The organism is Kitasatospora misakiensis (genome assembly GCF_042656005.1).
Lineage (GTDB): Bacteria > Actinomycetota > Actinomycetes > Streptomycetales > Streptomycetaceae > Kitasatospora > Kitasatospora misakiensis.
On record NZ_JBHSOF010000005.1, the window covers coordinates 173,015 to 226,605 of the forward strand.

Below are 53,591 nucleotides of genomic sequence, written 5' to 3' on the forward strand. Positions count from 1 at the left end.
GCCGAGCGACCGCCAGCCGGACCAGTCACCGGGGCTGGACTCCCAGTTGTGCTGGACGGTGCCGTCGGGGAACAGCGCGAAGACGTCCAGGCTGCCGTCCGCGTTCCGGGCGACGACCGGGTCCCCGGCCAGGGTGCCGCCGAGCGACGCCCAGTGCGTCCACCCGCGGCCGGCGGGCTGCTGCCCGGCGTACTGGAGCGTACCGTCGGTCCCCCGGCCGAAGACCTCCAGCAGGCCGACGTTGTTCCGGGCGACGGCCTGATCGCCGCTCAGGCTGCCGCCGAGCGACTCCCACCGCCCCGTCCAGCCGTTGCTGGGGGCGGTCTGCCAGATGTGCCAGAGCGTGCCGTCGGTGAAGCGCGCGAAGACCTCCAGCCGGCCGTCGGCATTCTGGACCACCGCCGGATCGCCGGCCACATTGCCACCACCGAGCAGTCTGCCGATCTTCCAGCCGTTGATGAGCGGGCGTTGCCACGCGTGCTCGACCTCGCCGTCGCCGTCGCGGGTGAAGACCTCCAGGTGGCCGTCGGCGTCCGGGGCGGGCGCGGGGTCGCCGACGTTGTTGATCTCGATCGTCCCCCAGGACGACCAGGGGCCGTCGGCGGCGGTCTCCCAGATGTGCTGGACCTCGTTCCCCGTGCTGTGGACGAACACCTCCAGACGGCCGTCGTCGTTCTGGGCGACCGCCGGATCGCCCACCATGGCACCGCCGAGCGACTCCCACCTGGTCCAGCCCCCGACGCCGCCGGTCCCCTGCCGGATGTGCCGCAGGGTGGCGTCCTCGCCACTGTGGACGAAGACCTGGAGCCTGCCGTCGGCATCCGGCGCGGACACCGGGTTGCCCGTCAGGCTGCCGCCGAGCGACTCCCACCGCGACCAGTTCTCGTCATCGTCCGGAGACCACTGCCAGATGTGCTGGAGGGCGCCGTCCGCACCACGGACGAAGGCCTCCAGCCGGCCGTCCGCGTTGCGCCCGATCCAGGAGAACGCGGTGGTGAAACCCGTCCCGACTGTCGTAACCATGAGATTTCCCCTTCCCGGTACGGCGAGGCCGGCCACCGGGGGTCGAACGAAGCTCCGAAGGGGCCGCGCATCGCACCGTTCATCGACTCATCGACCAACTGGTTCGCCCACGATCCTATCCCTCACTCGACGCACCCGTACAGCAACCCTGGGTGTCCACCCGCTCCGCGCGACGGACGGCGGGCCGCCCACAGAACCAGGCCCTCGCGAGTCCCCACCCTGCCGGAGAGACAGCGTGGCAGCAGACGGCTCCTTGCCCCCGCCAAGGGGTTGACGCAATCTCGTTGCTCAAGTCGATGGCCCTCCGCCTCTGGGACGTTGCCGACACGAGCCGAAGTTGCGGTGGCACCTTGATTCCAAGATGCTGAAAAAGAGCTGTGCTGAAGCGGAACCGCGGGGCCAGGTGGCTCTGCCGCTTTCCCTCCTCGAAGGCGCGACGCCTTAACGGCTGGAGGAACCTTGGCAAACCTCAATTCTTCTGAGCAGCACCAAAGCGGTCAGCGCCTGATATTGGGTCTTTCCCATGGCTGGCCCTTGGGATTCGGCCTGTTCTGCGCCATGGCAACCATGGCGTTCGTACTGGTGGAAATCCTCCGCAGCAAGATCTGGCCCATGGGCTCCGCGGCGGAGAATCGTTCTCCGGTGTCACCGCCGACCATACCGCCCCCGCCACCACACGCTCCGGCGCCGCCTGCCCCCCAGAAGCGGATGCAGTCGGCCCGAGGGCCGCGAAGACTGTCGGCACGGTGTAGACCACCGGCGCGTACCGCGATAACCGTTCTTACAGCCAGTATGGTCGCCCTCGCGACGACCGCGTGTGGCGCCGGCGGATCGTCATCGGGCGGACACACATCGACTGCTGCAGTCACGGCGACCCAGACCGTCACGGTGACGACGGTTCCGTCCAGTGCAACCGTCACCTCCACCGCATCGGACCCCGGGTCGGGTTCGCCCTCCACTCCGGCAACCGGCGCGCAGTACCTGAGCGAGACCGAGCCGCTGGCTTCCTCCTACGGCGTCGAAACCGGCCCCGCCGCCGTGAACGGCAGGAACTACGCACGCAGTGTCTCACTCCGCACAGATCGCAGCTCCATTCCGACCAACGAGGCCGAGTACAACCTCGAACGCTCATGGCAGACCTTCCACGCCACGGTCGGCGTTCGCGACGACTCTCCCGCTGATGCGGTCCTGACGTTCGAGGTCTTCATCGACGGCAGGTCAGCCACCCGGGTGGTTCTCCACCTCGGGCAGTCACAGGACCTGAGTCTCGATGTCGGCGATGCCCTACGCCTGAAGATCGCAGTCACATACACGGCGACGGTAGATACTCCCACTTACTGCTATGGCGCGTGGGGCGATGCCAGATTGGAGAAATAGCTTCCAGCCTTTACGATCAGCTACTTTCAAATCACCCCCTGGCGGGACCAAGCATGAACAAGATGATCGGAACAGGGCTGGCCCTCTCGAGCCTCGTGCTGGGCATATGGAGCGGACCGTCCGCCAAGCCATATTCCGCCGACATATCGGCGCCAACGAGCCCGCCGCCTGCGAGTGGCAGTACCAGCATTCAGGACGAAAGGCTTTCGGTCAGCGAGTCTTGCGCTTGGTACAACACGACGAGTCAAATCGCCCAAGAAATATTCGTCATGCAGTACGACGACGAGTCGTTCACTCTCGCGTACCACTTGGGAGAATTCTGTCGGAGCAATCCGGACACCGGGCTCGGACCGGCGGTGGACGAAGTCCTCGGAAACGCCGATGGGACTGCCCCACCCGCATCGCCACGCCCCGCGGACAGCACGCCGCTCACGGACGAAAGCAAGTGCTCGGACCTCAATGCGACCGTCGAATCAGAATTCGATGAAAAGCTGCACGCGTACCTGGGATCAAAAGCACAGAACGGCTATCCCGCTCTCCACCACACCCCTGTTCTTCTGAACTACTGCGGCGACGATCCGCGAGCCACGTTGGGCGATGCTTCACGCACGGTGGAGCGAAATCCCAACCAATATGGCGGCAGATGACGGGCCACAGGGCGGCACCACTGGGCCTCGGCATCGAGCACGCCGAGTACCGAGCCCGCGCGATCGACATCGGCTCAGGCGTGTTCGACGCTCGCCGCGCCGTCCAGGTGTAGCAGTTCGACGGCCTGCTCGCGCATCTCCACCTTGCGGATCTTCCCGGTGACCGTCATCGGGAACTCGTCCACCAGGTGCACATAGCGCGGCACCTTGTAGTGGGCGATCCGGCCCGTGCAGTAGGCGCGCAGCGCCTCGGCGGTCAGGTCGGGCGCGCCGGGGCGCAGGCGGATCCAGGCCATCAGCTCCTCGCCGTACTTGGCGTCGGGCACGCCGATGACCTGGACGTCGAGGACGTCGGGGTGGGTGTGCAGGAACTCCTCGATCTCGCGCGGGTAGACGTTCTCGCCGCCCCTGATCACCATGTCCTTGAGCCGGCCGGTGATGTTGAGGTAGCCCTCCTCGTCCATCACCGCGAGGTCGCCGGTGTGCATCCAGCCCTCGGCGTCGATCGCCTCGGCGGTGCGGTCGGGCTGGTCCCAGTAGCCGAGCATCACCGAGTAGCCGCGGGTGCGGAGTTCGCCGGGCGTGCCGCGCGGCACCGGCTCGCCGGTCTCCGGATCGGCCACCTTGACCTCCAGGTGCGGGCCCACCCGGCCGACGGTGGACACCCGCCGCTCCAGCGGGTCCTCGGCGCGGGTCTGGGTGGAGACCGGGGAGGTCTCGGTCATGCCGTAGCAGATGGAGACGTCACGCATGCCCATCCGGTCGACGACCTGCTTCATCACCTCGATCGGGCACGGCGAGCCGGCCATGATCCCGGTGCGCAGGCTGGACAGGTCGTGCTCCGCGAAGGCCGGGTCGTTGAGCTCGGCGATGAACATCGTGGGCACCCCGTAGAGCGAGGTGCAGCGCTCGGCGGCCACCGCGCGCAGGGTGGCCGCCGCCTCGAAGGCCGGGGCCGGGATCACCACGCAGGCCCCGTGCGAGAGCGCCGCGAGGTTTCCCATGACCATGCCGAAGCAGTGGTAGAAGGGCACCGGCACACAGATCCGGTCCGCCTCGGTGTAGCCGCACAACTCCCCGACGAAGTGGCCGTTGTTGAGGATGTTGTGGTGCGAGAGGGTGGCGCCCTTGGGGAAGCCGGTGGTGCCCGAGGTGTACTGGATGTTGATCGGGTCGTGGGGGCTCAGCCCCGCGCCGATGGCCGCCAGCCGGTCGCGGTCGCCGCGCTCCCCCGCCGCCAGCAGCTCGCGCCACGCCTCCGAGCCGATCAGCAGCACGTCCCGCAGACCGGGGCAGCGCGGGCCCGCCTCGGCGAGCATGGCCGCGTAGTCGGAGGTCTTGAAGCCCGGTACGGCGACCACCGTGCGGATCCCCGACTGCCGCAGCACGTACTCGACCTCGTGTGTGCGGTAGCCGGGATTGACGGTCACCAGGATCGCGCCGATCCGCGCGGTGGCGTACTGGGTGAACACCCACTCAGGGCAGTTCGGCGCCCAGATGCCGACCCGGTCCCCGGCCCCGACGCCGAGCCCCAGCAGCCCGAGCGCGACCCGGTCCACCTCCGCCGCCAGCTCCCGGTAGGTCCAGCGGCGCCCGCTCGGCAGGTCGACCAGCGCCTCCCGGTCGGGGAACGCGGCCACGGCGCGGTCGAGCGCGGCGCCGATGGTGTGCTCCAGCAGCGGCACGGAGGTGCTGCCGGCGCTGATGCTGGGGGCGGGAGGGGGCGGGGTCATGGCGACGGCTCCAGGACTCGTCCGGGCAGAGGGCGACCGAGTCTACGCAGCCCGCCCCACCCCGTCAGCCGATTCCGCGCCACCGCCCCGGCACGGGCCGGCCCGCGCGCTCAGGCCGGGGCGATCAGGCCGGGGCGCTCAGGCCTGAGCGCTCAGGCCTGAGCGCTCAGGCCGGGGCGCCGTCCCGCGCGGCGGCGGGCGCCGGTTCCCCGGCTGCGGGCTCCGGGAGCGCCCGGGCGGGTGGCGCCGGGATGGTGGCGGCCACCGCCGCGGCGGCCAGCGCCACCCCGCAGCCGATCAGCAGTCCGACCCGGAAGCCGCTCTCGGAGGGCAGCACATGCCCGCCCACGGTGGTGGTCAGCTGGGCGAGCACGACGCCGACCACGGCCGCGGAGACCGAGGTGCCGAGCGAGCGCATCAGGGTGTTGAAGCCGTTCGCCGAGGCCGTCTCGGAGAGCGGTACGGCGCTCATGATCAACGCCGGCATCGCCCCGTACGCGAGGCCCACACCGGAGTTGCAGACCAGGGTCACGACCAGGACGCCCCAGGTGGAGCCGATCAGCAGCATCGACAGCCCGTACCCGGTGGCCATCGCCAGGGCGCCGGCGACCAGGGTGAACTTCGGTCCGCGCGCCGCCGAGAGTCGGCCGCCGAGCGGCGAGACGGCCATCATCATCAGACCGGACGGCGCCATCCACACGCCCATGGCGAGCATCGACTGCCCCAGGCCGTACCCGGTGGCCGCGGGCAGTTGGAGCAGTTGAGGGACGATCAGCGCCTGCGCGTACATCCCGAAGCCGACCAGCACGGAGGCCGCGTTGGTCAGCAGCACGCGCGGACGGGCGGTCACCCGCAGGTCGACCAGCGGCTCGGCGACGCGCAGCTCCCACGCGCCCCAGGCCGCCAGCAGGACCGCGGCGGCGGCGAACAGGCCGAGCGTCGTCCCGTCGGTCCAGCCCCGGTCGGCGCCCTTGGAGACCGGCAGCAGCAGGCAGACCAGACCGGCGCCCAGGCCGAGCGCCCCGACCGCGTCGAAGCCGCCGCCGGCCGGGCGGGTGGCGGGGGCGGGGACCAGCAGGCGGATCAGCACGGCGATCGCCGCGGTGAGGACGGCCGCGCCCCAGAACAGCGCGCGCCAGCTGGCGTACTGGGCGACCGCCGCCGAGATCGGCAGGCCTAGACCGCCGCCGATCCCCATCGAGGCGCTGACCAGGGCGATCGCGGAGCCGAGCCGCTCGGGCGGCAGGACCTCCCGGAGCAGGCTGATGCCCAGCGGCACCACGCCCATGCCGATGCCCTGCAGTCCGCGCCCGACGATCATCGGCAGGAGGGCGGAGGTCAGGGCGCAGACCACCGAGCCGACCAGCAGCGGGGCGCAGCAGGCCAGCAGCATCCGCCGCTTGCCGAACAGGTCACCGAGCCGGCCGATGATCGGCACGAACACGGCGGCGGACAGCAGGGTGGCGGTGATCACCCAGGAGGCGTTCGACGGAGAGGTGTGCAGGATCTTCGGCAGTTCGCCGATCAGCGGGGTGACCAGGGTCTGCATGATCGCGGCCAGGCTGCCGGTGAGGGCGAGCGTGGCGACGACTCCCCCGGTCCGGTCGGGGGCGGTGGTCTGTGGGGCGGCCATCAGCGGGGCTCCTCGGGGCCGTTCAACGGGCGGAGGATATGCATCCTACACATTATATGTATCGTGCACATTGATCGGGCATATTGATCACGGCGGGCGGCCGCCTGCCATACTGTGCGCGAACATCGCAGGTCAGGGCCCCGGCGCCAGGGACGGGAAGGACGGCATCATGAGCGGGACGACACCAGACGGCATCATGAGCGGACCCACGGACGAGGTGGCGTTCGAGTACATGGTGCTCAGCCGGCACCACTACCTGAGCCCGGCCGACGCCCGGCCGCAGGGCAGCCGACTCGACCGCAGCGCGTACATCCTGCTCAGCCGGATCCGCATGCAGGGCCCGATGTCGATCGGCGAGCTCAGCGACGCCTTCGGGCTGGACGCCTCCACCCTCAACCGGCAGACCGCCGCGATGACCCGGGCCGGGCTGGTCGAACGGATCCCGGACCCGGCGGGCGGGCTGGCCCGCAAGTTCCGCAGCACCGAGGAGGGCGACCGACGGCTCGACGAGGACCGCGCGGCGCACGCCCACGCCCTCGACCTGGTGATGGCCGACTGGCCCGCCGAGGACGTCCGGACCTTCGCCGCCTTCCTGCGGCGCTTCAACTCCGGCATCGAGCGCCTCGACGGCCGGCCCTGGCCCCGCCCCTGACCCACCGGTGCGGGGTGCCCCGGCCCCGACCGGCCCCGACCGGCCCCGACCGGCGCCCGGGCGTCCCGCCCCGCCGGACACCCTCCGCCCGCCGGACACCTCCGCCCCGCCCACCAGGAGCCCCGACCGCATGGACCGCCCGCAGGCCCCCGCCCTCCTCCTCGACGCCCTCGCGCCCGCGCACCCGGCCGGCATCCTCGACGCCGCCGAGCGGGCCGAACGGCGGGGCGCCGACCGGCTGGTGGTCTCCGAGACCGCCTACGACCCGTTCCTGCAACTGGCCCGCGCCGCCGACCGCACCACCTCCATCGAGCTGGCCACCGGCGTGGCGGTGGCCCTCGCCCGCACCCCGATGACGCTCGCCTACCAGGCCTGGGGCCTGCACGCGGCCTCCGGCGGACGGGCCGTCATCGGACTCGGCTCGCAGGTCAAACCGCACATCGAGAAGCGCTTCGGGATGCCCTGGGACCAGCCCGCCGCGCGGATGCGCGAGTACGTGCACGCGGTGCGGGCGATCTGGCACAGCTGGCAGACCGGCGACCGGCTGCGCTTCCGGGGCGACTTCTACACCCATACGGTGATGACGCCGGTCTTCGCCCCCGACCCGATCCCGGCCGGGGTGCCGCGGATCCTGCTGGCGGGGGTCGGCCCGCTGATGGTGCGCACCGCCGGGGCGGTGGCCGACGGCTTCCTGAGCCACCCGTTCACCTCGGTCGACTATCTGACCCGGCAGGTGCTGCCGGCGCTCGCCGAGGAGCGGGGGGCCGCCGAGGCGGCGGGCGAGGCCTGGACGGGGCGGCCGTTCGAGATCGTCGGGAGCGTGCTCACCGCGACCGGGCGCACCGAGGAGGAGCTGCGGGCCAACCGCGCGGCCGTCCGGGAGCGGCTGGCCTTCTACGCCTCCACGCCCGCCTACCGGCCGGTGCTGGCCCAGCACGGCTGGGAGGAACTGCACGAGGAGTTGCACCGGCTGTCGCTGCGCGGGCGGTGGCCGGAGATGGCCGCGCTGATCGACGACCGGGTCTTCGACACCTTCGCGGTCGCGGGCACCGTCGAGGAGACCGCCCGGGAGATCCACCGCCGCTACGCGGGCCTGGCCACCCGGGTCTCGGTCAGCCTGCCGGAGGACGCCGCACCGAACCTCGGCCTGGACGTGCTGGACGCCCTGCGCGCCCTGGACGGCCGCCCGGCACCGCACTGACCCCCCGTCGGGCAACTCGGGCCAGAGTGACTACGCTCCGCAGTCGCCCCGGCGCGGGGGATCCGGACAGGAAACCGGACGCGCCGTATGGTTCAAGGGGCGTGACAGTGCTTCAGCTCGCGCCGTCCGCGTCACCGGCGGGCCCGTTGTCGGCCGGTTCACTGTCGGCCGACTCGCTGTCGGCCGGTTCACTGTCGGCCGCCTGCTGGCGTGCCGCGGTCATCTCGGCGTAGACCCGTGCACCGCGGTCCGGGGCCAGGTCGAGGCAGGCGAGCACACCGGGGACGGCGACGCTCGGCATCAGGTGCCGGTACAGGGTCGAGACCCGTACGGCCAGGTCGGCGCGGCCGGTGAACCGCTGGGACTGGAGTTGCACGCCCACCCAGGACGCCGTCATCAGCCCGGCAGTCTCGGCCGGCACCACGTGCGGCAGCAGCTCACCGCGCTCACCCGCGGCGACCAGCAGACGCTCCAGCCGGGCGATCCAGCCCGGCGCGGCGTCGATGCCCATCCGGCTGTCCGCGCCCTGGTCCACCGAGAGCCGCACCCCGGCGCTGACCAGCGGATCGATCGGCACCAGGTGCGTGACCACCATCCCGGTGTCCACGAACTCCTGGAGCTTGCAGGAGCGCTCCGGCACGGCCTCGGCCTCGAACTGCTCCTCGATGACGCCCTGCGCGAGGTCCCGCTTCGAGGCGAAGTGGAAGTAGACGGCCCCCCGGGTCACCCCGGCACGGGCGACGACCTCGCCGATGGTCGCCCGCTCGTACCCGCATTCGTCGAAGACCGAGGCCGCGGCCTCCAGAATCAGCCGCCGCGTCCGCAGCGCCCGTTCCTGTCGCACCACCACGACCACCCCCACCACACCCGCACCGAAGCAAAAACCAAACCAAACAGCCCGTATCTTACCCAGGGACGCCGACCGGCCCGGGTGCCCTCCCCCCGGAGGGCACCCGGACACGGGGTGTCAGAGAATACCGACCATGCGGTCCGCTCCGAACCGAGACCCCGGCACGGGAGGCGAACTCCCCGACGGCGCCCGGGCGGACGGGCGGGAGCGGTCGGGGCCTCCCGGGGCTCACCCCAGCACGGCGACCGCCTCGACCTCGACGAGCTGATCGTTGTACCCGAGCACCGAGACGCCCAGCAGGGTACTCGGCACGTCGTGCTCGCCGAGGTACTCGCGGTAGACGTCCCAGACGGCCACCAGGTCGCTCTGCCGCGAGGAGGCGACGTAGACCGTGGTGCGCACCAGATCGGTGAGCGCGGCCCCCTCGTCCTCCAGCACGGTTATCAGGTTCCGCATCACCTGGTGGGCCTGGCCCGCGTAGTCGCCCACCGCCACCGTGCGCCCCTCGGCGTCCAGCGGGCAGGCTCCGGCCAACCAGAGCGAGCGGACCGGCGCGTCGACGGCCGCCGCGTAGGCGTAGTCGACGGCCTGGGTGAGCCGGTGGTTGCGGATCAGTTTGACGGCGCTGCCCATGGGTGCCTCCCGGATGGTCGTTCGGTTCTGTCGCGCCCATCGTTCGAACCCGGAGCGGGGACCGTCAATCGATTTGCCGCGCCGACCCGCACCGGCTCTGGACCGGCGGTCGGGGAATTCACCTTCACGGGTGATGGCGGGGTGGGCGCCCGGGCCGGGATCCTGGTGGTTCGCTGACGACCGAGGGGGTTCCCGTGCCGTTTCCGCGCACCACCGGGGGCTGGAGCCGCCGCAGGCTGCTGGGGCTCGCCGTGGGGGCCGGGCTCGCTCCCGCGCTGGGCGCCGGATCCGCCGCCGCCCGCCCCCGCGGGGAGGGGCCGGAGCTCGGGCTCGGCCGCCGGGTCGCGGCCGTGGCGGCGGCCCAGATCGGCGTGCCGTACGCCTGGGGCGGCGGGGACCGGTTGGGCGCGAGCCTCGGCTTCTGCGACGAGGAGAACGGCTACCTCGACGGCCGGTGCCTGGGCGAGAGCACGGTCGGCTTCGACTGCAGCGGCCTGGCGCTGTACTGCTGGTTCCGGGCGAGCGCCGGAGCGGTGGAGCTGGGGCACTACACGGTCGCCCAGTTCCACCGCTCCGCCCCGGTCGAGCGGTCCGGGCTGCTCCCCGGCGACCTGCTGTTCTTCTCCGGCCCGGACGCCCCGCTGCACCACGTGGGCCTCTGGGCCGGCGACGGCGCGATGATCCACGCGGAGCGCACCGGCACGCTGGTGGCCCGGGTCGAGGGCGTGCTGGACCTGCCGCGCTGGGCGGGCGAGTTCGCGGGCGCGCGGCGGCCATTGCCGTTGCCGCTCGGCCGATAGCCGGACCGACGAGCCGTCACGGGGAGCCCGGCAGCTCCGCGTGGATCCGGCCGATCAGCTCGTGCAGGACCCGCCGTTCGGCCGCGTTCAGCGGGGCCAGTACTTCGTCCTGCACCTCCAGCGCCTCGGAGCGCAGCTCCGCGAGCAGCGCACGGCCCGCCTCGGTGATGGTGACCGAGACCCGGCGCCGGTCGGCGGCGTCCCGGGTCCGTTCGACGTACCCGGCGAGGGCCAGATGATCGGCGACCTTGGCCATGTCGCTGGCGTCCACCCGCAGGCGGCGCACCAGGTCCCGCTGCGCGTGCGGGCCGAAGTCGGCCAGTGCGGCGAGCACCGCGAGGTCCCACAGGCGCAGTTCGCGCCGGGCGAGGCGTTCGACGAGCCGGCCGCGGGCCGCCTTGCCGGTGCGGGAGAGCAGGTAGGTGCTGAGTTCCAGCAGCGTCGGCGGGGTCGTCACCGGATCCGGTGACGGTCCGTCGGGGGCGGGAGAGATGGGGGCGGGAGAGATGGGGGCGGGTTCCTCGGTGGCCATGGGAGAAGTCTAGGGTGCAGGCCTATAGTGGGTGTAGACCCACTATCTCGGTCCGTCACTCTCGCGAGGCAAGGAATCCCGATCATGGACGCCCTGTACCACCGCCTGCTCGTCGCCGACTTCCCCGCCTGCTTCGGCTTCTACGACGCCGTGCTGGCCCCGCTGACCGGCGCCGCGCTGGTCAAGGGCGCCCCGGAGGGCCCGTACGCCACCTGGGACCTCGACGGTCAGACCGTGCTGTCGCTGTTCGACCGCGGACAGCTGGCCGCCACCGTCGGCACCACCGCGCCGCCCGCCGCACCGGCCGCCGCCCAGGACGACACGATGCTGGTGTTCCGGGTGGACGACGTCGCGCGGGCGCACGACCTCTGCCGACAGCACGGCGGTACCACCGTCGTCGGCCCGACCGACCGCCCGGACTGGGGTCCCAACCTGCGCACCGCCCATCTGCGCGACCCGGAGGGCCGGCTGATCGAGCTCCAGTCGTACTGACCCGGCGCCCCGGCCACCGGATCGGCGGCCGGGACCGCGAGGCCCGTCGGCCTATCGCGGGGCGTCCAGGTGGTAGAGCCCGGAGCAGGACCGGCCGGGCAGCGTGACGTGGCCCGCGACGGCCGGGGTGTGGCCGGCCGTCGCCGTGCAGTACCGGCCGTCCGGGACCGGCAGCGGGCGCAGGGTGACGGCGGCGGCGGGGGTGGCGACGGCCACCCCGGCGAGGGCCAGCCCGGCCGCCAGGGCGGCGACGACGGCTCGGCGGGCGAGGCGCATGGGATACCTCCGGGGAACGCGGGAGAGGGACGGGGCGGCCGGGGACGGCGGTCGCCGTCCCCCATTCGAACGGCGGAAGCGCCGGGCGGCCCGCCCGACACACCGCGCACGCCGCTAGTCGTACGTGTACGACTGCGCCCGGGCCGGCCCCGGCTCCCCCTGCCGTCACCCCGGTGACCCCCGCCGTCACCCCCGACCGACAGCCGAGGCCCGCTCGTCCCACAGCTCCTGGGCGCACGCGCCGACCAGGGCGCCGATCCGGGCCAGCGCCTCCCCCACCGGCAGCGGGTCCGGCCGCCGGCCGTCGCGCAGCCGCAGGGCGAGCAGGTCGTCCGCCGCCTCACGGGGGCCGAGGATGGCCTGGTACGGGACCAGGCGCGCCTCCCGGATCCGGGCCCCGAGAGTGCCGCGCTCGGGCCCGGCGACCTCGGCCCGCAGCCCGAGGTCCAGGCAGCGCTCGCGCACCTGCTCGGTCCGCGCCCGTTCGCGCTCGGACAGCGGCAGCAGCACCAGCTGGGTCGGCGCCAGCCAGGCCGGGAAGGCACCGCCGTACAGCTCGATCAGATGGGCGACCACCCGCTCCACGCTGCCGATGACGCTGCGGTGGACCATCACCGGGCGGTGCTTCGCGCCGTCCGGCCCGATGTACCGGAGGTCGAACCGCTCCGGCTGGTGGAAGTCGATCTGCACGGTGGAGAGGGTGGACTCGCGGCCGGCGGCGTCGGCGATCTGGACGTCGATCTTCGGTCCGTAGAAGGCCGCCTCGCCCTCCACCGCCTCGAACGGCACGCCGGAGCGCCGGAGCACCTCGGTCAGCAGCGCGATGGCCCGCTCCCAGAGCTCCGGGTCGGCCACGTACTTGCCGCTCCCACTCTGGATGCCCCCGTCCGGCAGTGAGAGCCGGTACCGGACGGGCCGGATGCCGAGCGCGCGATGGGCCCCGGCGATGAGTTCGAGGGCGGCGACGGCCTCGTCGGCGGCCTGCTCGGGGGTGCAGAAGACGTGCGCGTCGTTCAGCTGGATCGCCCGTACCCGGGTCAGCCCGCCGAGCACGCCGGAGAGTTCGGAGCGGTACATGCCGCCCAGCTCGGCGATCCGCAGCGGGAGTTCCCGGTGGCTGCGGGCGCGTGAACGGTAGATCAGGGCGTGGTGCGGACAGAGGCTGGGGCGCAGCACGACCTGCTCGGAGCCGAGGTCCATCGGCGGGAACATGTCGTCCTGGTAGTGCTGCCAGTGGCCGGAGATCTCGTACAGCTCGCGTTTGCCGAGGACGGGCGAGTAGACGTGGCGGTAGCCGGCGCGCCGCTCGCGGTCGCGGATGAACTCCTCCAGGGTGTGCCGGATCTCCGCGCCGTCGGGCAGCCAGTACGGGAGGCCGGATCCGATCAGCGGGTCGGTGTCGAAGAGTTCCAGCTCGCGGCCGAGCCTGCGATGGTCCGCGGCCGGTACGGGCTCGGACGGGGGTGCGGACGCGGGTGCAGGTACGGCGTCGGCGTCAGACGCGGGTGCGGCGTCGGACGCGGGTGCGGCGTCGGCGTCGGACGCGATCGGGTGGCTGCTCATGGGGGCGGTCTCCACTCTGTGGTGCGGGCGAGTGGACCGGCACGGCGAAGCCCCGGGGCACTCGCCCCGGGGCTTCGGACTAGGTCAGCAGTCAGCGCGCCGGGACTCTCTCCGGCGTCGTCGTGAGGACGGCTGCGGCGCGCTTCATGCCGACCACGCTAGCAAGCGAACGTCCGGGTGGGCGAACGGTTTTCCGTCCGGTCCCGCCCAGACCGCCCCGGGGTCCCACGCCCCGGGTCTCAGTACAGGACCTCGCAGCCGCGCGCCGCCAGGGCGGCGAGCAGGGCCGGCGCCGGATCGACCGCGTTCCACCGCAGGTCCAGCTTCTCCAGCGCGGGCAGCCCGGAGCCGTCCGCCAGCCAGTCCGGCAGGCCGGCGATCCGGTTGCCGCGCAGGTCGAGCCGGCGCAGCCGCGGCAGGCCGGCCAGGGCAGGGGGCACCTCGGTGAGCGCGTTCTCGCGGAGTTCGAGTTCGCGCAGTTCGGCGAGCCCGGCGAAGGAGGCCGGCAGGCCGGTCAACGCGTTGCCGCGCAGCCAGAGTTCGCGCAGCGCGGGCAGGCCGCCGAGCGAGTCGGGCAGTGCGGTGAGCCGGTTGTGCTGGACGCGGAGCTCGACCAGGCCGGCCATCCGGCCCACCGTGTCGGGGAGTTCGGCGATCCGGTTCTCCCCGACGTTGAGGTAGCGCAGCGCGGTGAGCCGGCCCAGGGCGGCCGGGAGGGCGGTGAGCGCGTTGTCGTGCAGGTAGAGGAAGTCGGTGAGTCCGGTGAGGTCGCCGATCTCCTCCGGCACGGCGGAGATCCGGTTGTGCCCGAGGTCGAGGGTGCGCACCCGGCGCAACCGGCCGATCGAGGAGGGGAGTTCGGCGATACCGGTGTCGGCGAGGATGAGGACCGCCAGGTCGGTGCGGTCCCAGATCTCCTCCGGCACGGTGCCGAGGTGCTGCCGCCAGAGGTTGAGGATGGTGTCGGTCACCCGGCCATCCTGCCGCGTGCACGGCGCCGGCGAGCAGGCGACCGGCATCCATCGCTTGACGGTTTCATGCCACTCTCGGGAGGATGCCGGGACCGTCCGACGAGCTACGCGCCGACCGTTCCCGCCCTTGCCTCCGGTCGGCCGGGAGAGGGCCACCCTTGGCCGTCCATCCACTGATCCGCCGAGCCGGCCGGCTCGCCGGCGCCGTCCTCCTCGCCCTCACCGGGGCGCTGACGGCCGCCGGGCCCGCGCACGCCGACTTCGGCACCGACTACCACGACCCGTTCACCGTGGCGAAGCCGCTCACCCGCCCGGACACCCGGTCCTGCACCGTCGAGGTGATGCACGACCAGCCGTTCCGCAGCGGCTACGGGAACCCGCCGGACACCCCGTACACCGCCACCGCCACCCCGCCCGCCGACTGCGCCGGGCCCTGGTCCGCGGTCGTGCTGGACCTCCACGGGCAGGTCGCCGGGCGCCAGTTCGACCGGCTGTTCACCGTCCGGGTCGGCGGGGTGCAGGTGCTGCTCTCCTCCACCCCCGAACCGTCCAAGGACGGCATCGAGTGGGCGCTCGAACGCGACGTCACCCGCTACGCGCCGCTGTTCGCCGCCGGGTCGCAGCCCTTCGTCTTCGACCTCGTCAACGTCACGGACGACACCTACACCGGCGTGTTCCGGATCTCCGCGAGCCTGACCTTCTACACCACCTCCGCGCGGTGGCCCGCCGCCCGCACCGCCGACCGGCTGCTCACCACCGGCCCGTTCGGGCTCGACCGGGCGACGCCCAGCCGCACCACCGAACTCAGCTTCCCGCCCAACCTGGAGCGCCTCACCGCCGAGGTGTACGCGCGCGGCGGCGGTACCTGCGAGGAGTTCGCGTACGCCTCCGCGCCCGAGGAGTTCGCCCGGGCCAACACCGGCACCGGCGTCTGCGGCCAGGGCCCGTTCCGCGAGCTGCGCCTCACCGTCGACGGGCGGGTGGTCGGCGCGGCCTGGCCGTACCCCGTGATCTACACCGGCGGCTGGGACCCGCTGCTCTGGCGGCCCACGCCCGGCATCTTCGCCTTCGACCTGCCCGCCTACCGGCTGGACCTCACCCCGTACGCCGGTCTGCTGGTGGACGGCCGCCCGCACCGCGTCGGGATCGCCGTCAACGCCGCCGAGGCCCGCAGCAACGACCTCTGGACCGGCCAGGTCAACCTCTTCGCGGAGGTCGACCACGGGACTGACCGCACCACTGGTCAGCTGACCGACTACCGGGTCGCCCCCGAGGCCACGACCGGCACCGCCCTCGCCGACCACGGCGGCGGCAGCGGCGACTGGACGGTCACCGCGGCCCGGCACGACCTGGCCCGCGGCTGGATGCAGACCTCGCACGGCCGGGTCACCACCGAGGTCCGCGACGACCTCGCCTTCGGCTCCACCCAGAGGTTCCGCGCGAACGGCAACGACCTGACCCTGCGCAACCGCACCGACCTCACCCGCACCACCGCCACCTGGGGCTCCGGCCCGCGCCGCACCACCACCGTGCGCGAGAGCCAGCCGCTGGACGTCACCTACCGGTACGGCGAGGACGCGGCCGGCAACACCGACCAGCGCACCGCCATGGACCTCGGGTACCACCGCGAGGCCACCACGGCGACCGGCGCCCGGGTGACCGACCGCAGCACCGTCGACCACACCCTGCGGCCGACCGCCCACCGCCACGACGGCGACACCACCGTCCGCACCGGCACCTCGGCGGAGGAGTACCGCAGCACCGGCCCGGACGGCCCGTACCACCGCGCCGTCACCACGGTCGACGGCTGGCCGGTCGGGTAGGGCCTTGCCGGGAGGGTGTCGCCGCCGCGCGCGTCGGCGGCGACACCGTCCTGGAAGCGGGTCCACCGGTCGGCGGGTCCACCGGTCGCGGACCGTCAGCGGCCGACCTCGCGGGCGCGGAGGTCCTCGACCGTCTCCCGGCGGATCAGCAGCCGCAACCGGCCCTCGCGCGCGGCGGCGACCGGCGGGCGGCCGACCAGGTTGTAGCCGGAGGCCATCGAGAGCTGGTAGGCGCCGGCGGCGGGCACGGCCAGCAGGTCGCCCGGGCGGAGGTCGGCCGGCAGCGTGGCGCCGTGCACCAGGACGTCGCCGGCCTCGCAGTGCCGGCCGACCACGTCGAAGGTCGCGGTCGGTCCGGTGGCGGGCCGCCCGACCGGCCGCACCTCGTACGCGGAACCGTAGAGCGCGGGGCGCGGGTTGTCGCTCATGCCGCCGTCGACGGCCGCGAAGGCCCGCCCGTCCGTGCCGCGCTTGACCGACAGGACGCGGTAGACGGCCACGCCGGCCGGGGCGGCGATCGCGCGGCCGGGCTCGACCAGCAACCGGGGGACGGCGAGGCCGTGTTCGGCGCAGCGGGCAGCGAGCCGGGCGGTGGTCTCGGCGGCGAAGCGGGCCGGGTCCAGCTCCGCGTCCCCGGCGAGGTAGCGGACGCCGTGGCCGCCGCCGAGGTCGAGTTCGGGCAGTTCCACGCCGTGCCGGTCGCGGACCTCGGCGAGGAGTTCGACCAGCCGGTCGACGGCCGCGAGGTAGGGTTCGGCGCCGGTGATCTGGGAGCCCAGGTGGCAGTGCAGACCGGTGAGTTCGAGGCCGGGCTGGCCGAGGATCCGGGCGATCGCGTCGGCGGCGTCCCCGCCGGTGATCCGGAAGCCGAACTTCTGCCCGTCGACGCCGGTCCGCACCGCGCGGTGGTGTCCGGCGGCCACGCCGGGCAGGACGCGGACCAGGACCCGCTGCGGGGCGTCGGCGGCGGCCAGGGCGGCCAGCCGGGGGATCTCGGCGGCGCCGTCGACGACGATCCGGCCGACCCGCAGGCGGCGGGCGAGGCGGAGTTCCTCGGGGGTCTTGGCGTTGCCGTGCAGCAGGAGGCGTTCGGGCGGGAAGCCGGCCGCCGCGGCGAGGCGCAGTTCGCCGGCCGAGCAGACGTCGAGCCCGAGCCCCTCGTCGGCGACCCAGTCCGCCACCGCGCTGCACAGGAAGGCCTTGGCGGCGTAGTGGACCTCGGCCGTCGGCAGGGCGCGGCGGAAGGCCCGGGCGCGGGAGCGGAACTCCTGCTCGTCGAGGACGTAGAGCGGGGTGCCGAAGCGGTCGGCGGCCTCGGCCAGTCCGACGCCGCCGATCAGCAGGTCGCCGTTCGGGCCGGGCCGGGCGGAGGCGGGCCAGGGGCTGCCGAGCGGTCCGGCGGGGGCGGCGGGCTCATTGGCCTCGGGGAGTTCGACAGGCAGCGGCGGGGAGGACTGAGGGGTGCGCAGAGTGGTCGTCACACGGTGCTCCTGGGAGGAACAGGGCGGGAGGGGGTGGGACGGGGTCGGCGGCGCGGGGGCCGGCCGACGGGCCGTCAGTCCTCGTAGTCCATGGCGTAGCGGCAGTGCGCGGCGGTCGTGCGGGGCTGCTCCGGCGCGGGGTCGGCCGCCGTCGCGGCGGCGGTTCCGGACCGGGGGTCGAAGACGGTGCCGTGCAGCAGGCGGCGCAGCGCGGCCTCCTCCGCGGCGCCGGACAGCCGGCGGTTCCGGGGGTCGTCGGAGAGCACCCGGTACTCGGTCATGGTGGGTCGCATCCTTCCGGTCGCGGCGAGGGCCTCGGACGGTCCCGCCCGCAGCTCCAGTCCACTCCCACGGGCGGGCGGAGGCACCGGCCCTTGACGCACGGCCTACGCGGACCGGCCCCGCCTTGACGGCACCTTGACGACGACGGCACCTTGACGACGGCGGCGCCGTTTTGAGCGTGGCGGCCCGGTGTGACGCGGTGACGCGGTGACGCGGCGCGTCACACCGGGCGGTGCGTCACGGGTGCCGGGGGACGCGGTGCGTGCCGCTCATCGAGGTCACCAGCGAGTACAGCGAGGTGGTGGCGGTGATGAAGAGGCGGTTGTTCTTCGGGCCGCCGAAGGTGAGGTTGGAGACCGGCTCGGGGACGAGCAGCCGACCGATCAGGGTGCCGTCCTCGGCGTAGCAGTGGACGCCGTCGCCGAAGGCCGCCGCCCAGAGCCGCCCGTCGCGGTCGAAGCGGATGTTGTCGAAGCGGCTGCCCTTGCCCTCGATGTGGACGCGGTCGCCGGACAGGGTGCCGTCCTCGCGGATGTCGAAGGCGCGGATGTGCGCGGCGCGGCTGTCGGAGACGTAGAGGCGCTGCTCGTCGTGGGAGAGCAGGAGCCCGTTGGGGCCGCGGAAGCCGTCGGCGGCGAGCTGGACCTCTCCGCTGTCCGGGTCGATCCGGTAGACGTTGCAGGCGCCGATCTCGCTCTCGGCGACATGGCCCTCGTAGTCGCTGGTGATGCCGAAGTCCGGGTCGGAGAACCAGATCGCGCCGTCCGAGCGGACCACCGCGTCGTTGGGCGAGTTGAGCCGCTTGCCGCCGTAGTGGCTCGCGAGGACGGTGACGGTGCCGTCGTGCTCGGTGCGGGTGACCCGCCGGTTGCCCTGCTCGCAGGTGATCAGCCGGCCCTCGCGGTCGAGGGTGTTGCCGTTGCTGTGCCCGGCCACCGAGCGGAAGGTGCTGATCGCGCCGGTGGCCTCGTCCCAGCGCAGGATCCGGTCGTTGGGGATGTCGCTCCAGATCACCTGGCGCCAGGCGGGCAGGTAGAGCGGGCCCTCGGCCCAGCGGCAGTCGCCGTGGAGCTGTTCGAGCCGGGTGTCGCCGTAGGTGCAGGGGCGAAAGCGGTCATCCAGGATCTCGTACAGTCCGAACTCAATCTCACCAGACATCATTCATGTCCTATCGCCAACAGCCGAACGTGGTTCTGATGATCAAGAGTATGGCAGAACGAGATATGGTTCCACCATGGCGATCGACAATCTGGACGACACCGACCGCGCCCTGCTCGCCCTGCTCCAGCAGGACGCGGGGCAGGCGTACGCGGCGCTCGGCAAGGCCGTGGGACTCTCCACCGCGGCGACCCACGACCGGGTCCGGAAACTGCGCGAGCGCGGCGTCGTCCGCCGCACGACGGTGGACGTGGACCCGAAGGCGCTCGGGCTCGGGGTGCTCGCCTTCGTGATGGTCGACTCGTCCGCCTGGATGGGCGACTCGGCCGCGGCCTTCGCCGCGATCCCCGAGATCGAGGAGGCGCACATCATCGCGGGCGCCGCATCGGTGCTGGTCAAGGTGCGGACGGCGACCACCGAGCAGCTCCAGGACGTGCTCCGTCGGCTCTACGCGATCGAGGGCGTCAACGGCACCCAGGCCACCGTGGTCCTGGAGTCCTTCTTCGAGCGGCCGCCGTCCCCGGCCGGCTGACCGCTGCCGCACCGGCCACCATGGGCCCGACATACGACGGGCCCGTCCGGCGGGGAGAGCTCCCCACCGGACGGGCCCGGGCGCGCACGGAGGCTGATCACATGTTGATCATGTGACCCGCCAGCCCGTGGATCGCCTCCTTGACCGCCTCACCCAGCGTCGGGTGCGCGTGCACGTTGCGGGCGACCTCGTGCACGGTGAGGTCCCACTGCTGGGCCAGCGTCAGCTCCGGCAGCAGCTCGGTGACCTCGGGGCCGATCAGATGGGCGCCGAGCAGCTCGCCGTGCGTGTCGTCGCAGATGACCTTGACGAAGCCGATCGGGTGGCCGAGGCCGTGCGCCTTGCCGTTGGCCGTGAAGGGGAACTTGGCGACCTTCACGTCGTAGCCCAGCTCACGGGCCTGCGCCTCGGTGTAGCCGAAGCTCGCGATCTGCGGCTGGCAGTAGGTCGCGCGCGGGATCATCGCGAAGTCCAGCTCCATGGTCTCCACGTCGGCGATGGTCTCGGCGGCGATCACGGCCATCGACTCGGCGGCGTGCGCCAGCATCAGCTTGGCAGTGACGTCGCCGATGGCGAAGATGTGCGGGATGTTGGTCCGGCCCCGGCCGTCGACCGCGATCGCGCCGCGCTCGGTCAGCCGGACGCCGGTGTTCTCCAGGCCGTAGCCGTGGACCCGCGGCGCGAAGCCGATCGCCTGGAGCACCTTGTCGGCCTCCAGCACCTGCTGCTGCCCGTCCTTGGCGGTGACGGTGACCTTGACCTTGGCGGCCGGGTCCTTGTCGTCGATCGAGTCCACCCGGGTCGAGGTGAGCACCTGGATGCCGAGCTTGCGGTACTGCTTGGCCAGCTCGGCGGAGACGTCGGCGTCCTCCAGCGGCACCATCCGGTCGAGGAACTCCACGATGGTGACCTGCACGCCGTAGTTGTGCAGCACGTAGGCGAACTCGACGCCGATCGCGCCGGCACCGGCGATGATGATGCTGCCCGGCAGGTCCTCGGTGAGGATCTGCTCCTCGTAGGTGACCACGCGGTCGCTCAGGCTGGTGCCGGGCAGCAGCCGGGTGGTGGCACCGGCGGCGATGACGCAGTGGTCGAAGGTGACGACCTCGAAGCCGCCGCCGTTGAGGGCGACCTGCAGGGTGTGGTCGTCGACGAAGGTGCCGCGACCGTCGTACTCGGTGATGCCGTTCTTCTTCATCAGGTAGTGGACGCCCTTGACGCGGCCGTCGGCGACGGTGCGGCTGCGCTTGAACGCCTCGCTGTAGTCGAAGGTGACCTGACCCTCGATCTTGATGCCGAAGGTCTTGGCCTCCTTGGTGACGATGTGCGCGAGCTCGGCGTTGCGCAGCAGGGCCTTGGAGGGGATGCAACCGACGTTCAGGCAGACCCCGCCCCAGTACTTCGACTCCACCACGGCCGTCTTCAGGCCGAGCTGGGCGGAACGGACGGCCGCGGTGTAGCCGCCGGGGCCGGCGCCGAGAACGACGACGTCGTAGTGCGTGCTGCTCATGCTGCTGATTCCTCCGAGGGTGTCACGGTGTCCTGGTCTCCGTGCCATGGTGTCAGGCCGGCGCGCCGCGCACCCATCGGACCCCCGATCGCCGGACGCCCGGCGGTCCCTGCCACCGTCCCGCCGACGATCGGCCGCCGACCGGCCGCCGTCCCGCCACGGTGAGGGGTGGCGGGACGGCGGCGGGGACGGTCGGGTTCAGGTCAGGCCGCGACCTCGTGCGCGTGGCTCTCCTGCAGGCCGCCGCCGCTGCCCGCCTGGCCGTCGGTCTGCTTGGGCGTGACGGGCGCGGTCAGCGAGGAGAGGTCCCAGGCGTAGATGCCGACGGCGTGGGCGATGGCGTCGATGTTGAGCTCGAAGGCGGCGAGGTCCAGGTTCTCCAGGTCGTCGCAGGCCTGGTGGTAGCACTTGTCGAAGGCCACCCCGGCGGTGCCGCCGTACCTGGCGGCCTGGGCCGCGCTCTTGATCACCTCGGCGCCGGTGTCGGTGCCGCCGGCCGGGATGCCCGCCTCGATGAACGGCCCGTAGTCGGAGCGGCCGGTGAAGTCGGTGCCCTCGTGCGGGACACTCCAGTCGTCGAAGAAGTCCGTGATCAGACGCTCGATCTGGGCGGACCCGGCGGGGCCGGGGCCGGAGCCGACGTGGTCGGAGTCGTCGCCGTCGTAGACGAACTGCGCCGAGTTGGGCGAGGCGATCATGTCGAAGTTCAGGTAGAGCCGGATCTTCTTCCGCTCCGCCTCGGAGAGCGCGTTCACATAGGCCTCGGAGCCCTTGAGACCGAACTCCTCGGCCGACCACCAGGCGAACCGCACCTTGTTCTTCACCGGCTTGGTGCCGAGGTTCTTGGCGACCTCCAGGATGCCGGCCGAGCCGGAGCCGTTGTCGTTGATGCCGGGCCCGGTGGCCACCGAGTCGAGGTGGGAGCCGACCACGACGGTGTTGTTCTCGTCGCCGCCGCGGGTCTCGGCCAGGACGTTCCAGGTCTTGCGCTTCTCCTGGAAGGTCCGCACGTCCAGCGTCACGGTGACCGGCCCGGCGGCGGCCTTGGCCGCGAGGGCCTCGCCGGCCGCCCGGGTGGTGCCGCCGACCGGGACCCGCCCGGCGTCCGGCTCCACGAGCGTGCCGTTGAGGTCGCCCTCGGTGTTGTTGTAGATGACCGCGCCGACCGCGCCCGCGTCCGCCGCGGCGGCCTGCTTGGCCGCGAAGCCGCAGCCGCCGCGCTTGATCAGCGCGACCTTGCCGGTGAAGGCGCCGGCCGCGTAGTCGGCGGCCTCACAGCCCGTGGTGGCGTCCACCGGGACGACCGCGAGCTGGGCGGTGATGCCCCCGGCCGGACCGCCGGCCGAGTACGTCATGACCTTCAGCGGCACCTCCTCGGCCTGCGGGGAGACCACGGCGAGCCGCTCGGAGAGGGCCTGGAAGAACGTGTACTCGAACTCCTGCTTCGAGACCTTCAGCCCCGCCCGACGGGCCTGCTCGTAGACGTACTGGGCGGACCGCTCGTGACCGCGGGCGCCGGCCACCCGGTTGCCGCCGTTGCGGTCGGCGAACCGCTGGAACGCCTCCAGGGTCTCGAAGGCGTCGTCGGCGTCGCTGCCCGCGATCAGCTTGGCGGCCAGCTTCGCGCCGTTGCGGACCGGGTCCGGCTCGGCGGCGGCGCTGCCGGCACCGACCAGCAGCAGCGGGGTCACCAGACCCGCGACCGCCAGTGCGGCGCCCGCCGTCCGGCGGATGGGGGCGGCCTGGGAGCGGGAGGCGACGGCCGGGCGACCGGTCCGAGCGTTCAAGGTGAGTCCTTCCGATGATCCGTGTGACTCCCGATTTGACATGCTCCGGGACTCCTTGCCAACCCCGCCGCGCAAGCTGACCGGATGCGGACACTCCGGTGTGCGGCGATGCTGGAGGAGGTGGGGCCGTCTCATCCGGGAGTGTGACCACATGTCCATGTTGGATAAGCTCAAGGGTCTTCTCAAGGGCCATGAGGAACAAGCCGAGCGAGGCGTCGACAAGGCCGGCGACATGGTCGACGAGCGCACGCAGGGCAAGTACAGCGGGCACGTCGACACCGGCCAGGAGAAGCTCAAGGACCAGCTGAGGGACGACCGCCCGCCGCAGTAGGGCCCTCGGCGCCGTCCCGGCCTCCGCAGTTCGCTTCGGCCGAGTCGACTTCCTCGTCGACTACCACGTCGGCTTCCTCTTCAACTTCCACATCGACGGACCGTCACGCAGTCGTCCCCGGTCCGTTCGCCCGGTTCGTGCCCGCGCTGTCCGGCGCCCGCACGGACCGGGCGCTATTTTCGGACTTTACATACTCATTACTATTGATCCGGTTGCGCGTTCGCGTCCCGCACGCGGTCAGGCGCCGGCGTTCCCCTGCCCCGGTGCTCCCCGCCCGGCGTGCCCGTGCCGCGCACCACCATGGGAACCCCCTGACGAGAGGACAGCCGCCGTGTCGATCGCCCGTGTCCGGACCACTCCGCTGCCCGGTGTCGGCGTCCAGTACGACCTCACCACCCGAGAACAGCGGCACCTGTCCGTGATCGCCCACCGGGACGGCTCACGCAGTCTCAACGTCTACCGCTCGGACGACCCCGACGCCTGCGCGCAGGCCTTCCGGCTGACGGCCGAGGAGTCCGCCGCCCTGATGGACGCCCTGACGCCGGCCCACCACAGCCCGGCCCTGCTGCACACCACCGACCTCGGCCTGGTCGCCGAACGGCTCCCGGTCGACGGCGCCTCGTACTGGAACGGGCGGCTGCTCGGCGAAACCCGGATGCGGACCGAGACCGGCGCCTCGATCGTCGCCGTGCTGCGGCGCACCGGCGCCGTCCCCTCCCCCGCGCCGGACTTCCGGCTGGCCGGCGGCGACACGCTCATCGTGATCGGCACCCGCGAGGGTGTGGACGCGGCGGCGGCGATCCTGGAGCGGGGGTGATCGGGGAGTGCACACCGCCAAGGTCTTCATCGAGCTCGGCTCGGTCATCCTCGTCCTCGGCCTGCTCGGCCGGATCGCCGGACGGTACGGCTTCTCGCCGATCCCGCTCTACCTGCTCGGCGGGCTCGCCTTCGGCACCGGCGGGCTGCTCCCGCTGAGCGCCAGTGAGGAGTTCGTGGCGACCGGCGCCGAGATCGGCGTCGTCCTGCTGCTGCTGATGCTGGGTCTGGAGTACACCGCCGCCGACCTGGTCACCAACCTCAAGGCCCAGTACCCGGCCGGCGCGGTCGACTTCCTGCTCAACGCCGTGCCCGGCGCGGTCGCCGCGCTGCTGCTCGGCTGGGGCCCGGTGGCGGCCGTGGTGCTGGCCGGCGTCACCTGGATCTCCTCCTCGGGCGTCATCGCCAAGGTGCTCGGCGACCTCGGCCGCCTGGGCAACCGGGAGACCCCGGTGATCCTCAGCATCCTGGTGCTGGAGGACCTCGCGATGGCGGTGTACCTGCCCATCCTGACCGCCCTGCTGGCCGGGGCCGGCCTGGTCGCCGGCTCGATCACGCTGGCCATCGCGCTCGCCACGGCGGGAGCGGTGCTGTTCGTCGCGCTCCGCTACGGGCGGCTGATATCCCGGTTCGTCTCGCACGACGACCCGGAGAAGCTGCTGCTGGTGGTGCTCGGGCTGACCCTGCTGGTCGCGGGCATCGCGCAGCAGCTCCAGGTGTCGGCGGCGGTCGGCGCGTTCCTGGTCGGCATCGCCCTCTCCGGCGAGGCCGCCGAGGGCGCGCACACGCTGTTGAGCCCGCTGCGCGACCTCTTCGCGGCGGTGTTCTTCGTCTTCTTCGGCCTCAGCACCGATCCGACCAGCATTCCGCCGGTACTGCTGCCCGCGCTGCTGCTGGCCCTGGTCACCGCGCTGACCAAGGTCGCGACCGGCTACTGGGCCGCCCGGCGCGCGGGGATCGCCACCCGCGGGCGGTGGCGGGCCGGCGGGGCCCTGGTGTCCCGGGGCGAGTTCTCGATCGTCATCGCCGGGCTGGCCGTGACGGCCGGCATCGAGCCCGGGCTGGGGCCGCTGGCCACGGCGTACGTGCTGATCCTGGTGGTCACCGGACCGCTGGCCGCGCGGTACACCCAGCCGGGGGTGGAGCGGCTGGGCGCGGTGGTCGCGCGACGGCGGCGCCGCGCCTGGGCGCCGGAGGCGCAGGTGGCCGGGGTGGCCGGGGTGGCCGCGGCGCGGGGTCCCTCGCAAGGCACGGCGGTGGACGGGGCGGAGCCGGTGGAGGACGCGGACGGCGCGGCGGCCCCGAACAACGCGGCGGACGTACTGGACGCCGGACCCGGCCAAGCCCTGGACGGGCTGTCGCGCTGACCTGGCCCGACCCGCCCCGATACCCCGCCCCTGGGCGACTCACCTCCGGTGGTCCGCCCAGGGGCGTTCGTCGTTCCCCGTGCGCGCGTAGACAGTGCGAGTAGACAGTGTCTACTCGATCTTGATAGACACGTCCCATGACGCAAACGGAACAGGACAAGGCCACCGGCCTGCGTGCCCGCCTGGTCGCGGCCGGAGTCGAACTGCTCGCCCTGGAGGGCGTCCACGCGCTCACCCTGCGCGAGATCGCCCGCCAGGCCGGCGTCTCGCACGGCGCGCCGCGCCGCTACTTCGCCACCCACGCCGAGCTGCTGGCCGCCATCGCCCGCCACGGCTTCGGCGAACTGGCCACCGCCGTGGGACTCGACGCCCCCGCCGCCGGGGCCGGGGCCGTCCGCGACGCAGCCGAGGCGCGGACGCGACTGGAGCGGCTCGCCCGGGGCTACCTCGACTTCGCGGCCGACCGGCCGGGGATGTTCGAGCTGATGTTCCGCCACGACGTCATGGAGGGCAGCGGTGCGGAGCTGCGTCGCACCTCGCTCCCCCTGTTCGAGGCCGTCACCCGCCTCGTCGCCGCGATCCGACCGCCGGCCGTCGGGACCGTCGGCACCGTCGGCGCCACCGGGTCGACCGGGTCGACCGGGAGCGGCGACGATGTGCCCCCGATCGTGGTGGCGGCGGCGCTCTGGGCCAATCTGCACGGTCTCGCCCAGCTCCGCGCCTGGGGCAGCCTCCGACTGGCCACCGGCGCCGACACCGTCGAACCGGTCCTGCGCGCCACGCTCGACGCCCACCTCGGCCCGGTGCCCCGATGACGCCGGCCCGCGCCCAGCGCCTCACCCTCGTCGGCAGCGTTCTCGGCGCCGCGATCGTCGCCCTCGACGGCACGGTGCTCACCGTCGCCCAGCCCAGCCTCCGTCACGACCTGGACGCCTCGCTCCCCGCCGTGCAGTGGACCAGCACCGCCTACCTGGTCACGGTGGCCGCCCTGCTCGTCTTCGCCGGCCGGCTCGGCGACCGGTTCGGCCACCGCCGGGTCTTCGCGGTCGGCGTGCTCGGCTTCGGCGCCACCTCGGCCGGCATCGGCCTCGCCCCGAGCATCGGCTGGGTGATCGGCCTGCGCGTCCTCCAGGGCATCGCCGGCGCGCTGCTCCAACCCGCCACCCTGGGCCTGCTGCGAGCCGTCTACCCGGCGGACCGACTCGGCCGACCGATCGCGCTGCGCACCGTCGCGATCGGACTCTCGGCCGCCGCCGGACCGGTGGTCGGCGGCGCCCTGACCGCCCAGCTGGGCTGGCGGTCGGTCTTCTTCCTGACGCTCGTGCCCGCCGTGGTCGCCGGCGTCGCCGCACTGCTGGTCCGGCTGCCCCGGTCGGCCGAGAACCACACGGCCGCTCCGGGTGCCGGTCTGGACCTGCCCGGTTCCGCGCTGCTCGGCGCCGCACTGGCCTGCCTGGTGTTCACCCTGGTCGGCGTTCCCGACCGAGGTCTGTCACCGGTCACCTGGCTCGGCCTGGCGGCCTCGGCCGTACTCGGCGCCGCCTTCGTCCGCCACGAGCGGCGCACCCGGCACCCGCTGCTGCCGCCGACCCTCCTGCGGGCCCCGACCGTCGCCCCCGCGCTGGGCGTCCTGCTCACCGCCTCGGCCGCGCTCTTCGGGACGCTCTTCCTGGCCACCTACTTCCTCCAGGACGTGCTCGCCCTCGACCCGCTCGCCAGTGCGCTCCGGTCGCTGCCGCTGGCGGCGGCGATGGTGGTCGCCGCACCCTCCTCGGCCGCCCTGACCCGGCGGCACGGGCCGCGCCGGACGGTGGTGGCGGCGATGTCCTCGCTCACCCTGGGCGTCCTCCTCGTCGCGTCCTTCCGGCCGGACACCCCGGTGCCGGTGATCGGCACGGCCTTCCTGCTGCTGGGCGCCGGGTTCGGGGCCGTGATGGCCACCGCGACGGCGGCGGTCGTACGCGCCGCCCCGGTCCGGGACGCCGGGGTGGTGGGCGGTCTCCAGCAGACCGCGATGAACGTCGGGCCCGCCCTCGGCGTCGCCGTCGCCACCACCCTGACCGCCGGCCACCCCCTGACCGAGGCCCTCGCCCCGGCCCTCCTCACCCTGGCGGCCATCGCCGCCGCAGGCACCCTCCTCGCCACCCGCCTCCCTGCCGACCGCGCGGCGGCGCGGAGCCCCGAGGGTGGGGAGCGAAGGGCGCGCTCGGCCAGGTCTGATGCGGAAAACCCGTTGCCCTGAAGCCCGTTGGCGCTGATAGAAAGGGGCATGGACGAGCAGATCATTCCCCCGGTCGAACGGATGCTCGCGGAGCGCGCCTGCGAGCGCGTCATCGTGGACTTCATCCACCGCCTCGACCTCGGCGACCCGAGCTCGGTGGCCGAGCTGTTCACCTCGGACGGCTTCTGGCACTGGCCCTACGGCGACCGGCGCATCGAGGGACGCGAGGCCCTGCGCCGCTACTTCGCCTCTCGCCCGGCGGACAGGCTGTCACGTCGTCTGATGACAAACATCCTGGTCACGGTGGAGTCCGAGACGACGGCGCGGGCCGTCTCCTACCTGACGACGTACCGGGTCGACGGCTACACGGGCGGAATGATCGAGCCCAGGCTCCCGGCCAACGTCGGCCACTACGAGGACACCTTCCACAAGATCGACGACACCTGGCTCCTCGCCGGCCGCACCGTCCACCTCCCCTTCGGCACCGACACCGAGCGACTCCCCGCCCCGGATGCAGCACATTCCTCATGACGCGGTCTCGCGGCCCGGCGACCAAGGGGTCGCCGGGCCGCCCAGCTTCCGCCTTGGTCGAAGCAGGACTACGAGTGGGGCAACGTGCACCGGTACTGCTGCGGGAACCCTCTGGAGGCCCGCACCCTCCTCGAAACGGTGCTGAATGCGACGTCGGCCCGGAGCGCCCGCGAGCTCCGCAAGATCATCAACAAGCTCGACGCTGCCTACGGTCTTCCCCTGCCACCGCGCGACCAAGGCGGACGTTGAAGAACAAGCTGAGGAAACCGCCGAGCCCGGGGCGGCGCCGCGCTCAGCGGCGAACGAAGTAGGTGGCGGTGTCGTGGTTGCCGAGCCAGCGGAGGGTGAGGGGGCAGCGGGAGAGCGGGCGCCAGTGGGTGGTCAGTTCGGTGAAGAAGTCCGGGTCGGCGCAGAGGCCGCCGGGGCGGTCGCCGAGGTAGAGGACGCTGGGGCCGCGGTAGGCGCGGAGGGTGTCGGCGGCCATCGGGTCGCGGTGCGGGGGCCAGAGCAGGGCCAGCACGCGATCGGGGTGGGCGGCGGCGTCCTCCGCCGCCCGGCCGGGGCGGACCTCGGTGTACTGGAAGCGGTCGGTGAAGCCGTTCCGTTCGGTGCGGGCCTCGGCGTCGGTGGCCAGTACGTCGACGCCGCGGGCGCGCAGCAGCCAGGCCCAGTAGCCGCTGCCCGCCCCCACCTCCAGCAGACCGCGGCCGTCCAGGCAGTCGGTGAGCCAGTCCAGCGCGGTGCGGGAGGCCAGCGCCCAGCTGTAGACGCGGGAGAGCTCCTGCCGTCGGGGCAGCGCGGGACCCAGCTCGGCGGGGAGGTGGTCGAACACGTCGATGACCGGCCGCGTGCGGCTGCCGTGGCGGAGCGCCGGGTACCACAGCAGCGGCACCATCTGCGGGTTGTGCGCCGCGAACTCGACGTCCTGCTCGGGCAGCAGGTCGCCGAGCTGCCGGAACGGGCGGCCCCACCCGGGGTGGTGCAGCTCGGACCGGCCGGCCCAGAGGCGGATCAGGCGCTCGGCCGTCCCGGCGACCATCAGGGCGGTGGGGTCGCCGGGCCCGGCCGTGCCGTCCGACCCCGGGCGTGCGGGCTGCGCCGTCGGCGCGGTCATCGGCGGTGTCCGGTGGTGCGTCAGAGCCCGATGTGGTCCTGAACCGCCAGGCCGTCGGTGCCGGCCGGCTGGCCGAGCATGCCCAGGTGCGCCTCGACGACGATGCCGGGGACGGTGGCGGGCTCCTGGACGGCGCTGACACCACCCACCACGGCGGCGGCCGCGAGAGCCGCGGTGGCGGCACCGATCAGGGCGGTGTGACGACTGTTCAGCTCCATGGTGACCCCTGTGGTCTCGGACGATCGATCGTGCGCAGCTTAAGCAGGCGTCTCCTGTTCGATCAAGCGAATTTCCGACGGCCGGTCAGGATCGGCGGCCGGGGCGTCGCCGCCGGTCGGGGCGTCGCGGTCGGCCGGAGCGTCGCGGTCGGCCGGAGCGTCGCGGTCGGCCGGAGCGTCGCGGTCGGACCGGGCCCGCCGGTGGCGCGGCAGCAGGATCCGGAGCAGGGCGAGCTGGGCGAGGGCGCCGATCGTCATGCCGGCCCAGAGGCCGTGGACGCCGAGCGGGCCCGCCAGGGCGGCACCGGAGCCGAGCTGGACGGCGAGGCCGAGCAGCACGGCGGTGACCAGCGGCCGTCCCGCCCCGGCCGCCTGGTGCACTCCGCCGAGGGCGACCACCAGCGCGTAGGGCAGCAGGTAGAGGCCGGCCATCCGAAGGAAGCCGACGGCCTCACCGGCCACCGCCGGGTCGTCGGTGAACAGCGCCGCCACCGGCTGCGCGGCCGCGGCGCAGAGCAGCGCGGCGCCCGCGCCGAGGGCGGCGGCCAGTCGGGCGGTGTCGCGGCCGAGGGAGCGCACGACGGCGGCGGGGTCGACACCGGCCCGCCGGGCCGCGCCGGTCAGCCGGGCGGCCTCGATGGCGGCGGCCTGCCGGACGGCGTAGAACGCCATCGTGACGATCAGCAGGACGCGGTAGCCCACCCCGTACCCGGCCACGGCCGGCACGCCGAAGGAGGCGACCATCGCGAGCTGCGCGGTGCCGACGCCCATCCGCGCGGTGAAGTCCAGGCCGAACGAGGCACCGGTCGCGGTGATCGCACGGGCTTCGGCGAGCAGCCCGCCGGCCGGGGCGGGCAGCCGGTGGCGGCGGCGAAGCAGCGCGGTGACCGCGAGGGCGACCGCCCGGGAGGCGGTCAGCGCGAGCGCCGCGCCGGTCACCCCGAGCGCCGGGAGCGGGCCGGGGCCGAGGATCAGCAGCGGATCGAGGACGAGCAGCAGGGCGTTGCCGAGCAGGGCCGTCCGCAGCGGGGTCCGGGTGTCGCCGACGCCCTTGAACAGCTCGTCGGCGATCCGCTGGGCGAAGAAAAGCGCGAAGGCCGGGAAGGCCACGGTGAACCAGTCGGCGGCGAGACGGGCGGCCTCCCCGTCCAGGAAGGCGCCGGCGATCCGGTCACGGGCGAGGAAGCCGGGGACGGCGATCGCGAGGCTGCCCAGTGCGCAGAGCCGCCACGCGGCGCGGGCGACGCGTCCGGCCCCGGCCCGGTCCTCGGCGCCGTGGGCGCGCGCGAGCCGCACGGTGGTCCCCGAGGCCGCCACCAGGACCAGGCCGAGCAGCAGGTTCTCCACGGTGCCGGCCAGGGTGACGGCGGCCACCGCCGGTCCGCCCAGCCCGGCCACCCAGTAGGCGCCGATGACCGACGCGACCACGCCCGACAGCAGTTCTCCGTAGACCGGTCCCGCCAGTGCCACGAGCCGTGGCAGGTGACCCCGCATGTGTGTCCTCCTCGATGTTCCCGGCGATGTTCCCGGCGCGCCCGGTGTCCCCCGACGCCGGGCATGCCCGTGGCAGGGCCGACGCCGCTGCGCTCCCGCCGGGCGGGAGCCGGGCATCTGACCTCGAATAGAGATACCTCGAATCGAGGCGCATCGACAAGAGGTATCGTGGCTCCGTCGCGGAGCGCGCGGCCACCGGTCGCACGCCCACCGGTCGCAGGTCCGCAGGGCCGGACGTCCACCGGTCCGGACGTCCACCGGTCCGGACGGAACGCCGCGGCGACGGAACACCACGCCGACGGAAAGGCCCTGGCCCGTGCTGACGCTCGCGATCCTCGGGTTCCTGTACGACGAACCGCTGCACGGCTACCAGCTGAAGGCCCGGATCACCGGCCTGACCGGTCATGTCCGGCCGGTCAGCGACGGCGCGCTCTACCCCGCGATCACCCGGCTGGAGAAGGCCGGACTGCTGCGGCGTCGCACCGAGCCGGGCACCGGGGCCGCCCCCCGGCAGGTCCTGGAGCTGACCGCCGAGGGGCGGGCCGAACTGGAGCGCCGGCTGACCGAGCCGGAGGAGGTCGAGATCTCCGACCAGATCCGCTTCTTCACCGTCGCCACCTTCCTGGACCGCCTGACCGACCCGGCCCGGCAGGCCGCGGTGCTCCGCCGCCGCCTCGCCTTCCTGGAGGCACCGAGCAGTTTCTTCTACGACGCGGACGGCCGCCCGGTCGCCGCCGAGCAGGAAGGCAACCCGTTCCGCCGCGGCATGCTGCTGGTCGCCCGGGCCTCCGGGGCGGCCGAGCGGGCCTGGCTCGCCGAGACGATCGCCGACCTGGAGCGCCTCGCGTCGAACCCCTGAGCGAGCCGCCGCACACGGCCGTTCGAGAGGGCGCCCGACGGCGCCGAGCGTGGCTATGATGGGCGGCCACCCACCACGGCCGATCCGTCCGGTACCCCGGCACCGCCGCGATTGACCAGGTCACGGGCCCGCCCGGGCCCGCTCCGCCCGCCCCGAGGGAGACCGCCGTGCCCAGTGCCGACACCGCCGACGCCACCGGATCCGCCAAGGCCACGGGAGCCGCCAAGGCCACCGAAGCCGCAGAGGCCACCGGAGCCGACCGCTCCACGATCGACCGCCCCTCCGACGCGCCCCGGCCGGCCGCCCGCCGGGAGGACATCCCCGGCTGGTTCTTCCGGCTGGACCAGGAGGCCTTCCGGCACCTCCTCACCACCCAGAGCACGGCCGGGACCACCGGCGACGTCCTCGAACTCGGCAGCTACCTGGGGCGCAGCGCCGTCCTGCTCGGCGACCACCTGCGGCCGGGCGAGCGGTTGACGGTCTGCGACCTGTTCGACTCCGCGGCGGGCGACGACGACAACGCGGCCGAGATGACGATGTCCTACCGGGCCTCGCTCACCAGGAGCGGTTTCGAGGCCAACTACCTCGCCTTCCACCCGGAGCTGCCGACCATCGTGCAGGCGCCGACCTCGGTGCTGGCCGACGGCCGAATCCCGGCCGGCAGCTGCCGCTTCGTCCACATCGACGCCTCGCACCTCTACGAGCACGTGGCCGGGGACATCGAGGTGGCGCGGCGGGCGCTGACCGAGGACGGCCTGGTGGTGCTGGACGACTACCGCTCGGAGCACACGCCCGGCGTGTCGGCGGCGGTCTGGCAGGCGGTGTTCACCGGCGGACTGCGGCCGGTGTTGCTGACGCCGATGAAGTTCTACGGGACGTGGGGCGATCCGGAGCCGGTCCGGCGGGAGCTGCTGGCGCGCGACTGGCGGGCGGAGGGCTTCACGGTCGACGAGGACACCATCGCGGGGCGCCGGGTGCTGCGGCTCAACAACGCCGTGCCGTCGGCAGCGCCGCGTTCGGGCCCGCGCCAGCTGCTGCTCGACCTGCTGCCGCCGGTCGCCACCCGGGCGGTGCGACGGGCGCTCGGCACGTTGCGGGCGGTGCGGGGATAAGGGTCGCGCCGGAGGCCTCCGGCGAACGGCGCGGGGCCGGGGCGGGCGGGGTCGGGGCGGGTCGCGCGGGCCGGTAGCCTTCAGCCGTGCACCGAACGATCACCTCCGCCGTCCGCCGCTCCGGACCACGCCGATGAGCACCTTCCTCCCGCCCGAGCCCCCGGCCTTCGCCACCGCCTCGCGGCGCGAGCGGGCGGCCAGGGTCCTCACCGAGGTCCTCGCGCCCGCGAACCTGGTGATCGCCCTGCTGCTGCTCGTCGGCGCGCACGCCACGGACGGCTGGTCCGGGCTGGGCTGGGGCCTCCTGGCGGCGCTCTTCTGCGGGGCGGTGCCGATGGGGGTGATCGCGTTCGGGGTGCGGCGCGGCGCGCTGACCGACCGGCACATCCGGGTGCGCCGCCAGCGGGTGGTGCCGATGGCGGTCAGCCTGGTCTCCGTGCTGACCGGGGTGGCGCTGCTGTACCTGCTGCACGCCCCGGCGGAGGTCGGGGCGCTGGTGGTGGCGATGCTGGTCGGCCTGGTCTCGGCGCTGGCCGTCACCGTCCGGTGGCAGATCTCCCTGCACAACGCCGTGGCCGGCGGGACGGCGATGATCCTGCTGCTGGCGCTCGGCCCGGCGACCCCGGCCCTGCTGGTGGCGGCGGCCGCGCTGCCGGTGGCGACGGGCTGGTCGCGGCTGGTGCTGAGGGCGCACACGCCCGCGCAGGTGGTGGCCGGGACGGCGCTCGGCGGCGTCTCCGCGCTGGTGTTCACGCTCCTGCGCTGAGCCCGCGCCTCGGGCGCCGCCACCGCACGGCCGGACCGCCGGACCGCCGGTAGGGTCGCCCGGTCGGGCCCTCCGACCGGGCGGGCCGGCCGATCCCGAGCCGTGGAGGGCGCCGCCGTGCAGCCGCCGATTCCCCACCTGCCGCACCTGCCGCACGAGCCCCCGGCGCAGCCGCCGGAGCCGCCCGGACCGGCCGGCCCAACGCCGCCGCCGGGACTTCCGCAGCTTCCGGAGCTTCCGGAGCTTCCGGCGGACGAGGAGCTGGTCGAGGCGCTGCTCGCGCTCGCGGTGCCGTTCGAGGAGGTGAACGGCCTGCTGGCGGCCCGCACCCGGCTGGGCAGGGACCGGGGACTGCGGACGCTCTTCGAGGAGATGCTGGCGACCCAGGCCCGGGCCGTGGGGACGCTCGGGCAGCCGGCCGGACTCGACCGCCACTGGGCGGCCGGTGTGGCCGGCGGCGAAGGGCTCGCCCCGCTGCTGTTCGTCGCCCTGGCGCCGCTCGCCCGGGCGCACCACCGCGCGCTCGGCGTCCCGGCCGGGGTGACCCGGTCGACGCTGGCCGACCTCGGCCGCCAGCTGGTGGTGAGCCGGTGGCGCGGCCACTCCGGGCTGGGCAACGCGCGCTGGCTGACGCTGCACTTCCGGGGCGAGCTCTTCCAGCTCGGCCGCCTCCAGTTCCAGCGCGCCCGGCTCACCGGCGCGGACGCCGAGGCCGCCCGGGCGGCGGGGGCCGGCGAGTGGGCCCTCCAACTGCACATCCCCGACCACTGCGGCCCGCTCTCCCCCGGGGCGTGCGACCGCGCGCTGGAGCGCGCCCGGGCGTTCTTCCCCCGGCACTTCCCCGGGGAGCCGTACCGGAGCGCCTGCGTCTTCTCCTGGCTGCTCGACCCGCAGCTCGCCGCCTATCTGCCGGCCGAGTCGAACATCATGCGGTTCCAGCGGCGGTTCACCCCGCTGGAACGCCCGCACCGGCCGCCGGTCCCCGAGGACGCCAATCCGCTGAAGTTCGTCTTCGGCGACGCCGGGCGGCCGCTGGAGTCGCTCCCCCGGGACACCGTCGTGCAGCGCGCCCTGGTCGACCACCTGCGGGCGGGCGGTCACTGGTACGTGCGGGGCGGCTGGCTCGCGCTCTGAATCCGCGCCCCACTCGGAGTTCGTTCACAAAATACTACCGGTCCGATGAATCCGATCGGACTCACTCGAACGAGGGAAACTCCTTTAAAGATTTGCCCACGGAACATTAAAGCGCGCATAGTGATGACGCCTCAGTTGGCCCTAGGGATGGCCAACTTATGGCAAAGTCCCGTGCGTGTCGCGCACGGATCCCTGACGGACGAGGAGATGGCGTTGCGGCACGGAAACCTTCACGACGGCTACGGGCAGCGGCTGCGCGAGCAGATCACCGCCCCGGGGACGACCCCGCTCATCGGCGTCTACGACATGTACTCCGCCTCGATCGCGGCCGAGCACTACGACGGCATGTTCGTCTCCGGCTTCGGCTTCGCGGCCTCCTACTACGGCCTGCCCGACATCGGCTTCATCGCCTGGCCGGACATGGTCGCCTTCGTCGAGCGACTGCGCGGCGCCTTCCCCCGGCATCACCTGCTGGTCGACATCGACGACGGCTACGTCGATCCCGAGGTGGCCTGCCACGTGGTGCGGAGGCTGGAGCGGATCGGCGCCTCGGGCATCATCCTGGAGGACCAGAAGCGCCCGCGCCGCTGCGGTCACGCCGACGGCAAGCAGATCCTCCCGCTCGACGAGTACCTGGAGAAGCTGGACAAGGTCCTGGCCGCCCGGACCGACCTGGTGGTGGTGGCCCGCACGGACGCGACCGAGGAGGCCGACATCCTGCGCCGGGCCGAGGCCCTCGCCGCCACCGACGCGGACGTGGTGCTGGTCGACGGCGTGCGCAGCGAGGAGTGGATCCGGCGGATCCGCCGGGTGGTGGGTGACAAGCCGCTGCTGTTCAACCAGATCGGCGGCGGCAAGTCGCCCCGGCTGTCGCTCTCCGAGCTGGGCGCGCTCGGGGTGGACGTCGCCATCTACAGCACCCCGTGCCTGTTCGCGGCACACCGGGCGATGGACGAGGCGCTCGCCGGGCTCAAGGTCGCGGACGGCCGGCTGCCGGCCGACACCACGGACCGGCAGGAGATCGGCGTCCGCGAGTCCACCGAGCTGCTGGAGCGGAACATCGCCCGTAGCCACGCCCGCGAGGAGGTGGGCGTGTGACGCTCCGGGTGCCCGGCCCGTCGACCCGGGCCGCGGGAGAGCGGCCGAGCCGGGGCCGCCACCGGGTGACGGCCGTCGGCCTGGCCCTGGCGGCCTGGACCCTGCTCGGCGGCGCCGTGCCGGGGTCGGCCGTCGCGGAGCGCAGTCTCGTCACGGTGATCGACAACTCCGGGGCCGACTCGATCGTCGAGATCGACCGAACGGCCGACCTCCTGATCGGGCACGGATCGGCCGGCAGCGACCACGACGGTTCCACCGCCCTGGTACCCGGCCTGCTGGGGACCGCCAAGACGGTCCCGGCATCGCCGGACGAGGCATCGCCGGACGCGGAGGAGGCTGAGGAGACGGGGGAGGGGGGCGAGGAATGAGCACGGCCCGTCAGCACCGGGCGCCGCCCTCGGCGGGGGTGCCGGCCCGTCCGCCGGCCCGTCCGCCGGCCCGTCCGCCGAGCGGCGGTGAACGGCGGCGGCCGTGGTGGCGGGTGCTCGATCCGTACGTGTTGGCGCTGGGCGGCGCGGTGGCGCTGGCCGCACTGCTCCCCGCCACCGGGCAGGCGGCGCGCGGGGCCGGGCTGGCCTGCGACCTCGCGGTGGGGCTGCTGTTCTTCCTCTACGGGGCCCGACTCTCCACCCGCGAGACGGTCGCCGGACTGCGGCACCTGCGGCTGCACGGGCTGGTGCTGGCCTGCACCTTCGTGCTGTTCCCCGTACTCGGCCTGGCCGTGACGGCGGCGGCCCCGTTCGGGCTCGGCGGGCCACTGCGGACGGGCGTGCTGTTCCTCTGCCTGGTGCCGTCCACGGTCCAGTCGGCGGTGGCGCTCACCGGCGTCGCCCGGGGGAACGTCCCGGCCGCGATCTGCGCCGGCACCTACTCCAGCCTGGCCGGCCTGGTGCTGACGCCGCTCCTCGCGGCCTGGCTGCTGGGGGCGGAGGCGGCGCTGTCGGCCGGCGGGCTGCTGCGGATCTGCGGGCAACTGCTCGCACCGTTCGTGGTGGGGCAGGTCCTGAGACCCTGGCTGGGCGGCTTCCTGGGCCGCCACCGCAGGGTGCTCGCCCCGGTCGACCGGGGCTCGATCCTGCTGGTCGTCTACACCGCGTTCAGCGGCGCGGTGGAGCAGGGGGTCTGGGCCACCGTCACACCGTCCGCCCTCCTCGGGCTGCTGACGGTCCTGCTGCTCCTGCTCACGGCCGCGATCGCCGCCGCCCGGCTCGGTGCGCGACTGCTCGGGCTGGACCACGCCTCCGCGGTCGCGGCGGTGCTCTGCGGCTCGCAGAAGAGCCTGGCCAACGGCCTGCCGATGGCCACCGTCCTCTTCGGCCCCCAGGCCGGCCTCCTGGTGCTGCCGCTGATGATGTACCACCAGGTGCAACTGGTGGCGGGCTCCCTGCTCGCCGGCCGCTGGTCCAGGGCGGCGAGCGCGGCGCCGGCCGACGTCGACGCGGCCCCGGGGGTTCCCGGGCCACCCGCACGCGCCTCCCCCGGAGCGGCCACCCAAGGCTGACGTACCGGCACGGGCGTACCGGCGCCCTGCCGGGGCGGCCGCTCCGCCGTTCACCGCCGTTCACCGCCGTTCAACGCGGGCTCAGTGAGCGCATCCGGGGCAGGCGAACAGAGCGTCGACGGCGCGTGCGAGAAGCCGCCGCGGCTCGCTCGCGCCTTCGAGCCCGGTGACCACGGCGAGGAGGATCTCGGCGGTGTCGCCCACGGCGTCCCCGGAACCCACGGCGTCACCGGGGCCTGACTCGCTCAGCATGGCCACGAGCAGCGCCCGCACCTCGGCGGTGAACCCGGCGCAGACGTCGCCGAAGAGCCGGGCCCTGGCGTCGAGCAGTTCGGCGGCGTGCGGGGAGTCGCCCCGCAGGTCGAGCACGAGGTCGAGCTTGACCCCCAGCACGCCGAGCACGCGGTCGCCCACCGGGGCGTCGGAGGCCGCGACCGCCCGGGCCCGGTCGAGCGCGCGGGCGTGCAGGCGCTCGGCCAGGAGCCGGAAGGCGGCGTCCTTGCCGCTGACGTACTGGTACAGCGCCGACCGCGACACGCCCATCTCCGCGGCGATGTCGTCCATCGTGGTACGCCGCACCCCGTACCTGGTCAGGCAGGTGTAGGCGGCGTCCAGGACTTCGTCGCGGCGATCGGCAGCGGTCTTGCCACCGGACATCTCAGCCGGACAGCTTCGTCAGCAGTTCGGCGGCGAGCGGGGCGGAGGAGGCCGGGTTCTGACCGGTCACCAGGTTGCGGTCGACCACGACGTTCGGCGCCCAGGGCTCGCCGACCTGAACGTCCACGCCGGCCTCGACGAGCCGGGTCTCCAGCAGCCACTTCGCCTTCTCGGCGAAGCCGGCCTGGGTCTCCTCGGTGTTGCTGAACGCCGCGACCCGGTAGCCGCTGAAGGAGTTGCTGCCGTCCTCCTCGACGGCGGCCAGCAGGGCGGCCGGCCCATGGCAGACGACGCCGAGCGGCTTGCCGGACTTCAGCGCGAGGGTCAGCAGGCGCCCGGAGGCGGCGTCCACCGCGAGGTCCTCCATCGGGCCGTGCCCGCCCGGGTAGAACACCGCGTCGTAGTCGGCCAGGTCGACGTCCGCCAGCTTGACCGGGTGCGCCAGCTCGGCCATCGCGGCGAGGCCGTCCGCGATCCGCCGGGCGCCGTCCTCCCCGCCGTTGACCTCCGGCGCGAGGCTGCCGCCGTCGACGGTCGGCACCACACCGTCCGGGGTGGCCACGGTGACGGTGTGGCCCGCGGCCTTGAACGCCTGGTACGGCGCGACGGCCTCCTCGGCCCAGAAGCCGGTCGGGTGCTGGGTGCCGTCGGCAAGCGTCCAGTGGGTGGCGCCGGTCATCACGAAAAGGATCTTCTTCGACATGCTGCGGTCTCCGGTTCTCGGCTGGGGTTCTTGGCTGGTCCGGGCGGCGGTGACGTCGCGGTGCACGTTCTGACAACTTGCACGCTAAACGTCAGCGCGTCCGACCTCCCCAAACGTAGACCGGTCCGATCCACCCGCGCCAATAGGCAGGCCGATGGCGGGCATCGGTCCCCGGATGGCTCACAGCGGCGCCTCGCGTGGGGTTGGCGGGCGTGAGCGACAGGAACTCCCCCGGACCGGGACCGGGACCGGGACCGGGACCGCTTGACCTGAACCAGCTGCGCACCTTCCTGGCCGTGTACCGGACGGGCTCCTTCACCGCCGCCGCCCGGCGGCTCCAGCTGTCCCAGCCGACAGTCACCGCACAGATCCGGGCCCTGGAGGAGCGGACGGGCCGGGACCTCTTCGAGCGCCGCGCCCGCGGCGTCGCCGCCCTCCCCCACGCGGACGCGCTCGCCGCGCAGTTGGCGGAGCCGCTGGCCCCGCTCGCGGCCCGGGGCGTCCGACTGCGGGTGGCCACCGATCTGACGGAGCCGCTCCTCGCAGAGCTGCGCGCGGGCCACCACGACCTCGTGGTCGCCACCCAGCGCCCGCGCGGCCGCACGCTGCACGCCGAGCCGCTCGCCGACGAGGAGTTCGTCCTGGTCGCCGCACCCGTCTGGGCCGAACGGCTGGCGGGCCGTCCGCTGCCGGAGGCGCTGGAGGAGGTCCCGCTGGTGGCCTACGCCGAGGACCTGCCGATCGCCCGCCGGCGCCACGGGCGGCGGCGACCGGGATGCCGATCTCGCCCAGGAGTGCGGACAGGTGGTCGGGGCGGGCGGGCTGGCCGGCTCGGCGGCCGGGGAAGAGCCAGCGGGATGCCTGGTTGGTGGCGGTGTTCATGTTGCCGCGGTCCGCGATGTGTTCGTACTGCTCGTCGGTGGCGTAGGGGCGGCTCATGCGTCGGGCAGGATGCGGGCAGCGCGGGGCCGGAGCTTCGCGACGTTGTCGGGCGGGGTGGGCAGGTCGCCGGTGGCGGTCTTGCGGACGCCGGCGTTCTCGGCGGTGGTGGTCACCAGGTCGGCCGGGGTGCAGGTGAGGATGTCGCAGAGTGCGGACAGGACCTGCAGCGACAGCCGCTCCGGGGTTCCGGAGACCAGGCGGTGGATCTGGGAGGCGGACAGGTCGATGCCGCGTTCGCGCAGCAGCGGGACCAGTTCGGTCGCGGTGAAGATGCGGTGCTGGGCCATGACCTCGCGCAACCGCCAGGTGTAGCCGATCTTGCGCTTCATGCCTGCCTTCCGTTCTGGGCCTGGAGGGCGGCGGCGACGGTGGTGTCCAGGTGCCAGCGCAGGGTGCGGGTGCGGAAGTCCGAGGAGACGCAGGTGTAAATGGACGTGGTGCTGGCGTGCTCGTGACCGACCTGTTCCTGGATTATCTTGAGTTCGCTTGCCCGGCAGGCTGTTGACCTGGGCGTTTGCGTCGCGGTGATTGTCCGCGACGTAGCGAATGAGGGCATCAGGGTCCTTTCAGCAGAGGCCGATCGTTACCGATCTGGGATCGCTTGTCGATGTCACGTCATTCCCCGCCGCCAGCGTGGACTTCCGGGCTCCGGAGACCGTCCGCGCGAGGTGTGCGTTGAGGGCAGGCGGTCTTGCCTCGGAGAGGTTGGGAGTGCATCCCGGACGTGCGCCGTTCGTCGGCGTTCGGAGGCGACGGAGATACCCCGTGGCAGGGGCGGCGCCGTCTCCAGTAGGTTCCGCGGATGCGGCAATTCGCGGAGATCGAAGACCTGTCGGGGCTTGTGCGTGACGCGCTCGGATCGGGCTGCCGCGTCGTCGCGGTGGACCGGTTGCGCGGCGGGAGCAAGAAAGGGGTGTACCGGGTCCGCCTTGATGGCACCCGCACGGCGAGTGTGATCGTCTACAGCTGGGCCGAGGCTGAGAACTTCTGGCCAGGCGCGCAAGAGGCCGACCCGGCTGACCCGTTCGCGCCCGCTTCCGGGCTGGTCCCGTTCCTGACCGCGCAGCGGAGCTTGGACAGCCTCGGGGCGCGGGTTCCGCGGGTACTCGTGGCGGATGACAGCCGGGGCCGCTATCCGGCGGACGTCGCCGTGGTCGAGGACGTCTCCGGCGGCACGCTCGAAGCACTCTTCGAAACCGATCCCACGCGCGCCGCAGGGACCCTGGGCGACCTCGCGGAGATGCTTGAGGTGATGCACCGATACCAGGGCCAGCGCTACGGCAGGGTGGACCTGCTGGAGCGGGGCGGCTCCGTGTCCGAGGTCTCGTGCGAGCGGCGGGTCCTCGACCGTGCCCTGCGGGACCTTGAGGAGGCGGCGGGGCGCGCCGGCCGCATCGCGGCAGCCGGCGCCGCATTGCGCGACCGTCTGCAGGAACTGGCCGATCGGGTGAGTCCCCGCACGGCATACGGGCTGATCCACGGAGAACTCGGACCCGACCACGTCCTGGTCGACGCCGACGGGCACCCCGTCCTGATCGACATCGAGGGACTGATGTACTTCGACGTCGAGTGGGAGCACGTCTTCCTCCAGTTGCGATTCGGCGAGCGGTACACCGCACTGGCCCGGCCCGATCTCGATCCGCAGCGGCTCGACCTCTACCTGCTCGCGATGCGCCTGTCGCTGGTGGCCGGTCCACTGCGTCTCCTCGACGGGGACTTCCCCGACCGGGCGTTCATGCAGGAGATCGCCGAGCACAATGCGAAAGAGGCGCTGGCACTCCTGCCGTTGGTGTAGCCCTGGGATGCGCACGGCTGCGCGGAGCACGCGTCTACTCCTCGACACGATCAACTCGCCCGTGTGGGCGGGGAGGTTGATGCCGGCGGTGGGACGTTACGTGACCATCGACAGGCTTGCTTGCGCCAGCTTGGGGTTGGCTGGTGCGAGTTGTCGCGGCGCGTTGTTCGCCGAGTGCGCGGGCGAGTTGCTCGCGAAGTCGCTGGTTCTCCTCGGTGAGGCGCCGAATACGGGCGTTGGCGGCTTCAAGGCGTCGTAGCAAGGAAGCGTCGGATGCGTGCGGGGCGTCTTCGGCTTGATCGTGCGGCGGCGCTCGGGCTGGCCGCCGGCCAGGTGATACAGGAACGGCTTCCGGCCCGTGCGCCGGGCGCGGACCGGCTCCAGCTCGGTGACGAGGCCGCCAAGATCCACACCATGGCGTGCATGGAAGACATACAGGCCGCTTACCGCGGACAGCTTCCGGTTGACCGTGGTCACCGCGCGGTGATGCTCCGCCGAGGGCAGCAATGTGACACCGCCGTCGCGGCCCGCAGGAGGCAGCCGGAGCCAGGCGACGAACTCGCCCAGGTCCTCCAGCCGGACCTCGCGCCAGTCCAGGCCGCGTCGGCCGAGGAAGACGAACCAGTCCTTCAGATCGTGGGCGTATGCCTTGATCGTGTTCGGCTATCGCTCGATTGCCGTCAGGTAGGCCAGGTACCGCTCGATCGGCTCGACCATGCCGCCCTCATCGCCGAGGACCGTCCACGACTCAAGCGGCGAGTCGGGCGTCAAGACCCGTTGCACCAGCATCAAACCTCCCGGGGAACTGCGTGGTGGACGGCGGTGGATAACCACCTCCGCCACACAGATCTCCGCCCGCCCCAGGCTCGGTTGTGCTCTGTTCCCGGGCGCGGGTGTACGAGGCGCCGCCCCCGTCGCGATGATCCTCCTCGACGCGCACAGCGGCGAGGAGGTCGAGCCGGTCGTCGTCGACGCCAAGACGCCGGCGTGACACCTGCCCACCCTCCCCGGTCGCGACGAACCACGGGGCCGCCAGGGCGCACAGCCGGGATCCGCCCGGAGGGATCGGAGGGAGGGGCTCCGTTTCGGTCGTGCCGACGCAGCGCGGCCCGGCGGCCTCTGGTTCGATGGGGGCGCCGTAGCCGCCGCCCGCAAGGAGCAGGACCCTGAGTACGTCGTTCGCCGAAGCGCTCTCCGTCGGGCTGCTGGTGCTGGTGCTGGTCTGTGCGGTGGTGCGGCCGTGGGGCTGGCCGGAGGCGGTGGTCGCGGTGCCGGCGGCCGGGCTGGTCGTCGTCACCGGCGCGATCTCGCCGACGGACGCGTGGGCCGAGGCGGAGCGGCTCGGGCCGGTGATCGGGTTCCTCGCCGCCGTCCTGGTACTGGCCCAGCTGTGCGACGACGAAGGCCTGTTCCGCGCCTGCGGGGCGTGGATGGCGCGGACGTCCGCCGGGAGTCCGCGGCGCCTGCTGGTGCAGGTCTTCGTGGTCGCCTCCGCGATCACGGCGGTGCTCAGCCTGGACGCCACCGTGGTGCTGCTCACCCCGGTGGTGTTCGTCACCGCGGCCCGGCTCGGCGCCCGGCCCAAACCGCACGTCTACGCCTGCACCCACCTGTCGAACACGGCCTCGCTGCTGCTGCCGGTCTCCAACCTCACCAACCTGCTGGCCTTCGCCGCGAGCGGGCTGAGCTTCACGCGGTTCGCCGCGCTGATGGCGCTGCCGTGGCTGGCGGCCATCGTCGTCGAGTACGTGGTGCTGCGCCGGTTCTTCGCCGCCGACCTGGACGCGGGCGCCCCGCCGGCGGCCGAGGTGACGGCGCCGGAGATGCCCCTGTTCGCCCTGGTCACCGTCGCCTGCACGCTCGCCGGATTCGTCCTCACCTCGATCATCGGCGTCGATCCGGCCTGGGCGGCCCTGGCCGGCGCGTTCGCGCTCGCCGCCCGGGCCCTGGCCCGGCGCCGCACCACCCCGGTCGCGATCGTGCGGTCGGCCGCCGTGCCGTTCCTGGCCTTCGTCCTGGCGCTGGGCGTCGTGGTCCGGGCCGTCGTCGACAACGGACTGTCCGCCGCGCTCGGGGATCTCGTCCCGCACGGCACCTCGCTGCCCGCGCTGCTCGGCACGGCGGCGCTGGCGGCCGTCCTGGCGAACGTCATCAACAACCTGCCCGCCGTCCTCGTCCTCCTCCCGCTGGCCGTCCCGTCCGGCGCCGGAGCCGTCCTGGCGGTCCTGCTCGGGGTCAACATCGGCCCCAACCTCACCTATGCCGGTTCGCTGGCCACCCTGTTGTGGCGGCGCATCGTCCGCGAACACGACACCGACATCGGCCTCGGCGAGTTCACCCTCCTCGGGCTGCTCGTCGTGCCCGCCGCGCTGGCGGTGGCCGTGGTGGCACTGTGGGGGTCACTGCGGATCGTCGGAGGATGAGCACGTGACCGTCGTCGTCTGGATCACCGAGGGCACCTGGCCCGCCTGTGTCGATGCCGCCCGCGTGCACGCGCCGCCGGGCGCGGAGATCGTCCTGCTGCACGTCAGCGGCCAGGAGGTGCCCGGCGTCGCGCACGGCGCGTTCGCCGGGCTGCTCGGCCGCGGCCACCCGGAGCGGGATCCGGGCGACCGGCTGGAGGCGCTGGCGGCGGACTCCGGCCGGCACCTCCTGGCCGCCGCGGCCGACCGGCTCGGGCGGCCCTGTGCCCACGTGGAGCGGGCCGGCCGCGTCGAGCGCGAGGTCGTCGCGGCGGCCGAGGGTGCCGAGCTGCTCGTCCTCGCCCGGGACGGCGACCGGACCCGCCTCGGACCGCACAGCCTCGGCCCGGTCACCCGCTTCGTCGTCGACCACGCCCCCTGTCCGGTCCTGCTGGTCTGGCCGGAGCCGGCCCCGGGCACCGCCACGCTCCCTCCCCCGCCCGACGGGCGGTAGCGGCAGGTAAAGAGCGCGGCGGCGCCGCCCGTTCACCGCCCGCTGTCCGCCTCCGGGTGGTCCGGGTAGGAGAGCAGGTGGCGGCTGCCGGCCGGAAGGTGGACCCGGAGGCGCCGCTCGTCGCAGCGGACCACGGTGGCCTCGACCGGGTTGCCCCGCTCGTCGGTCAGCACGGGCCGGCCCGGGCGCTCGGGCAGGTAGAGGTCGACCGTCACGTCCCGGTCGGCCCGCAGTTCGGCTCCGGTCAGCAGGCCCCCGCGCCAGTCCAGGCCGACCGTCAGCCCGCCGCGCCCGCGGAGGCCGCGGACCTCGCCGTCCCGCCAGGACGGCGGCAGGGCGGGCAGCAGCCGCAGGGTGCCGTTGTGGCTCTGCAGCAGCGCCTCGGCGATGGCGGCGGTGATGCCGAAGTTGCCGTCGATCTGGAAGAGCTGGGGCGGATGCAGGTCGAAGAGGTTGGGGGCGATGGAGGTGTCGAGCAGGCGCTCGACGGCGTGCCCGGCGAGGGCGCCGTCGCCCAGGCGGGCGGCGAGGGCGGCGACCCAGGCGAGGCTCCAGCCGGTGCCGCCGCCGCCGTGCTCCAGGCGGCGGTCCAGGGCGCGGCGGGCCGGGTCGAGCAGGGTGTCGTCGCCGAGCGGGTCGACGGCGCTGCCCGGGTAGAGGCCGTAGAGGTGGGAGAGGTGGCGGTGGCCGGGGTCCTCCTCCGGGAAGTCTTCCTGCCACTCCAGCAGGCGGCCGTCGGCGGCGAGGGCCGGCGGGCGCAGCCGGGCGCGGGTACGCGTCAGTTCCTCGGCGAACTCGTCGTCCACCCCGAGCTCGCGGGCCGCGGCGACGGTGTTGTCGAGGAGTTCGGCGGCGAGCCAGTAGTCCATGGTGGAGCCGGCGGAGACGGCGGCGAGGCTGCCGTCCGGGAGCCGGAAGTGGTGCTCGGGCGAGGTGGACGGGCTGGTCACCAGCGTGCCGTCGGCGTCCTCGACCAGGAGGTGGAGGAGGAACCGGGCGGCCTCGCGCATGACCGGGTAGGCGCGGTCGGCGAGGAAGGCGCGGTCGTTGTGGAAGAGGTGGTGGTCCCACAGGTGGGCCGCCAGCCAGGGGCCCGCCATCGGCCAGTGGGCCCAGGAGGGGGACCCCAGCACCGGGTTGGTGGCGCGCCAGATGTCGACGTTGTGGTGGCAGCACCAGCCCGGCGCGTCGTAGTAGGCCCGCGCGGTGGAGCGCCCGGCTTCGGCGAGGTCCGTGACGAGGTCGAACAGCGGCTCATGGCACTCGGCCAGGCCGGTGCTCTCGGCGAGCCAGTAGTTCATCTGGAGGTTGATGTTCGACGTCCAGTCGGAGTTCCACGGCGGGGTGACGTGCGCGTTCCAGATGCCCTGGAGGTTGGCGGGCTGGGTACCGGGCCGGGAGGAGGCGATGAGCAGGTAGCGGCCGTAGGCGAACAGCTGGGCGACGAGCCCCGGGTCGGCGGCGCCCGCGTTGGCGGCGGCGAGGCGCTCGTCGGTCGGCAGCTCCGCCGCCTGCCCCGCGCCGGGGAGCCGGAGAGAAGCCGCGCCGAAGAGCCGCTGATGGTCGGCGACGTGGGCGGCGCGCAGCGTGTCGTAGTCCGTGCCCTCGGCGTCGTCGAGCCGGCGGCCGGCCTCGGCGAGCGCCGTCCCGGGGCCGTCGGGGCGCTTGCGCCAGTCCTGGAACCCGGTGCCGACGGAGAGCAGGAGCACGGCCTCGTCGGCACCGGTGACCTCGATCCCGCCGTCCACGGCGCGGGTGCTGCCGTTGACCGTCCGCACGCGTATCGCGGCGGCGAAGCCCGTACCCTCGCCGTCCCGGTAGACGGTGGGCGTGCCGCCCTGCCAGCTCGCAACGCCCGCCGGGGCGCGCCCGCTGACCGACAGCGCCGCCGCGTCGGCGGCCGTGGCCGTGTCCGGGTGGGGCGTCTCCAGGCTCGTACGGAAGGTCAGGGCGCCGGGGGCGTCCGCGGTGAGGCGGACGGCGAGGAGGCCCGCCGGGGCGGAGACGAAGCTCTCCCGCCGGTACCGGACTCCGCCCGCCGCGAACGACACGGTGTGCACGGCTTCGTCGAGGTCCAGGGCGCGCCGGTAGTCGGCCGCGCCGTCCTCGCCGTCCTCGCCGAGCGACGGGAAGGTCAGCAGGACGGTGGCCAGCGGCTGGTAGGCCTCGCCGTCGGGGCCCTGGAAGTGGGCGACGGCGAGGGCGTTGGCGCCGGCGTGGTCACGGTCGCGCACCGCCTCCCGCAGGGCGGGCAGGTGGTCGGCGGCGCCCGCCCGGTCGCGGGGGCCGGGGCCGCCGGACCACAGGGTGTCGGCGTTGAGTTCGATCCGCTCGGTGCGTACGCCTCCGTACGTCATGGCGCCGAGCCGGCCGTTTCCGAGCGGCAGCGCCTCCAGGAAGCCGTCGGCGGGACGCGTGTACCAGAGCGTTTCCGCAGAGTTCTGCTGGGTGTCTGTCAGCACGGTGTCATTCCGATCATCAGCGTCGTGGGCGTGGCGGGCGGTATGGGGTTCGGCACGGTGGTGTTCTGCGTGGTGGGGCTCGGCATGGTGGGGCTCGGGCCGGAAGAAGGACGTCAGGGGGCGGTACCGGAGGTGCCGCGACGTTCGCTGTCCGGGAGACGGTGTCCGCACGTCAGGACTCCTCGGTCGCGGGTGTCCGCTCGTGGTCGGGCCGGGCGGGGACGAAGCCGTCCGGGGCGATCAGGCAGGGAGGTGGTTCGGCCGCGCTCCGGGGCCGGTGGGGACGCGGTCCCCCTCGGCCAGGTGGTCGCGCAGCCAGCGCTCGGTGGTGTTGATGTGCATCAGGGCGGCGGCCCGGGCGAGGTCCGGGTCGCGGGCGACGAGGGCCCGGAGGATCACCTCGTGCTCGGCGACGGTCCGCCCGGCCGCGTCGGCGTCGGCCAGTCCGCGCCAGACCCTGGCGCGCAGGGTGCGTCCGGAGATGTGGTCGAGCAGCGTCGCCAGGGTCTCGTTGCGGGTGGCGCGGACCACCGCGCGGTGGAAGGCGGCGTCGTGCTCGGTCAGCAGTTCCACGTCGCCCTGCGCGTCCCGCATCGCCGCCAGGTGGCTCTCGATCTCGGCGAGGTCCTCGTCGGTGACGCGGGTGGCGGCGAGCGCGGTGGCGACGGGTTCGAAGAGCCTGCGCACCTCGGTGAGTTCCAGGACGGTGTCCCCCTGCAACAGTTCGACCGCGCCGCCGAGCCCCTCCAGCAGCAGGCCGGGCGCCAGGCTGGTCACATAGGTGCCGTCGCCGCGCCGGATCTCCAGGACGCGGGCGACGACCAGCGTCTTGACCGCCTCGCGCATGAGGTTCCGGGACAGGCCGAGCTCCGCCGCGAGCTGCTGCTCGGGGGGCAGCTTCGAGCCGGGGGGCAGTTCGCCCTCCCGGACCATCTCGCGGATGCGGGCGATGGCTTTGTCAGTCAGGGACACGGCGCCAACGTAGCAAATGATCCCATGTCCGGGAAGAGATCCACAGCCCTTGCCCCGCGAGCCTTCGTGCAGGAGCTGGAAGTTCGCCGAATCCCGGGGTCCCCTCCCGGGACTCGGAGGCCGGACATCCCCCGATTCATCCCATGTCTCGACCTGAAGACCGGACCCGGAAGACGATCGGGCGCCGGCAGCGGGGCTGACCGGCCGTCATGCAGGCGCCCCGTGCGAAAGAACCCGTATCAGAACCTACGGCACGCTCCGGGGCGCGTCCGGGTGCCGGGCGCCCGCCCTCGGCATAGCGTGGCCGACGGCGCCCGCCCACCGGGGCGGTGCGCGAGAACTGCCCCCTCGGCTCTCTGGAGGTCCGGTCATGCGCGCGGTGACCTACGACTCGTACGCCCCCGACAACTCCCGGCTGCGGTACGACGAGGTGCCCGACCCCAAGGTGGGACCGGGCCAGGTGCTGATCCAGGTCCGGGCGGCCTCCGTCAACCCGGTCGACTGGAAGGTCATGGCAGGGGGTCTGGACGGCCTGATGGACACGGTCTTCCCCGTCGTCCCCGGCTGGGACGTGGCCGGCGTGGTCGTCCGGACCGGCCCCGACACGCCCGAGTTCGGGCCCGGGGACGAGGTGATGGCGTACGCCCGCAAGGACGTGGTGCAGGCCGGCACCTTCGCCGAGTACGTCGCGGTCGCCGCGCCCGCGGTGGCGCGCAAACCCGCCTCGCTCGACTGGGCGCAGGCCGCCGGGCTGCCGCTGGCCGGCCTGACCGCGCTGCGCAGCCTGGACCGGCTCGGCGTCGGCCCCGACGACGTGCTGCTGGTGCACGGCGCCGCGGGCGGTGTGGGCAGCCTCGCGGTGCAGCTCGGCCGCGACCGCGGGGCCCGGGTGATCGGCACCGCCTCGGAGCGCAACCACGGGTTCCTCCGCGAGCTGGGCGCCGAACCGGTGAGCTACGGGGACGGCCTGACCGACCGGGTCCGCGCGCTGGCGCCCGGCGGCGTCTCGACCGTGGCGGACTTCGTCGGCGGCCAGTTGGAGACCACGCTGGCCGTGCTCGCCGACGGCGGGCGGCACGTCTCCATCGCCGACCCGGGGGTCTCGCAGCACGGCGGCCACTGGATCTGGGTCCGCCCGGACGGCGCACTGCTGGCCGAACTCGCGGCGATGGCCGACCGCGGCGCGCTGACCGTGGAGGTGGCCCGGACCTTCCCGCTGGAGCAGACCGGCGAGGCCTTCGACGCCAGCCGGACCGGCCGCACCCGGGGGAAGCTGGTCATCGTGCCGTGACGGTCGGCCCCCGCCGCTGGGAGCGCGCGCGGCGGGGGCCGGACCTAGGCTGGAGCCGGGAGCCGGAACCCCTCCGGCGTGCACGGCTGCCCGGACGGAGGCGCGCATGGAGACGGCCGGCGAGCAGGACCCACCCACTGCCGTCGTCCAGGACGCGCCCACCGCCGTGGTCGTGGTCGACCCGGACGGCGTGGTGCGCGGCTGGAGCGAGGGCGGGCTGCTGCTACTGGGCTGGACGGCGCAGCAGACCGTCGGCCGGCCCGTGACCGACCTGCTGGTCGATCCCCCGCCCGGGACCGGGAGCGGCGGCACCGTCCCCACCGGCACCGTCCCCACCGGCCTGATCACGCTGCGCCACCGGGACGGCTCCACGGTGGACGCCGTGGTGACGGCCCACTCCCTGGACGGCGCCGGCGGCCGGGGGCCGGACCGCGTGCTGACGGTCCAGCGCTGGGGACGCCGCCCCGTGATCGCCGACCGCGCCTTCGAGCAGTGCCCCTTCGCCCTGGGGGTCTACGACCCCGACCTGCGGTTCCTCTGGATGAACACCGCCGCCAGCCGGGTGATCGCCCACTCGGAGGCGCAGGTGCTCGGTGAGAAGTACCGCGAGCTGTTCCCCGAACCCGAAGGCATGGCGTACACCGACAAGCTCTCCGAGGTGGCCAGGACGGGCACGCCCGCGCGTCTGATCACGATCTTCCGCCCGCTCGGCAGCGACTACGCCAACGCCTGGGCCACCAGCATCTGGCCCGTCCGGGACGCCGAGGGCAGAGTCCGCGCGGTCGCCAACTGGGGCTTCGACATGAGCGCCGAGTACTGGGCCCGCCAGCGGCTGCTCATCCTCAACGAGGCCAGCAGCGGCATCGGCCAGACCCTCGACGTGGTCGGCACCGCCCGGGAACTGGCCACCACCCCGGTGCCGGGCTTCGTCGACACCGTCACCGTCGACCTCTTCGACGAGGTGCTGCGCGGGGACGAGCCGCCCTCCTCCGCCGAGCTCGCCGGCGGCGGCACCCTCACGCTCAGCCGCACGGCCCACCACGGCGCGAAGGAGGACCCCGGCCGGCCTCCCGGACCGGCGACGCCGGTCAACTACTCCCCCGGTTCCGTCGCCGCCCGCTGCATGGCCACCGGCAGGTCCATGGTCCAGCTCGCCGCCGAGCCCAGCCAGGGCGGTGAATGGGCCTTCGGACCAGGTCTCGCCGCCGACCCCGCGCACTGGCCCCCGGGCACCCCGCAGATCGAGAAGTCCATCGCCGCACAGGGGCTGACCGGCCGGATCACCGTACCGCTGCTGGCGCGCGGCGCCGTGCTCGGCGTCGTCGCGTTCGCCCGCCGCGACCGGCCGGAGGCCTTCACCGCCGACGACCTGATCCTCGCGGAGGAGCTCGCCGCCAAGGCCGCCGTCGCCATCGACAACGCCCGCCGGTACTCGCGCGAGCACACGACCGCGCTCACCCTGCAACGCAGCCTGCTGCCGCAGCGGCTCCCGCGCCAGGACGCGATCGAGGTGGCCTCGGGCTACCTGCCCGCCGGGGCCGGCGCGGGCGTGGGCGGCGACTGGTTCGACGTCATCCCGCTGTCCAGCGCCCGGGTCGCGCTGGTCGTCGGCGACGTCGTCGGGCACGGCCTGCACGCCTCGGCCAGCATGGGCCGGCTGCGGACGGCGGTCCGCACCCTGGCCGACGTCGACCTGCCGCCGGACGAACTGCTGACCCACCTGGACGACCTGGTCCTCCACCTGCCCGACGACCTCCACGCCGAAAGCCGTTTCGAGTCGACCGGCGAGGCCGGGGCCACCTGCCTGTACGCCGTCTACGACCCGGTCTCGCGCCGCTGCGCGATGGCGAGCGCGGGCCATCCGCTGCCGTTGATCATCGCGCCGGACGGCACCAGGACCGCACTGTCCGTCCAGCCGGGGCCGCCGCTCGGGATCGGTGGACTGCCCTTCGAGGCGACCGAGGTCGAGCTGCCCGAGGGCAGCCTGCTCGCCCTCTACACCGACGGACTGGTGGAGAGCCGCGAGCGCGACACCGAGCAGGGGATCACCGAACTGCTCCGAGTGCTGAGCGAGCCGGCCGCCTCCCTGGACGCCCTCTGCGACACGGCGATGGCCGCCCTGCTCCCCGAGCACCGCACCGACGACGCCGCCCTGCTGCTCGCCCGCACCCACCCGCTGACCCCCGACCGCGTCGCCGACTGGCACGTCGAGCCCGACGTCTCGCAGGTGCCGCCGGCCCGGCAGTTCGCCGTCGAGCAGCTGGCCGCCTGGGGACTGGAGGGGGACTCCTTCGTCACCGAACTGGTCGTCAGCGAGCTGGTCACCAACGCCATCAAGTACGGCGAGCCGCCGATCCGGCTGCGGCTGATCCGCGACACCGAGCTGATCTGCGAGGTCTCGGACGGCAGCGAGACCACCCCGCACCTGCGACGGGCCCGCGCCTTCGACGAGGGCGGCCGGGGCCTGATGCTCGTCGCCCAGCTCACCCAGGGGTGGGGCACCCGGCACACCACCACCGGCAAGACGATCTGGTGCGCGCAGACACTCGGCCTGACCCAGTAGGGCGGCTTGACGCAGTAGGGCGGGGAGGCCGGCCACCCGTGTTCGGCGGCCGAGGGGGTCAGCTGGTCTCACGGGGATGCCGCTCACCCGAGTTCACTTCGAAAGTTTCGATCGCCTGACGATCTTTCGGAGGTCGAGCGGGCGGATGCCGGCCCGCGGGAGAGCGATCCCGGTCCCGCCGGACCTCTTGACCGTGCGTCAGGACCGCTCTATGTTTCCGGCAACATTCGGTGACCGTATCGAAACATTCGGTCGGCACCGCGCCGGTCGGCCCCATCCGCCCGGCGGTGCCCGACCGTCACCGTCCGCCCCCACCCGCACCCCCACCCGCAGCGGAGGAACCCCCATGCACCGATCGAGCCGTCGGCTGTCCCTGCTCGTGGCACCCGCGCTGACCGCCGTCCTGCTCTCGCTCAACCCCGCTCCCGCCCACGCCGCCACCACCGCCGGCACCGGCGCCACCAGCACCACCGGTACCCTGGCCAGCGACTTCTACGTGGACCCCGACTCCAGTGCGCAGCAGTGGGTCAACTCCCACCGCGGCGACGGCCGCGCCGCCGCGATCCAGTCGTCGATCGCCAACGTGCCGATGGGGCGCTGGTTCGGCAACTGGAGCGGCGCCATCGGGGCGGCCACCGGGAACTTCACCGGCGCGGCCGCAGCCGCCGGCAAGCGGCCGATCCTGGTGGCGTACAACATCCCCAACCGGGACATCTGCGCCGGCCAGTCCGGCGGCGGGGCGGGCAGCGCCGCCGCCTACCGCGCCTGGATCGCCGACTTCGCCGCCGGCATCGGCGGCCGGCAGGCCGTGGTCGTCCTCGAACCCGACGCGCTCGGCGACGAGAGCTGCATGACCCCGGGCCAGATCTCCGAGCGCAACGGGCTGTTGAACGACGCCATCGCCCAGTTCAGGGCCAAGGCACCCAACGCGTGGGTCTACCTGGACGCCGGCAACCCCCGCTGGCTGAACGCCGACACCATGGCCCGGCACCTGGCCGCGGCGGGGGTGGCCGGCGCCCACGGCTTCTCCCTGAACGTGTCGAACTACATCACCACCGGGGAGAACCTCTCCTACGGCAACGCCGTCAACGCGACCCTGCAGTCGATCAAGGGCTTCACCAAGCCGTTCATCGTCGACACCAGCCGCAACGGCAACGGATCCAACGGCGCCTGGTGCAACCCGGCGGGGCGGCGGATCGGGGCCCCCAGCAACTGGGGCGGCGGCGCCGAGATGCTGCTGTGGATCAAGGTGCCCGGCGAGTCCGACGGCAACTGCGGCGTCGGCGCGGGCTCCAGCGCCGGCCAGTTCCTGCCCGAGGTCGCCTACAAGACGATCTACGGCTACTGACCGTGGACCGACGGGACGGGGCCCCGCCACAGGGGCCCCGTCCCCACAGGGCCTCCGTCCTCGCAGGATCTCCGCGCGGCAGTCATCGGATGGATTGTGGCGCCGAGGACTTCACGAGCCGGAAGACGCCAGGCTTGTACACTCACCACACCGACCACCAACAGGCCGTTAGGTCAACATAACTGAGGAGACCAGAGGGGATCGACGGGTAAAGGTCAGAGGACTTCTTGCGGCAGTCACGCTTGACTCGTAAGGTCATGGCATCATTGATTCATCCGATGTCTTGATGGGAGCCATCGCATCAACACCGGCACCCTGGCCGACGTGGCCCTGCGCCAGACCTCCCGCAACGCGTGAAAGGCATCCCCTTGTCCACTACCACCGCGCGGATCACCGCCGTCGACACCTATGACGTCCGCTTCCC

51 protein-coding genes and 1 pseudogene (1 of these 52 cut by a window edge) are annotated in these 53,591 nt (G+C 73.4%); 28 read left to right on the plus strand and 24 right to left on the minus strand.

The window, feature by feature from the left end; all coding sequences use genetic code 11:
- Positions 1-1,023 carry the 5' portion of a PLL family lectin gene (locus ACFP3U_RS06695; protein ID WP_380224284.1) on the minus strand. Its footprint begins 9 nt before the window's first position, so 1,023 of the gene's 1,032 nt are visible here — the first part of the coding sequence; it begins with the start codon at positions 1,021-1,023; the stop codon falls past the left edge of the window.
- A gap of 792 nt (positions 1,024-1,815) precedes the next feature.
- On the opposite strand from ACFP3U_RS06695, the gene ACFP3U_RS06700 reads away from it, so the two are divergent.
- Positions 1,816-2,400 carry an NPCBM/NEW2 domain-containing protein gene (locus ACFP3U_RS06700; protein WP_380224285.1) on the plus strand — a complete coding sequence of 195 codons (585 nt, stop codon included), beginning with the start codon at positions 1,816-1,818 and terminating at the stop codon, positions 2,398-2,400.
- Between the two features lie 53 nt (positions 2,401-2,453).
- Entirely contained in the window at positions 2,454-3,047 is a 594-nt protein-coding gene (locus ACFP3U_RS06705; RefSeq protein ID WP_380224286.1) for a hypothetical protein, read from the plus strand.
- A gap of 74 nt (positions 3,048-3,121) precedes the next feature.
- On the opposite strand, the gene ACFP3U_RS06710 is transcribed toward ACFP3U_RS06705, so the two are convergent.
- Together ACFP3U_RS06710 and ACFP3U_RS06715 are read right to left on the minus strand one after the other, a co-directional pair.
- Positions 3,122-4,780 carry an AMP-binding protein gene (locus ACFP3U_RS06710; RefSeq protein WP_380224287.1) on the minus strand — a complete coding sequence of 553 codons (1,659 nt, stop codon included), beginning with the start codon at positions 4,778-4,780 and terminating at the stop codon, positions 3,122-3,124.
- 166 nt (positions 4,781-4,946) lie between these two features.
- Positions 4,947-6,413: an MFS transporter gene (locus ACFP3U_RS06715; RefSeq protein ID WP_380224288.1), complete on the minus strand. Its 1,467-nt coding sequence runs from the start codon at positions 6,411-6,413 to the stop codon at positions 4,947-4,949.
- 196 nt (positions 6,414-6,609) lie between these two features.
- On the opposite strand from ACFP3U_RS06715, the gene ACFP3U_RS06720 reads away from it, so the two are divergent.
- Both ACFP3U_RS06720 and ACFP3U_RS06725 read left to right on the plus strand, forming a co-directional pair.
- The gene (locus tag ACFP3U_RS06720; RefSeq protein ID WP_380224339.1) at positions 6,610-7,065 is read left to right on the plus strand and encodes a MarR family winged helix-turn-helix transcriptional regulator; all 456 of its coding nucleotides are present in this window, start codon (positions 6,610-6,612) and stop codon (positions 7,063-7,065) included.
- 130 nt (positions 7,066-7,195) lie between these two features.
- Positions 7,196-8,266 (plus strand): TIGR03617 family F420-dependent LLM class oxidoreductase, encoded by a 1,071-nt coding sequence (locus ACFP3U_RS06725; protein WP_380224289.1) that lies wholly within the window; start codon positions 7,196-7,198, stop codon positions 8,264-8,266.
- A gap of 112 nt (positions 8,267-8,378) precedes the next feature.
- Here ACFP3U_RS06725 and ACFP3U_RS06730 read toward each other — a convergent pair whose 3' ends face one another.
- Complete coding sequence (locus ACFP3U_RS06730; protein WP_380224290.1) at positions 8,379-9,116, minus strand: ScbR family autoregulator-binding transcription factor; 738 nt, start codon at positions 9,114-9,116, stop codon at positions 8,379-8,381.
- 228 nt (positions 9,117-9,344) lie between these two features.
- Positions 9,345-9,749: a RidA family protein gene (locus tag ACFP3U_RS06735; protein WP_380224291.1), complete on the minus strand. Its 405-nt coding sequence runs from the start codon at positions 9,747-9,749 to the stop codon at positions 9,345-9,347.
- A gap of 194 nt (positions 9,750-9,943) precedes the next feature.
- Between ACFP3U_RS06735 and ACFP3U_RS06740 the strand changes: the two genes are divergently transcribed.
- Complete coding sequence (locus tag ACFP3U_RS06740) at positions 9,944-10,549, plus strand: C40 family peptidase (RefSeq protein WP_380224292.1); 606 nt, start codon at positions 9,944-9,946, stop codon at positions 10,547-10,549.
- A 16-nt stretch (positions 10,550-10,565) separates the two neighbouring features.
- On the opposite strand, the gene ACFP3U_RS06745 is transcribed toward ACFP3U_RS06740, so the two are convergent.
- Positions 10,566-11,081: a MarR family winged helix-turn-helix transcriptional regulator gene (locus tag ACFP3U_RS06745; RefSeq protein ID WP_380224293.1), complete on the minus strand. Its 516-nt coding sequence runs from the start codon at positions 11,079-11,081 to the stop codon at positions 10,566-10,568.
- Positions 11,082-11,165: 84 nt separating this feature from the next.
- Here ACFP3U_RS06745 and ACFP3U_RS06750 point away from each other — a divergent pair, with 84 nt between their 5' ends.
- Positions 11,166-11,573, plus strand: coding sequence for a VOC family protein (locus ACFP3U_RS06750; RefSeq protein WP_380224294.1), 408 nt, complete (start codon positions 11,166-11,168; stop codon positions 11,571-11,573).
- Between the two features lie 51 nt (positions 11,574-11,624).
- On the opposite strand, the gene ACFP3U_RS06755 is transcribed toward ACFP3U_RS06750, so the two are convergent.
- From ACFP3U_RS06755 to ACFP3U_RS06765, 3 genes are all read right to left on the minus strand, one after another.
- Entirely contained in the window at positions 11,625-11,849 is a 225-nt protein-coding gene (locus ACFP3U_RS06755) for a hypothetical protein (protein WP_380224295.1), read from the minus strand.
- Positions 11,850-12,035: 186 nt separating this feature from the next.
- The gene (gene thrS, locus ACFP3U_RS06760) at positions 12,036-13,412 is read right to left on the minus strand and encodes a threonine--tRNA ligase (protein WP_380224296.1); all 1,377 of its coding nucleotides are present in this window, start codon (positions 13,410-13,412) and stop codon (positions 12,036-12,038) included.
- Between the two features lie 239 nt (positions 13,413-13,651).
- On the minus strand, positions 13,652-14,383 hold the full coding sequence (locus ACFP3U_RS06765) for a leucine-rich repeat domain-containing protein (RefSeq protein ID WP_380224297.1): 732 nt from the start codon (positions 14,381-14,383) through the stop codon (positions 13,652-13,654).
- 158 nt (positions 14,384-14,541) lie between these two features.
- Here ACFP3U_RS06765 and ACFP3U_RS06770 point away from each other — a divergent pair, with 158 nt between their 5' ends.
- Complete coding sequence (locus tag ACFP3U_RS06770) at positions 14,542-16,206, plus strand: peptide-N4-asparagine amidase (RefSeq protein WP_380224298.1); 1,665 nt, start codon at positions 14,542-14,544, stop codon at positions 16,204-16,206.
- A 95-nt stretch (positions 16,207-16,301) separates the two neighbouring features.
- Here the strand turns inward: ACFP3U_RS06770 and lysA are convergent, their stop codons facing one another.
- From lysA to ACFP3U_RS06785, 3 genes are all read right to left on the minus strand, one after another.
- On the minus strand, positions 16,302-17,687 hold the full coding sequence (gene lysA, locus ACFP3U_RS06775; protein ID WP_380224299.1) for a diaminopimelate decarboxylase: 1,386 nt from the start codon (positions 17,685-17,687) through the stop codon (positions 16,302-16,304).
- 74 nt (positions 17,688-17,761) lie between these two features.
- Positions 17,762-17,968: a hypothetical protein gene (locus ACFP3U_RS06780; RefSeq protein WP_380224300.1), complete on the minus strand. Its 207-nt coding sequence runs from the start codon at positions 17,966-17,968 to the stop codon at positions 17,762-17,764.
- 238 nt (positions 17,969-18,206) lie between these two features.
- On the minus strand, positions 18,207-19,127 hold the full coding sequence (locus ACFP3U_RS06785) for an SMP-30/gluconolactonase/LRE family protein (RefSeq protein ID WP_380224301.1): 921 nt from the start codon (positions 19,125-19,127) through the stop codon (positions 18,207-18,209).
- Positions 19,128-19,218: 91 nt separating this feature from the next.
- On the opposite strand from ACFP3U_RS06785, the gene ACFP3U_RS06790 reads away from it, so the two are divergent.
- Entirely contained in the window at positions 19,219-19,659 is a 441-nt protein-coding gene (locus tag ACFP3U_RS06790) for an Lrp/AsnC family transcriptional regulator (protein ID WP_380224340.1), read from the plus strand.
- A 97-nt stretch (positions 19,660-19,756) separates the two neighbouring features.
- On the opposite strand, the gene lpdA is transcribed toward ACFP3U_RS06790, so the two are convergent.
- Positions 19,757-21,169, minus strand: a complete 1,413-nt coding sequence (lpdA, locus tag ACFP3U_RS06795; RefSeq protein ID WP_380224302.1) for a dihydrolipoyl dehydrogenase — start codon at positions 21,167-21,169, stop codon at positions 19,757-19,759.
- Positions 21,170-21,372: 203 nt separating this feature from the next.
- A complete protein-coding gene (locus tag ACFP3U_RS06800; RefSeq protein WP_380224342.1) occupies positions 21,373-22,878 on the minus strand; it encodes a M28 family metallopeptidase in 1,506 nt (501 codons plus the stop codon).
- 229 nt (positions 22,879-23,107) lie between these two features.
- Here ACFP3U_RS06800 and ACFP3U_RS06805 point away from each other — a divergent pair, with 229 nt between their 5' ends.
- From ACFP3U_RS06805 to ACFP3U_RS06830, 6 genes are all read left to right on the plus strand, one after another.
- On the plus strand, positions 23,108-23,287 hold the full coding sequence (locus ACFP3U_RS06805; RefSeq protein ID WP_380224303.1) for an antitoxin: 180 nt from the start codon (positions 23,108-23,110) through the stop codon (positions 23,285-23,287).
- A gap of 331 nt (positions 23,288-23,618) precedes the next feature.
- Positions 23,619-24,104 (plus strand): cation:proton antiporter regulatory subunit, encoded by a 486-nt coding sequence (locus ACFP3U_RS06810; RefSeq protein ID WP_380224304.1) that lies wholly within the window; start codon positions 23,619-23,621, stop codon positions 24,102-24,104.
- Positions 24,105-24,111: 7 nt separating this feature from the next.
- Positions 24,112-25,470 (plus strand): cation:proton antiporter, encoded by a 1,359-nt coding sequence (locus ACFP3U_RS06815; RefSeq protein WP_380224305.1) that lies wholly within the window; start codon positions 24,112-24,114, stop codon positions 25,468-25,470.
- A 137-nt stretch (positions 25,471-25,607) separates the two neighbouring features.
- On the plus strand, positions 25,608-26,285 hold the full coding sequence (locus ACFP3U_RS06820; protein WP_380224306.1) for a TetR/AcrR family transcriptional regulator: 678 nt from the start codon (positions 25,608-25,610) through the stop codon (positions 26,283-26,285).
- Positions 26,282-27,712, plus strand: a complete 1,431-nt coding sequence (locus tag ACFP3U_RS06825) for an MFS transporter (protein WP_380224307.1) — start codon at positions 26,282-26,284, stop codon at positions 27,710-27,712. The genes ACFP3U_RS06820 and ACFP3U_RS06825 overlap by 4 nt, the downstream gene beginning before the upstream one ends.
- Before the next feature lie 27 nt (positions 27,713-27,739).
- Entirely contained in the window at positions 27,740-28,222 is a 483-nt protein-coding gene (locus ACFP3U_RS06830) for a nuclear transport factor 2 family protein (protein ID WP_380224308.1), read from the plus strand.
- Between the two features lie 292 nt (positions 28,223-28,514).
- On the opposite strand, the gene ACFP3U_RS06835 is transcribed toward ACFP3U_RS06830, so the two are convergent.
- Genes ACFP3U_RS06835 through ACFP3U_RS06845 form a run of 3 tightly spaced genes read right to left on the minus strand, consistent with a single transcriptional unit; the run spans position 28,515 to position 31,048 of the window.
- A complete protein-coding gene (locus ACFP3U_RS06835) occupies positions 28,515-29,336 on the minus strand; it encodes a class I SAM-dependent methyltransferase (RefSeq protein WP_380224309.1) in 822 nt (273 codons plus the stop codon).
- Between the two features lie 20 nt (positions 29,337-29,356).
- Entirely contained in the window at positions 29,357-29,554 is a 198-nt protein-coding gene (locus tag ACFP3U_RS06840; protein ID WP_380224310.1) for a hypothetical protein, read from the minus strand.
- Positions 29,555-29,593: 39 nt separating this feature from the next.
- The gene (locus ACFP3U_RS06845; RefSeq protein ID WP_380224311.1) at positions 29,594-31,048 is read right to left on the minus strand and encodes an MATE family efflux transporter; all 1,455 of its coding nucleotides are present in this window, start codon (positions 31,046-31,048) and stop codon (positions 29,594-29,596) included.
- A 316-nt stretch (positions 31,049-31,364) separates the two neighbouring features.
- On the opposite strand from ACFP3U_RS06845, the gene ACFP3U_RS06850 reads away from it, so the two are divergent.
- The 7 genes from ACFP3U_RS06850 (at position 31,365) to ACFP3U_RS06880 (ending at position 37,518) form a co-directional block, all read left to right on the plus strand.
- A complete protein-coding gene (locus tag ACFP3U_RS06850; protein ID WP_380224312.1) occupies positions 31,365-31,907 on the plus strand; it encodes a PadR family transcriptional regulator in 543 nt (180 codons plus the stop codon).
- A gap of 269 nt (positions 31,908-32,176) precedes the next feature.
- Entirely contained in the window at positions 32,177-33,019 is an 843-nt protein-coding gene (locus ACFP3U_RS06855) for a class I SAM-dependent methyltransferase (RefSeq protein ID WP_380224344.1), read from the plus strand.
- A gap of 133 nt (positions 33,020-33,152) precedes the next feature.
- Positions 33,153-33,785 carry a phosphatase PAP2 family protein gene (locus ACFP3U_RS06860; protein ID WP_380224313.1) on the plus strand — a complete coding sequence of 211 codons (633 nt, stop codon included), beginning with the start codon at positions 33,153-33,155 and terminating at the stop codon, positions 33,783-33,785.
- A 117-nt stretch (positions 33,786-33,902) separates the two neighbouring features.
- Positions 33,903-34,919, plus strand: coding sequence for an acyltransferase domain-containing protein (locus ACFP3U_RS06865; protein WP_380224314.1), 1,017 nt, complete (start codon positions 33,903-33,905; stop codon positions 34,917-34,919).
- Between the two features lie 213 nt (positions 34,920-35,132).
- Positions 35,133-36,017: an isocitrate lyase/PEP mutase family protein gene (locus ACFP3U_RS06870; protein WP_380224315.1), complete on the plus strand. Its 885-nt coding sequence runs from the start codon at positions 35,133-35,135 to the stop codon at positions 36,015-36,017.
- Positions 36,014-36,385, plus strand: a complete 372-nt coding sequence (locus tag ACFP3U_RS06875; protein ID WP_380224316.1) for a hypothetical protein — start codon at positions 36,014-36,016, stop codon at positions 36,383-36,385. Before ACFP3U_RS06870 ends, ACFP3U_RS06875 begins: the two co-directional genes overlap by 4 nt.
- A complete protein-coding gene (locus tag ACFP3U_RS06880) occupies positions 36,382-37,518 on the plus strand; it encodes a bile acid:sodium symporter family protein (RefSeq protein WP_380224318.1) in 1,137 nt (378 codons plus the stop codon). Before ACFP3U_RS06875 ends, ACFP3U_RS06880 begins: the two co-directional genes overlap by 4 nt.
- Positions 37,519-37,599: 81 nt before the next feature.
- Here the strand turns inward: ACFP3U_RS06880 and ACFP3U_RS06885 are convergent, their stop codons facing one another.
- Complete coding sequence (locus ACFP3U_RS06885) at positions 37,600-38,175, minus strand: TetR/AcrR family transcriptional regulator (protein WP_380224319.1); 576 nt, start codon at positions 38,173-38,175, stop codon at positions 37,600-37,602.
- A gap of 1 nt (position 38,176) precedes the next feature.
- On the minus strand, positions 38,177-38,878 hold the full coding sequence (locus ACFP3U_RS06890; RefSeq protein ID WP_380224320.1) for a type 1 glutamine amidotransferase domain-containing protein: 702 nt from the start codon (positions 38,876-38,878) through the stop codon (positions 38,177-38,179).
- 212 nt (positions 38,879-39,090) lie between these two features.
- Here ACFP3U_RS06890 and ACFP3U_RS06895 point away from each other — a divergent pair.
- Positions 39,091-39,645: pseudogene (locus tag ACFP3U_RS06895) on the plus strand (LysR family transcriptional regulator); the annotation flags it as partial.
- A 168-nt stretch (positions 39,646-39,813) separates the two neighbouring features.
- Here the strand turns inward: ACFP3U_RS06895 and ACFP3U_RS06900 are convergent.
- On the minus strand, positions 39,814-40,149 hold the full coding sequence (locus ACFP3U_RS06900) for a helix-turn-helix domain-containing protein (RefSeq protein ID WP_380224322.1): 336 nt from the start codon (positions 40,147-40,149) through the stop codon (positions 39,814-39,816).
- Positions 40,150-40,622: 473 nt separating this feature from the next.
- Between ACFP3U_RS06900 and ACFP3U_RS06905 the strand changes: the two genes are divergently transcribed.
- Entirely contained in the window at positions 40,623-41,615 is a 993-nt protein-coding gene (locus ACFP3U_RS06905; RefSeq protein ID WP_380224324.1) for a phosphotransferase, read from the plus strand.
- Positions 41,616-41,711: 96 nt separating this feature from the next.
- Here the strand turns inward: ACFP3U_RS06905 and ACFP3U_RS06910 are convergent, their stop codons facing one another.
- Positions 41,712-42,269 (minus strand): site-specific integrase, encoded by a 558-nt coding sequence (locus ACFP3U_RS06910; RefSeq protein ID WP_380224345.1) that lies wholly within the window; start codon positions 42,267-42,269, stop codon positions 41,712-41,714.
- A gap of 9 nt (positions 42,270-42,278) precedes the next feature.
- On the minus strand, positions 42,279-42,404 hold the full coding sequence (locus ACFP3U_RS06915; protein WP_380224325.1) for a hypothetical protein: 126 nt from the start codon (positions 42,402-42,404) through the stop codon (positions 42,279-42,281).
- A 377-nt stretch (positions 42,405-42,781) separates the two neighbouring features.
- Between ACFP3U_RS06915 and ACFP3U_RS06920 the strand changes: the two genes are divergently transcribed.
- Both ACFP3U_RS06920 and ACFP3U_RS06925 read left to right on the plus strand, forming a co-directional pair.
- Positions 42,782-44,038, plus strand: a complete 1,257-nt coding sequence (locus tag ACFP3U_RS06920) for an SLC13 family permease (RefSeq protein ID WP_380224346.1) — start codon at positions 42,782-42,784, stop codon at positions 44,036-44,038.
- Positions 44,039-44,042: 4 nt separating this feature from the next.
- Complete coding sequence (locus ACFP3U_RS06925) at positions 44,043-44,531, plus strand: universal stress protein (RefSeq protein WP_380224327.1); 489 nt, start codon at positions 44,043-44,045, stop codon at positions 44,529-44,531.
- A 32-nt stretch (positions 44,532-44,563) separates the two neighbouring features.
- Here ACFP3U_RS06925 and ACFP3U_RS06930 read toward each other — a convergent pair whose 3' ends face one another.
- Positions 44,564-46,993 (minus strand): glycosyl hydrolase family 95 catalytic domain-containing protein, encoded by a 2,430-nt coding sequence (locus ACFP3U_RS06930; RefSeq protein WP_380224328.1) that lies wholly within the window; start codon positions 46,991-46,993, stop codon positions 44,564-44,566.
- A gap of 240 nt (positions 46,994-47,233) precedes the next feature.
- A complete protein-coding gene (locus ACFP3U_RS06935) occupies positions 47,234-47,965 on the minus strand; it encodes a FadR/GntR family transcriptional regulator (protein WP_380224330.1) in 732 nt (243 codons plus the stop codon).
- A 370-nt stretch (positions 47,966-48,335) separates the two neighbouring features.
- Here ACFP3U_RS06935 and ACFP3U_RS06940 point away from each other — a divergent pair, with 370 nt between their 5' ends.
- From ACFP3U_RS06940 to ACFP3U_RS06950, 3 genes are all read left to right on the plus strand, one after another.
- A complete protein-coding gene (locus tag ACFP3U_RS06940; protein WP_380224331.1) occupies positions 48,336-49,256 on the plus strand; it encodes an NADP-dependent oxidoreductase in 921 nt (306 codons plus the stop codon).
- Between the two features lie 106 nt (positions 49,257-49,362).
- Entirely contained in the window at positions 49,363-51,819 is a 2,457-nt protein-coding gene (locus ACFP3U_RS06945) for a SpoIIE family protein phosphatase (RefSeq protein WP_380224333.1), read from the plus strand.
- Positions 51,820-52,165: 346 nt separating this feature from the next.
- Entirely contained in the window at positions 52,166-53,167 is a 1,002-nt protein-coding gene (locus tag ACFP3U_RS06950; protein WP_380224335.1) for a glycoside hydrolase family 6 protein, read from the plus strand.
- Positions 53,168-53,591: the final 424 nt, after the last annotated feature.

Coding starts and splice junctions, on each gene's coding strand:
- ACFP3U_RS06700 (WP_380224285.1), top strand. CDS start 1,816: ATGGTCGCCCTCGCGACGACCGCGTGTGGCGCCGGCGGATCGTCATCG.
- ACFP3U_RS06705 (WP_380224286.1), top strand. CDS start 2,454: ATGAACAAGATGATCGGAACAGGGCTGGCCCTCTCGAGCCTCGTGCTG.
- ACFP3U_RS06710 (WP_380224287.1), bottom strand. CDS start 4,780: ATGACCCCGCCCCCTCCCGCCCCCAGCATCAGCGCCGGCAGCACCTCC.
- ACFP3U_RS06715 (WP_380224288.1), bottom strand. CDS start 6,413: ATGGCCGCCCCACAGACCACCGCCCCCGACCGGACCGGGGGAGTCGTC.
- ACFP3U_RS06720 (WP_380224339.1), top strand. CDS start 6,610: ATGAGCGGACCCACGGACGAGGTGGCGTTCGAGTACATGGTGCTCAGC.
- ACFP3U_RS06725 (WP_380224289.1), top strand. CDS start 7,196: ATGGACCGCCCGCAGGCCCCCGCCCTCCTCCTCGACGCCCTCGCGCCC.
- ACFP3U_RS06735 (WP_380224291.1), bottom strand. CDS start 9,749: ATGGGCAGCGCCGTCAAACTGATCCGCAACCACCGGCTCACCCAGGCC.
- ACFP3U_RS06745 (WP_380224293.1), bottom strand. CDS start 11,081: ATGGCCACCGAGGAACCCGCCCCCATCTCTCCCGCCCCCATCTCTCCC.
- ACFP3U_RS06750 (WP_380224294.1), top strand. CDS start 11,166: ATGGACGCCCTGTACCACCGCCTGCTCGTCGCCGACTTCCCCGCCTGC.
- ACFP3U_RS06755 (WP_380224295.1), bottom strand. CDS start 11,849: ATGCGCCTCGCCCGCCGAGCCGTCGTCGCCGCCCTGGCGGCCGGGCTG.
- thrS (WP_380224296.1), bottom strand. CDS start 13,412: ATGAGCAGCCACCCGATCGCGTCCGACGCCGACGCCGCACCCGCGTCC.
- ACFP3U_RS06780 (WP_380224300.1), bottom strand. CDS start 17,968: ATGACCGAGTACCGGGTGCTCTCCGACGACCCCCGGAACCGCCGGCTG.
- ACFP3U_RS06785 (WP_380224301.1), bottom strand. CDS start 19,127: ATGTCTGGTGAGATTGAGTTCGGACTGTACGAGATCCTGGATGACCGC.
- lpdA (WP_380224302.1), bottom strand. CDS start 21,169: ATGAGCAGCACGCACTACGACGTCGTCGTTCTCGGCGCCGGCCCCGGC.
- ACFP3U_RS06805 (WP_380224303.1), top strand. CDS start 23,108: ATGTCCATGTTGGATAAGCTCAAGGGTCTTCTCAAGGGCCATGAGGAA.
- ACFP3U_RS06820 (WP_380224306.1), top strand. CDS start 25,608: ATGACGCAAACGGAACAGGACAAGGCCACCGGCCTGCGTGCCCGCCTG.
- ACFP3U_RS06825 (WP_380224307.1), top strand. CDS start 26,282: ATGACGCCGGCCCGCGCCCAGCGCCTCACCCTCGTCGGCAGCGTTCTC.
- ACFP3U_RS06830 (WP_380224308.1), top strand. CDS start 27,740: ATGGACGAGCAGATCATTCCCCCGGTCGAACGGATGCTCGCGGAGCGC.
- ACFP3U_RS06835 (WP_380224309.1), bottom strand. CDS start 29,336: ATGACCGCGCCGACGGCGCAGCCCGCACGCCCGGGGTCGGACGGCACG.
- ACFP3U_RS06840 (WP_380224310.1), bottom strand. CDS start 29,554: ATGGAGCTGAACAGTCGTCACACCGCCCTGATCGGTGCCGCCACCGCG.
- ACFP3U_RS06845 (WP_380224311.1), bottom strand. CDS start 31,048: ATGCGGGGTCACCTGCCACGGCTCGTGGCACTGGCGGGACCGGTCTAC.
- ACFP3U_RS06860 (WP_380224313.1), top strand. CDS start 33,153: ATGAGCACCTTCCTCCCGCCCGAGCCCCCGGCCTTCGCCACCGCCTCG.
- ACFP3U_RS06880 (WP_380224318.1), top strand. CDS start 36,382: ATGAGCACGGCCCGTCAGCACCGGGCGCCGCCCTCGGCGGGGGTGCCG.
- ACFP3U_RS06885 (WP_380224319.1), bottom strand. CDS start 38,175: ATGTCCGGTGGCAAGACCGCTGCCGATCGCCGCGACGAAGTCCTGGAC.
- ACFP3U_RS06890 (WP_380224320.1), bottom strand. CDS start 38,878: ATGTCGAAGAAGATCCTTTTCGTGATGACCGGCGCCACCCACTGGACG.
- ACFP3U_RS06900 (WP_380224322.1), bottom strand. CDS start 40,149: ATGAAGCGCAAGATCGGCTACACCTGGCGGTTGCGCGAGGTCATGGCC.
- ACFP3U_RS06905 (WP_380224324.1), top strand. CDS start 40,623: ATGCGGCAATTCGCGGAGATCGAAGACCTGTCGGGGCTTGTGCGTGAC.
- ACFP3U_RS06915 (WP_380224325.1), bottom strand. CDS start 42,404: ATGCTGGTGCAACGGGTCTTGACGCCCGACTCGCCGCTTGAGTCGTGG.
- ACFP3U_RS06940 (WP_380224331.1), top strand. CDS start 48,336: ATGCGCGCGGTGACCTACGACTCGTACGCCCCCGACAACTCCCGGCTG.
- ACFP3U_RS06945 (WP_380224333.1), top strand. CDS start 49,363: ATGGAGACGGCCGGCGAGCAGGACCCACCCACTGCCGTCGTCCAGGAC.
- ACFP3U_RS06950 (WP_380224335.1), top strand. CDS start 52,166: ATGCACCGATCGAGCCGTCGGCTGTCCCTGCTCGTGGCACCCGCGCTG.